This is a genomic window from Rhodoferax sp. (assembly GCF_028689295.1).
Lineage (GTDB): Bacteria > Pseudomonadota > Gammaproteobacteria > Burkholderiales > Burkholderiaceae_C > Rhodoferax.
Genome location: NZ_JAQTWL010000003.1, coordinates 1 through 53,606, shown reverse-complemented (window position 1 = coordinate 53,606; position 53,606 = coordinate 1). Strand labels below are relative to the sequence as shown.

The 53,606-nt window shown below is 60.3% G+C and carries 64 protein-coding genes and 1 tRNA gene (1 of these 65 running past the window's edge); 27 read left to right on the top strand and 38 right to left on the bottom strand.

Features of this window, described 5'->3' with window-relative positions:
* The 3 genes from PHF15_RS04220 to PHF15_RS04210 all read left to right on the top strand — a co-directional run.
* A protein-coding gene (locus PHF15_RS04220) for a CDP-6-deoxy-delta-3,4-glucoseen reductase (protein WP_300119208.1) crosses the window boundary here: on the top strand, positions 1–461 show its 3' portion. 589 nt of this gene lie to the left of the window's left edge; only the last 461 of its 1,050 coding nucleotides appear in the window; its start codon lies beyond the left edge, outside the window; it ends in the stop codon at positions 459–461.
* A 118-nt stretch (positions 462–579) separates the two neighbouring features.
* Positions 580–1,227: an OmpA family protein gene (locus tag PHF15_RS04215; RefSeq protein WP_300119206.1), complete on the top strand. Its 648-nt coding sequence runs from the start codon at positions 580–582 to the stop codon at positions 1,225–1,227.
* Between the two features lie 55 nt (positions 1,228–1,282).
* Positions 1,283–1,696, top strand: a complete 414-nt coding sequence (locus PHF15_RS04210; protein ID WP_300119204.1) for a DUF1810 domain-containing protein — start codon at positions 1,283–1,285, stop codon at positions 1,694–1,696.
* A gap of 238 nt (positions 1,697–1,934) precedes the next feature.
* Here PHF15_RS04210 and PHF15_RS04205 read toward each other — a convergent pair whose 3' ends face one another.
* Positions 1,935–3,158 (bottom strand): urate hydroxylase PuuD, encoded by a 1,224-nt coding sequence (locus PHF15_RS04205; protein ID WP_300119202.1) that lies wholly within the window; start codon positions 3,156–3,158, stop codon positions 1,935–1,937.
* Positions 3,158–3,982: a xanthine dehydrogenase accessory protein XdhC gene (xdhC, locus tag PHF15_RS04200; protein ID WP_300119200.1), complete on the bottom strand. Its 825-nt coding sequence runs from the start codon at positions 3,980–3,982 to the stop codon at positions 3,158–3,160. Before xdhC ends, PHF15_RS04205 begins: the two co-directional genes overlap by 1 nt.
* A 121-nt stretch (positions 3,983–4,103) precedes the next feature.
* On the opposite strand from xdhC, the gene PHF15_RS04195 reads away from it, so the two are divergent.
* Positions 4,104–4,637 (top strand): hypothetical protein, encoded by a 534-nt coding sequence (locus tag PHF15_RS04195; RefSeq protein WP_300119198.1) that lies wholly within the window; start codon positions 4,104–4,106, stop codon positions 4,635–4,637.
* Between the two features lie 10 nt (positions 4,638–4,647).
* Here the strand turns inward: PHF15_RS04195 and uraH are convergent, their stop codons facing one another.
* Complete coding sequence (uraH, locus tag PHF15_RS04190) at positions 4,648–5,001, bottom strand: hydroxyisourate hydrolase (protein WP_300119196.1); 354 nt, start codon at positions 4,999–5,001, stop codon at positions 4,648–4,650.
* A gap of 71 nt (positions 5,002–5,072) precedes the next feature.
* On the opposite strand from uraH, the gene puuE reads away from it, so the two are divergent.
* The 14 genes from puuE (at position 5,073) to priA (ending at position 20,785) form a co-directional block, all read left to right on the top strand.
* Positions 5,073–6,023, top strand: coding sequence for an allantoinase PuuE (gene puuE, locus PHF15_RS04185; RefSeq protein WP_300119194.1), 951 nt, complete (start codon positions 5,073–5,075; stop codon positions 6,021–6,023).
* Positions 6,024–6,035: 12 nt separating this feature from the next.
* Positions 6,036–7,820 (top strand): 2-oxo-4-hydroxy-4-carboxy-5-ureidoimidazoline decarboxylase, encoded by a 1,785-nt coding sequence (uraD, locus tag PHF15_RS04180; RefSeq protein WP_300119193.1) that lies wholly within the window; start codon positions 6,036–6,038, stop codon positions 7,818–7,820.
* Positions 7,821–7,856: 36 nt separating this feature from the next.
* Positions 7,857–9,083 carry a M20/M25/M40 family metallo-hydrolase gene (locus PHF15_RS04175; protein WP_300119192.1) on the top strand — a complete coding sequence of 409 codons (1,227 nt, stop codon included), beginning with the start codon at positions 7,857–7,859 and terminating at the stop codon, positions 9,081–9,083.
* Positions 9,084–9,371: 288 nt separating this feature from the next.
* A complete protein-coding gene (locus PHF15_RS04170; RefSeq protein WP_300119190.1) occupies positions 9,372–9,566 on the top strand; it encodes a DUF3330 domain-containing protein in 195 nt (64 codons plus the stop codon).
* Positions 9,566–11,113 carry a L,D-transpeptidase family protein gene (locus PHF15_RS04165; protein WP_300119188.1) on the top strand — a complete coding sequence of 516 codons (1,548 nt, stop codon included), beginning with the start codon at positions 9,566–9,568 and terminating at the stop codon, positions 11,111–11,113. Before PHF15_RS04170 ends, PHF15_RS04165 begins: the two co-directional genes overlap by 1 nt.
* A 38-nt stretch (positions 11,114–11,151) precedes the next feature.
* Positions 11,152–11,730 carry a DUF882 domain-containing protein gene (locus PHF15_RS04160; RefSeq protein WP_300119186.1) on the top strand — a complete coding sequence of 193 codons (579 nt, stop codon included), beginning with the start codon at positions 11,152–11,154 and terminating at the stop codon, positions 11,728–11,730.
* Positions 11,731–11,770: 40 nt separating this feature from the next.
* Positions 11,771–12,130, top strand: coding sequence for a DUF167 family protein (locus tag PHF15_RS04155; protein ID WP_300119184.1), 360 nt, complete (start codon positions 11,771–11,773; stop codon positions 12,128–12,130).
* A 56-nt stretch (positions 12,131–12,186) separates the two neighbouring features.
* Positions 12,187–14,349: a thioredoxin family protein gene (locus PHF15_RS04150; protein WP_300119182.1), complete on the top strand. Its 2,163-nt coding sequence runs from the start codon at positions 12,187–12,189 to the stop codon at positions 14,347–14,349.
* A gap of 113 nt (positions 14,350–14,462) precedes the next feature.
* Positions 14,463–14,924, top strand: coding sequence for a cytochrome C (locus PHF15_RS04145; RefSeq protein ID WP_300119180.1), 462 nt, complete (start codon positions 14,463–14,465; stop codon positions 14,922–14,924).
* Positions 14,925–14,963: 39 nt separating this feature from the next.
* A complete protein-coding gene (locus PHF15_RS04140; RefSeq protein WP_300119178.1) occupies positions 14,964–15,353 on the top strand; it encodes a DUF1924 domain-containing protein in 390 nt (129 codons plus the stop codon).
* A 10-nt stretch (positions 15,354–15,363) separates the two neighbouring features.
* Positions 15,364–15,849 carry a diheme cytochrome c gene (locus PHF15_RS04135; RefSeq protein ID WP_300119176.1) on the top strand — a complete coding sequence of 162 codons (486 nt, stop codon included), beginning with the start codon at positions 15,364–15,366 and terminating at the stop codon, positions 15,847–15,849.
* Between the two features lie 50 nt (positions 15,850–15,899).
* Complete coding sequence (locus tag PHF15_RS04130) at positions 15,900–17,087, top strand: cytochrome b/b6 domain-containing protein (RefSeq protein WP_300119174.1); 1,188 nt, start codon at positions 15,900–15,902, stop codon at positions 17,085–17,087.
* Between the two features lie 58 nt (positions 17,088–17,145).
* The gene (gene hemE, locus PHF15_RS04125; protein ID WP_300119172.1) at positions 17,146–18,255 is read left to right on the top strand and encodes a uroporphyrinogen decarboxylase; all 1,110 of its coding nucleotides are present in this window, start codon (positions 17,146–17,148) and stop codon (positions 18,253–18,255) included.
* Positions 18,256–18,616: 361 nt separating this feature from the next.
* Positions 18,617–20,785 (top strand): primosomal protein N', encoded by a 2,169-nt coding sequence (gene priA, locus PHF15_RS04120; protein WP_300119170.1) that lies wholly within the window; start codon positions 18,617–18,619, stop codon positions 20,783–20,785.
* A gap of 24 nt (positions 20,786–20,809) precedes the next feature.
* Here the strand turns inward: priA and PHF15_RS04115 are convergent, their stop codons facing one another.
* The 3 genes from PHF15_RS04115 to PHF15_RS04105 form a co-directional block, all read right to left on the bottom strand.
* The gene (locus tag PHF15_RS04115; protein WP_300119168.1) at positions 20,810–21,607 is read right to left on the bottom strand and encodes a class I SAM-dependent methyltransferase; all 798 of its coding nucleotides are present in this window, start codon (positions 21,605–21,607) and stop codon (positions 20,810–20,812) included.
* A 142-nt stretch (positions 21,608–21,749) separates the two neighbouring features.
* Complete coding sequence (locus PHF15_RS04110) at positions 21,750–22,715, bottom strand: AEC family transporter (protein WP_300119167.1); 966 nt, start codon at positions 22,713–22,715, stop codon at positions 21,750–21,752.
* Between the two features lie 5 nt (positions 22,716–22,720).
* On the bottom strand, positions 22,721–23,533 hold the full coding sequence (locus PHF15_RS04105; protein ID WP_300119166.1) for a class II glutamine amidotransferase: 813 nt from the start codon (positions 23,531–23,533) through the stop codon (positions 22,721–22,723).
* A gap of 175 nt (positions 23,534–23,708) precedes the next feature.
* On the opposite strand from PHF15_RS04105, the gene PHF15_RS04100 reads away from it, so the two are divergent.
* From PHF15_RS04100 to PHF15_RS04085, 4 genes are all read left to right on the top strand, one after another.
* Entirely contained in the window at positions 23,709–24,878 is a 1,170-nt protein-coding gene (locus tag PHF15_RS04100) for a hypothetical protein (RefSeq protein ID WP_300119165.1), read from the top strand.
* Between the two features lie 172 nt (positions 24,879–25,050).
* Positions 25,051–25,992: an RNA polymerase sigma factor RpoH gene (rpoH, locus tag PHF15_RS04095; RefSeq protein WP_300119164.1), complete on the top strand. Its 942-nt coding sequence runs from the start codon at positions 25,051–25,053 to the stop codon at positions 25,990–25,992.
* 178 nt (positions 25,993–26,170) lie between these two features.
* Positions 26,171–26,806, top strand: a complete 636-nt coding sequence (locus PHF15_RS04090; RefSeq protein ID WP_300119163.1) for a tripartite tricarboxylate transporter substrate-binding protein — start codon at positions 26,171–26,173, stop codon at positions 26,804–26,806.
* Positions 26,803–28,062 carry a cation:proton antiporter gene (locus tag PHF15_RS04085; protein ID WP_300119162.1) on the top strand — a complete coding sequence of 420 codons (1,260 nt, stop codon included), beginning with the start codon at positions 26,803–26,805 and terminating at the stop codon, positions 28,060–28,062. The genes PHF15_RS04090 and PHF15_RS04085 overlap by 4 nt, the downstream gene beginning before the upstream one ends.
* A gap of 18 nt (positions 28,063–28,080) precedes the next feature.
* Here PHF15_RS04085 and PHF15_RS04080 read toward each other — a convergent pair whose 3' ends face one another.
* The 6 genes from PHF15_RS04080 to PHF15_RS04055 all read right to left on the bottom strand — a co-directional run bounded on the left by PHF15_RS04080 (position 28,081) and on the right by PHF15_RS04055 (position 32,733).
* Positions 28,081–28,434 (bottom strand): HPF/RaiA family ribosome-associated protein, encoded by a 354-nt coding sequence (locus PHF15_RS04080; protein ID WP_300119161.1) that lies wholly within the window; start codon positions 28,432–28,434, stop codon positions 28,081–28,083.
* Positions 28,435–28,583: 149 nt separating this feature from the next.
* A complete protein-coding gene (locus PHF15_RS04075; RefSeq protein WP_300119160.1) occupies positions 28,584–29,195 on the bottom strand; it encodes an SCO family protein in 612 nt (203 codons plus the stop codon).
* A gap of 40 nt (positions 29,196–29,235) precedes the next feature.
* Positions 29,236–30,129 (bottom strand): heme o synthase, encoded by an 894-nt coding sequence (gene cyoE / locus PHF15_RS04070; RefSeq protein WP_300119158.1) that lies wholly within the window; start codon positions 30,127–30,129, stop codon positions 29,236–29,238.
* On the bottom strand, positions 30,126–31,328 hold the full coding sequence (locus PHF15_RS04065; protein ID WP_300119157.1) for a COX15/CtaA family protein: 1,203 nt from the start codon (positions 31,326–31,328) through the stop codon (positions 30,126–30,128). The genes cyoE and PHF15_RS04065 overlap by 4 nt, the downstream gene beginning before the upstream one ends.
* Positions 31,329–31,351: 23 nt before the next feature.
* Positions 31,352–32,026 (bottom strand): hypothetical protein, encoded by a 675-nt coding sequence (locus PHF15_RS04060; protein ID WP_300119156.1) that lies wholly within the window; start codon positions 32,024–32,026, stop codon positions 31,352–31,354.
* Complete coding sequence (locus PHF15_RS04055) at positions 32,023–32,733, bottom strand: SURF1 family protein (protein ID WP_300119154.1); 711 nt, start codon at positions 32,731–32,733, stop codon at positions 32,023–32,025. The genes PHF15_RS04060 and PHF15_RS04055 overlap by 4 nt, the downstream gene beginning before the upstream one ends.
* Positions 32,734–32,741: 8 nt before the next feature.
* On the opposite strand from PHF15_RS04055, the gene PHF15_RS04050 reads away from it, so the two are divergent.
* Positions 32,742–32,996 (top strand): DUF2909 domain-containing protein, encoded by a 255-nt coding sequence (locus PHF15_RS04050; RefSeq protein ID WP_300119152.1) that lies wholly within the window; start codon positions 32,742–32,744, stop codon positions 32,994–32,996.
* A 114-nt stretch (positions 32,997–33,110) separates the two neighbouring features.
* Here PHF15_RS04050 and PHF15_RS04045 read toward each other — a convergent pair whose 3' ends face one another.
* The 7 genes from PHF15_RS04045 to PHF15_RS04015 all read right to left on the bottom strand — a co-directional run bounded on the left by PHF15_RS04045 (position 33,111) and on the right by PHF15_RS04015 (position 38,509).
* The gene (locus tag PHF15_RS04045) at positions 33,111–33,974 is read right to left on the bottom strand and encodes a cytochrome c oxidase subunit 3 (RefSeq protein WP_300119150.1); all 864 of its coding nucleotides are present in this window, start codon (positions 33,972–33,974) and stop codon (positions 33,111–33,113) included.
* 20 nt (positions 33,975–33,994) lie between these two features.
* Entirely contained in the window at positions 33,995–34,546 is a 552-nt protein-coding gene (locus PHF15_RS04040) for a cytochrome c oxidase assembly protein (RefSeq protein WP_300119148.1), read from the bottom strand.
* Complete coding sequence (locus PHF15_RS04035) at positions 34,546–34,692, bottom strand: hypothetical protein (protein WP_300119146.1); 147 nt, start codon at positions 34,690–34,692, stop codon at positions 34,546–34,548. Before PHF15_RS04035 ends, PHF15_RS04040 begins: the two co-directional genes overlap by 1 nt.
* 21 nt (positions 34,693–34,713) lie before the next feature.
* A complete protein-coding gene (locus PHF15_RS04030; RefSeq protein WP_300119144.1) occupies positions 34,714–36,318 on the bottom strand; it encodes a cytochrome c oxidase subunit 1 in 1,605 nt (534 codons plus the stop codon).
* Positions 36,319–36,358: 40 nt separating this feature from the next.
* A complete protein-coding gene (gene coxB, locus PHF15_RS04025; protein WP_300119142.1) occupies positions 36,359–37,219 on the bottom strand; it encodes a cytochrome c oxidase subunit II in 861 nt (286 codons plus the stop codon).
* 155 nt (positions 37,220–37,374) lie between these two features.
* Entirely contained in the window at positions 37,375–37,602 is a 228-nt protein-coding gene (locus tag PHF15_RS04020; RefSeq protein WP_300119140.1) for a cytochrome c oxidase subunit II transmembrane domain-containing protein, read from the bottom strand.
* Positions 37,595–38,509 (bottom strand): biotin synthase, encoded by a 915-nt coding sequence (locus tag PHF15_RS04015; RefSeq protein WP_300119138.1) that lies wholly within the window; start codon positions 38,507–38,509, stop codon positions 37,595–37,597. The genes PHF15_RS04020 and PHF15_RS04015 overlap by 8 nt, the downstream gene beginning before the upstream one ends.
* A 46-nt stretch (positions 38,510–38,555) precedes the next feature.
* On the opposite strand from PHF15_RS04015, the gene PHF15_RS04010 reads away from it, so the two are divergent.
* From PHF15_RS04010 to PHF15_RS04000, 3 genes are all read left to right on the top strand, one after another.
* On the top strand, positions 38,556–39,251 hold the full coding sequence (locus PHF15_RS04010; RefSeq protein WP_300119137.1) for a phosphoribosyltransferase family protein: 696 nt from the start codon (positions 38,556–38,558) through the stop codon (positions 39,249–39,251).
* A 46-nt stretch (positions 39,252–39,297) separates the two neighbouring features.
* Positions 39,298–39,771 carry a tRNA (uridine(34)/cytosine(34)/5-carboxymethylaminomethyluridine(34)-2'-O)-methyltransferase TrmL gene (gene trmL, locus PHF15_RS04005; RefSeq protein ID WP_300119135.1) on the top strand — a complete coding sequence of 158 codons (474 nt, stop codon included), beginning with the start codon at positions 39,298–39,300 and terminating at the stop codon, positions 39,769–39,771.
* Positions 39,772–39,900: 129 nt separating this feature from the next.
* Positions 39,901–40,083 carry a type I restriction-modification system subunit M N-terminal domain-containing protein gene (locus tag PHF15_RS04000; protein ID WP_300119133.1) on the top strand — a complete coding sequence of 61 codons (183 nt, stop codon included), beginning with the start codon at positions 39,901–39,903 and terminating at the stop codon, positions 40,081–40,083.
* An 86-nt stretch (positions 40,084–40,169) separates the two neighbouring features.
* Here PHF15_RS04000 and PHF15_RS03995 read toward each other — a convergent pair whose 3' ends face one another.
* The 9 genes from PHF15_RS03995 to PHF15_RS03955 form a co-directional block, all read right to left on the bottom strand.
* On the bottom strand, positions 40,170–40,544 hold the full coding sequence (locus PHF15_RS03995; protein ID WP_300119131.1) for a glutaredoxin: 375 nt from the start codon (positions 40,542–40,544) through the stop codon (positions 40,170–40,172).
* A gap of 127 nt (positions 40,545–40,671) precedes the next feature.
* A tRNA-Thr gene (locus PHF15_RS03990) sits at positions 40,672–40,747 on the bottom strand.
* A gap of 54 nt (positions 40,748–40,801) precedes the next feature.
* Positions 40,802–41,326, bottom strand: a complete 525-nt coding sequence (locus PHF15_RS03985) for a ClpXP protease specificity-enhancing factor (protein WP_300119129.1) — start codon at positions 41,324–41,326, stop codon at positions 40,802–40,804.
* A gap of 18 nt (positions 41,327–41,344) precedes the next feature.
* Positions 41,345–41,956, bottom strand: coding sequence for a glutathione S-transferase N-terminal domain-containing protein (locus PHF15_RS03980; protein WP_300119127.1), 612 nt, complete (start codon positions 41,954–41,956; stop codon positions 41,345–41,347).
* Positions 41,957–42,063: 107 nt separating this feature from the next.
* Positions 42,064–42,753, bottom strand: a complete 690-nt coding sequence (locus PHF15_RS03975; protein ID WP_300119125.1) for a cytochrome c1 — start codon at positions 42,751–42,753, stop codon at positions 42,064–42,066.
* A gap of 15 nt (positions 42,754–42,768) precedes the next feature.
* The gene (locus PHF15_RS03970) at positions 42,769–44,169 is read right to left on the bottom strand and encodes a cytochrome bc complex cytochrome b subunit (protein ID WP_300119123.1); all 1,401 of its coding nucleotides are present in this window, start codon (positions 44,167–44,169) and stop codon (positions 42,769–42,771) included.
* 11 nt (positions 44,170–44,180) lie between these two features.
* Positions 44,181–44,798, bottom strand: coding sequence for a ubiquinol-cytochrome c reductase iron-sulfur subunit (gene petA, locus PHF15_RS03965; protein ID WP_300119121.1), 618 nt, complete (start codon positions 44,796–44,798; stop codon positions 44,181–44,183).
* 62 nt (positions 44,799–44,860) lie between these two features.
* Positions 44,861–45,979 (bottom strand): 4-hydroxythreonine-4-phosphate dehydrogenase PdxA, encoded by a 1,119-nt coding sequence (gene pdxA / locus PHF15_RS03960; RefSeq protein WP_300119120.1) that lies wholly within the window; start codon positions 45,977–45,979, stop codon positions 44,861–44,863.
* A 1-nt stretch (position 45,980) separates the two neighbouring features.
* A complete protein-coding gene (locus tag PHF15_RS03955; RefSeq protein WP_300119119.1) occupies positions 45,981–46,739 on the bottom strand; it encodes a Nif3-like dinuclear metal center hexameric protein in 759 nt (252 codons plus the stop codon).
* A gap of 183 nt (positions 46,740–46,922) precedes the next feature.
* Between PHF15_RS03955 and PHF15_RS03950 the strand changes: the two genes are divergently transcribed.
* Positions 46,923–48,065 (top strand): trypsin-like peptidase domain-containing protein, encoded by a 1,143-nt coding sequence (locus PHF15_RS03950; protein WP_300119117.1) that lies wholly within the window; start codon positions 46,923–46,925, stop codon positions 48,063–48,065.
* Positions 48,066–48,070: 5 nt separating this feature from the next.
* Here the strand turns inward: PHF15_RS03950 and tatC are convergent, their stop codons facing one another.
* The 10 genes from tatC to hisH all read right to left on the bottom strand — a co-directional run.
* Complete coding sequence (gene tatC, locus PHF15_RS03945; RefSeq protein ID WP_300119115.1) at positions 48,071–48,868, bottom strand: twin-arginine translocase subunit TatC; 798 nt, start codon at positions 48,866–48,868, stop codon at positions 48,071–48,073.
* Entirely contained in the window at positions 48,868–49,341 is a 474-nt protein-coding gene (gene tatB, locus PHF15_RS03940; protein ID WP_300119113.1) for a Sec-independent protein translocase protein TatB, read from the bottom strand. Before tatB ends, tatC begins: the two co-directional genes overlap by 1 nt.
* 42 nt (positions 49,342–49,383) lie before the next feature.
* Positions 49,384–49,623 carry a Sec-independent protein translocase subunit TatA gene (gene tatA / locus PHF15_RS03935; RefSeq protein ID WP_296540793.1) on the bottom strand — a complete coding sequence of 80 codons (240 nt, stop codon included), beginning with the start codon at positions 49,621–49,623 and terminating at the stop codon, positions 49,384–49,386.
* A gap of 67 nt (positions 49,624–49,690) precedes the next feature.
* A complete protein-coding gene (locus tag PHF15_RS03930; RefSeq protein WP_300119112.1) occupies positions 49,691–50,065 on the bottom strand; it encodes a histidine triad nucleotide-binding protein in 375 nt (124 codons plus the stop codon).
* Positions 50,062–50,487 (bottom strand): hypothetical protein, encoded by a 426-nt coding sequence (locus PHF15_RS03925; protein WP_300119111.1) that lies wholly within the window; start codon positions 50,485–50,487, stop codon positions 50,062–50,064. The genes PHF15_RS03930 and PHF15_RS03925 overlap by 4 nt, the downstream gene beginning before the upstream one ends.
* Entirely contained in the window at positions 50,484–50,876 is a 393-nt protein-coding gene (locus PHF15_RS03920) for a phosphoribosyl-ATP diphosphatase (RefSeq protein ID WP_300119110.1), read from the bottom strand. The genes PHF15_RS03925 and PHF15_RS03920 overlap by 4 nt, the downstream gene beginning before the upstream one ends.
* Positions 50,876–51,268, bottom strand: a complete 393-nt coding sequence (gene hisI / locus PHF15_RS03915; protein WP_300119108.1) for a phosphoribosyl-AMP cyclohydrolase — start codon at positions 51,266–51,268, stop codon at positions 50,876–50,878. Before hisI ends, PHF15_RS03920 begins: the two co-directional genes overlap by 1 nt.
* A gap of 94 nt (positions 51,269–51,362) precedes the next feature.
* On the bottom strand, positions 51,363–52,163 hold the full coding sequence (gene hisF, locus PHF15_RS03910) for an imidazole glycerol phosphate synthase subunit HisF (protein ID WP_300119107.1): 801 nt from the start codon (positions 52,161–52,163) through the stop codon (positions 51,363–51,365).
* Positions 52,164–52,178: 15 nt separating this feature from the next.
* Complete coding sequence (gene hisA, locus PHF15_RS03905; RefSeq protein WP_300119105.1) at positions 52,179–52,919, bottom strand: 1-(5-phosphoribosyl)-5-[(5-phosphoribosylamino)methylideneamino]imidazole-4-carboxamide isomerase; 741 nt, start codon at positions 52,917–52,919, stop codon at positions 52,179–52,181.
* A 65-nt stretch (positions 52,920–52,984) separates the two neighbouring features.
* Positions 52,985–53,606, bottom strand: a 622-nt coding sequence (hisH, locus tag PHF15_RS03900) for an imidazole glycerol phosphate synthase subunit HisH (protein ID WP_300119103.1), incomplete at its 5' end; no start/stop codon positions are given.

Sequence of the window (53,606 nt, the reverse complement as noted above, 5' to 3'; positions counted from 1 at the left end):
GCATCGAAGGCCCCTACGGCAGCTTTTACCTGCGCGAAGACAGCGCCAAACCCATCGTGCTGCTGGCCTCGGGCACCGGTTTTGCGCCGATCAAGGCCATCATCGAGCACCTGCAGTTCAAGGGCTGCATGCGAGCGGCCACGCTGTACTGGGGCGGTCGCCGTCCGACAGACCTGTATATGGACGAATGGGTGAAAACCAAATTGGCCGAGATGCCGAACCTGCGCTATGTGCCGGTGGTGTCCGATGCCCTGATTGAAGACAACTGGCAGGGGCGCACCGGCTTCGTGCACCGCGCAGTGCTGCAGGACCTGCCGGACTTGAGCGGCCACCAAGTCTATGCCTGCGGCGCACCGATTGTGGTGGATTCAGCGCGCACCGACTACGTGAATGCCGGTTTGCCCGAAGACGAGTTTTATGCCGACGCATTTACCTCCGAGGCCGACAAGGTCGCCGCCTGATTCCATGCGGATTCTCAATTCTTCGTTACATTTCGCGGCAAATGTTCGCTGACGCACGCACCAAACAGCGGCCTGGCTGGTATAAATTGCTTTTGGAAACAACTCTAAAGGAACCATCATGAAAACCTTGCTAACCCGCAGTCGTCCGGTACTTGTCGGCCTGAGCGCCATCTTGGTGCTGCTCAGCGGTTGCGAAAACATGACCGAGGCGCAGCGCAGCGCCGCCATTGGCGCCGGCGTCGGCGCGCTGGCGGGTGTCGCCATCGGCGACAGCGGCAAATCAGCCGCCATCGGTGCCGGTGTGGGGGCGCTTGGGGGCTATATCTGGTCCACCCAAATGCAAAAGAAAAAAGCCGAAATGGAGCAAGCTACCGCTGGCACTGGCGTGGCTGTGACGCAAACCGCCGACAACCAGCTCAAGCTCAGCATTCCGAGCGACATCTCATTCGACACCGGAAGCGCCGAAATCAAGCCCAATCTGCGCCCCATACTTGACCAGTTTGCGCAAGGCCTGAGCAGCCAGCCCAATACAGAGGTCCGCATCATTGGTCATACCGACAGCACGGGCTCGGACGCCATCAACAACCCGCTATCGGTCAACCGGGCGGCCAGCGCACGCAATTATCTGGTGGCCCGCGGGGTCAATTCCCAGCGCATCCAGATCGACGGCCGCGGCTCCTACGAACCCATTGCCGACAACTACACCGAAGCGGGCCGTGCCAGAAACCGCCGCATCGAAATCTTCTTGGCTGAGCGCGCACGTTAAGCCTCGATCGATCCCGGGCAAAACTCCGGCGGATCGCAACACCGGAGCGCAATCAGTGGATGCCCAGCGCTTTCTTGAGTCCCAGGAACCTGTTTACACGCAGGTTTTGCAGGAGCTCCGCAAAGGCGACAAAACGTCGCACTGGATGTGGTTTGTGTTTCCGCAATTGCGCAGCTTGGGCCGCAGCGCCACAGCACGTTTTTATGGACTGGACTTGGTGGGCGATGCGGCGCTCTACCTGGCGCACCAGGCGCTGGGCGAGCGGCTGAAGGAGTGCACACAGACCGCCCTGCAGCATCAGGACAAATCAGCCCACGCCATTTTTCATTCACCCGACGATCTGAAGTTTCGCTCCTGCATGACGCTGTTTCACCTGGCCGCGCCGCAAGAGCCGTTGTTTCAAAGGGCGCTGTCCCATTTCTTCGGGGGCGAGGGTGACCCGTTGACGCTGCAATCGGTTAGCTGCTGAACAGTTCAGTACAGTCCCATCCACCTGTCACCCACTGGTTTCCCCTTGAGCAGTCGGTCCCGTTAAATCGCCAGGCCAGGGCGGCTTGACGTCTGGGATGCCTGTCAATGTGAACTCTCTGATGACTTCCTGAAAATGCAAACCCCTCAGCGCAAGTTCATCTGCGAGTTGCTCCTGACCTTCGCCAAAGTGCACGGCGAGCCCGACAGGTCTTCCGTGAAACCCAGAGCTACTCCCCTCAATCGGTCTTGGCGCCAGTCTCAAACCACTGCTTGATCACCATGCGCTCGGCCACCGAAATACCGGTGGTGTTGGACATGGGCATGATTTTGGTCACCACCGCCTGCTGGTAGATGTTTTGCGCGTGCAGCTTGACGTTGGCAGTTGAGTCGAGCCGCACGTTTTTCATTTGCACCTGTTCACCATGACACATATAACAGCGCTGAGCCAGGATGGGTTGCAACGTGGCGTAGCCGATGGGGCCGCCGACGCTGGTGTTCACCGCGTCAGCAGCTGCCGGTGTCGTCTTGGCGGACTCGGGCGCCAGCCATACCATCACCGCCACAATCACCGCCACACCCACGCCGGCATAGGGCCAGGGGTTGCCGTTGCGGCCCAGCTTGAAGCCGTGGCGCATGACAAAAAACTGGCGGATGGCGGCACCGGCAAACATCATGGCGATCAGCACCAGCCAGTTTTGCGGATGCGTGTAGGTAAAGCTGTAGTGACCGCTGAGCATGGCAAACAGCACCGGCAGCGTAAAGTAGGTGTTGTGCACGCTGCGCTGCTTGCCACGAATGCCGTGAATCGGATCCACCGGCTCACCGGCCTTGATGGCGGCCACCATTTTGCGCTGCCCCGGAATGATCCAGTGCGCCACATTGGCGCTCATGCTGGTGGCCAGCATGGCACCCACCAGCAAAAAGGCCGCCCGTCCGGCAAACCAATGGCAAGCCAGCCAGCTTGCCATACAGACCAGCACCAACACCAGGGCACCGACGATCGCGTCACCGTTTTTGCGTTGCCCATAGCGGCGGCAGGTCAGGTCATAAAGCAGCCAGAACACCACCAGGAACAGAATAGCCACGGTGACGGCTTGCCACGGCGCCCAGTCCATTTTTGACTTGTCGATGAGGTAGGTGCCCGCGCTCCACAGGTAGGACACCGTGAACAGCGCAAAGCCGGTGAGCCAGGTGCTGTAGCTTTCCCAATAAAACCAGTGCAGGTGCTTGGGCAACTGCGGCGGCTTCACGGCAAACTTGACCGGGTGATAGAAGCCGCCGCCATGCACCGCCCACAGCTCGCCGCTAACGCCCTGCTTCTTCAGGTCTTCGTCTTCGGGCGGGGTCAGGCTGCTGTCCAGAAAAACGAAGTAGAACGAGGAACCAATCCAGGCGATGACCGTGATCACATGCGTCCAGCGCAGCAGCAGATTGAGCCAATCCAAAATATAACTTTCCATCATGCTTCCTTGTTTGAATTGATCACCTGCAAGAGTTGTGCCGCCACCGCCACCGCTATCACTTCGGGCGCCTTGCCGGCAATGCCTGTTATTCCAATCGGGCAGGTCACTTGCGCCAATTCCATCTCACTGAAACCGCGCTCGGCCAGTCGATGGCTGAAAGTGGCCCATTTGCTGCGGCTGCCGATCAGACCGATAAAAGGCAAATCTCCTCGTAAACGTTGGCGCAGCAGACAGGCGGCCACCACGTCCAGGTCTTCGGCATGGCTGAAGCTCATGATCAGCACCCTGGCTCCGGTCGCCAGCGCGGCCACAGCCCCCTGCACCGGCTCGGAATGCTCGGCATGGACGTTGCCAGGCAACGTGTCAGGAAAAATGCCGTCGCGGCTGTCAAGCCAATGCACCAAGAACGGCAACCGGCCCAATACCTGCACCAGCGCAGCAGCCACATGGCCACCGCCAAACAGGGCCACAGGCGTCCATAGTGTCCGCTGTGCCGCAAAGTGCTGGCGCAAGCGCGACCGGTCTGACACGCTGACAGGCTCAAATTGCAGCGTGACCTCGCCGCCGCAGCACTGCCCCAGTGACGGACCCAGGGCATAACGCCGTACTCTCGCCCCGGATTGCTGGCGCAATAGTTCCCGCGCCTGGTCGATGGCTTGCCATTCCAGGTGGCCTCCGCCAATGCTGCCCACGGTGGTGGCGGCAAACACCGCCATCCAGGCGTCCGCCTCCCGTGGCACCGAGCCGCGGTGCGCCTGCACCGTGACCCAGACCGCATCCTGCGAGGCCAAAAGGTTTAAAAAGTGCTCAGCAGCTGTCACAATCAATTACCCTTTTGGGTCAAGCCCCGATGACAGGCTGACATTTTTGAGGCACATTACGGTTTTGCCAGCGGCAACCGAGCTCCGAATGTGCGAGCCCTTATTTATTCCGAGACATAGCATGAACATTTTTGTCCCATCACGCGTCAAGTTGCATGCGCACGGCCTGCGTCTGGCTACCAGCATGGCGCTTTTTTTGGCAGGATGCACCACGACACCCTTGCCGCCCCCATCCCAAAAACCAGCGCCTGCGCCCGTACCGACACCACCCGCGCCAGTTGCCAAGGCTCCGCCCGCGGTACTCCCCACCTATGTCTCGCAAGCCGAGACGCCGCGTGCCTATCGGCGCGATGCGGCCAGCCACCTCTATGAACGCAATCTGCAGCGGGTTTACCACGGCAAGATGCCTCCGCTGCTCTACGCCGTGGGCGTGTTGCAGGTGGAGGTGGACGGCAAGGGTCATGTCACCAGCACCAACTGGATGCGCGCCCCAAAGCACGCGCCGGAAGTGATGGCCGAGATCGAGCGAACCGTGCGGCTGGCCGAGCCCTACCCCGCACCTGTGCGCATGGGCCGCGTCACCTACACCGACACCTGGCTCTGGCACAAAAGCGGCTTGTTCCAGCTGGATACTTTGACCGAAGGGCAGTTGTAATACCCCCACCTCACGACCCCCGGTAAGTCGAATAACTCCACGGGCTCACCAGCAGCGGCACGTGGTAATGCTGGTCGGGGGCTGCCACACCGAAGTCCAGACTCACCTGATTCAAAAAATTGGGCTCCGGCAAGTCCACGCCACGCGCCTTGAAATACCCAGCCACGTCAAACACCAGCCGGTAGGTGCCACGCCTTAGACTGGCGGCATCGAGCAGCAACCCATCCGGGTTGCGGCCCTCCTGATTCAGCACACACTGCCTGAGCAGCTGCAAAGTACCACCTTGCGTGGCGTACAACGTCACTTTCATGCCGGCAGCCGGTGCGCCCTGCATGGTGTCCAAAACATGCGTACTCAGTCCCATGGTGAAGCCCTCAAAAATTGATCAAAGTGTATACACTGCGATTGAGCCAGCCATCGTCTTCACCCAAAGTCATGAACCACTACGACAGCACCCTGCCCTACCCGCGTGACCTTAAAGGCTACGGCCCCAGACCACCCCACGCCCGCTGGCCGGATCAGGCCCGCGTTGCGGTGCAGTTTGTCCTGAACTATGAAGAAGGCGGAGAGAACTGCGTGCTGCATGGCGACGCCGGAAGTGAGCAATTTTTGTCCGAGATGGCTAACCCGGCCAGCTACCCGGACCGGCACATCAGCATGGAAGGCATTTACGAATACGGCTCGCGCGCCGGTGTGTGGCGGATATTGCGCGAGTTCGAGCAGCGTGGTCTGCCACTCACAGTGTTTGGTGTCAGCATGGCGCTGGCGCGTTATCCTGAGCTGGTGCAGGCCTGCCAACAAATGGGTCACGAGATCGCCTGCCACGGCTGGCGCTGGATCCACTACCAGAGCCTGCCCGAAGCGGTGGAGCGCGAACACATGGCGCGAGGCATGGAGATATTGTCCCGGCTGATGGGCGAGCGGCCGCTGGGCTGGTACACCGGGCGCGACAGCCCCAACACGCTCCGGCTGGTGGCCGACTACGGCGGCTTTGACTACGACAGCGACTACTACGGCGACGACCTGCCGTTCTGGATGAAGGTGGCCAAGACCAACGGCGACGTGGTGCCGCAACTGATCGTGCCCTACACGCTGGACTGCAACGACATGCGTTTTGCACTGCCGCAGGGATACGCCTACGCCGACCCGTTTTTTCAGTACCTCAAGGACACGTTCGATGCGCTGTATGCCGAGGGAGACCCCGCCGGGCTGGACGCGCCCAAGATGATGAGCGTGGGCATGCACTGCCGCCTGCTGGGCAGGCCGGGGCGCATTGTGGCGCTGCAACGCTTTCTGGACTACATCGGCCAGCATGACAAGGTGTGGGTATGTCGGCGCATTGACGTGGCGCGGCATTGGAAAGCCATTCACCCCTATTCAGCTTGACGCGCTCCCACCATGCCCATCACTCTGGAACAACTCAACAGCGCCCCTGCCGATGCGGCATTGCAACTGCTCGACGGCCTGTACGAACACTCACCGTGGATCACGCAGGCCGCGCTGGCGCAGCGGCCGTTTGCGTCGCTGCCCCAGCTCAAATTCATCCTGACGCAGGTGGTCGGAGAGGCCCCGCGCGAGGCCCAGCTTGACCTGATCCGCGCCCACCCGGAACTGGCGGGCAAGGCCATGCTCAACCAGAGCCTGACGATCGAGTCGAGCAACGAGCAAGACAAGGCCGGGCTGACAAACTGCAGCGCCGACGAATTTGCCCGGCTGCAGCAGCTCAATGCCGCCTACAAGGCCAAATTTGGCTGGCCCTTCATTCTGGCGGTACGCGGCCCGCGTGGCTTGGGCCTGGGCCGGGCCGAGATCATTGCCACGTTCGAGCGGCGCCTGCACGGCCACCTCGACTTTGAATTGCAGGAATGCCTGCGCAACATCCACCGTATTGCCGAGATTCGCCTCAATGACAAATTTGGCGTCAACCCCGAGCTGGGCGACTTGGTGTGGGACTGGCAGGAGCAGTTGAGCCAGTACTCGGAGGCACCGGATCAACTCACGGTGACCTACCTGACCGAGCCGCACCGCGCCTGCGCCGCCTTCATCCAGGCGCAGATGCAAGCCTGCGGCTTTGACAGCGTCAGCATGGACGCGGTGGGCAATGTGGTGGGTCGCTACGAGGCCACGGCAGCAGGCAAAACCCTGCTCACCGGCAGCCACTATGACACCGTGCGCAACGGCGGTAAATACGACGGCCGCCTGGGTATTTTTGTGCCCATGGCCTGTGTGCGTGCGCTGCACCGCACGGGCAAACGCCTGCCCGTCGCCATCGAGGTGGTGGCCTTTGCCGAAGAAGAGGGCCAGCGCTTCAAGGCCACCTTTCTGGGCTCGGGCGCGCTCACCGGCGATTTCAGCCCGGCCTGGCTTGACCAGCGCGATGCCGACGGCGTGTCAATGCACACCGCCATGCAACAGGCGGGCCTGTTTGAGACCGACGCAACCGATGCAGTGCTGGCACAAATTGCCAGCCTGAAGCGTGACCCGGCGCAGTACCTGGGTTTTGTCGAAGTGCACATCGAACAGGGCCCGGTGCTCAGCGCGCTGAACCTGCCACTGGGCATTGTCACCTCCATCAACGCCAGCGTGCGTTACAGCGGCGAGGTGGTGGGCACCGCCTGCCACGCCGGCACCACACCCATGCACCAGCGCTTTGACGCCGCCTGCGCTGTGGCCGAATTCGTGCTGGCCTGCGAACAACGCGCCTTGCGCGACGGCGACTCGGTGGCCACCGTGGGCCAGCTCATCGTGCCCAATGGCTCGATTAACGTGGTGCCCGGCCGCTGCCAGTTTTCGCTTGACCTGCGCGCGCCCAGCGATGCGCAGCGGGACGCGCTGCTAGCCGACCTGCTCGACGCTTTGGCCGAAATCTGCGCACGGCGCAAAATCAGCTTTCAGCTCACCGAAGCCATGCGCGCCAGCGCCGCACCGAGCGCGCCGGATTGGCAACTGCGCTGGGAAAGCGCGCTGACCAGCCTGGGGCTGCCGATCCACCGCATGCCCAGCGGCGCCGGCCACGATGCCATGAAGCTGCATGACCTCTTGCCGCAAGCCATGCTGTTTGTGCGCGGTCAAAACGCCGGCATCAGCCACAACCCGCTTGAGTCCACGACCAGTGACGACATGCAACTGGCCGCAGAGGCTTTTGGCCATCTGTTGAAACAGTTGGCCTGTCTGGCCGACTGAAGTCGGACCTACCTCACCTCATTGCCCCCTTCAAACATGACCACCTACACCCAACTGGACGCGTGGATCGATGCCCACTTTGACGAAGAGGTGCGCTTTTTGCAGGAACTCATTCGCGTGCCCACCGACACACCGCCGGGCAATAACGCGCCGCACGCCGAGCGCACGGCAGAACTGTTACTGGCCATGGGCATCGAGGCCGAGAAGCACCCGGTGCCAGCCGCCGAAGTGCAGGCTGCCGGCTTGCAAAGCATCACCAACCTGATCGTGCGCCGCCGTTACGGGGCAGGCGGCACAGCCATTGCGCTTAACGCCCATGGCGACGTGGTGCCGCCGGGAGAGGGCTGGACGCACGACCCCTATGGCGGCGAAATCGAAGACGGCAAAATCTATGGCCGCGCCAGCGCTGTGAGCAAATGCGACTTTGCCACCTTTACCTTTGCCATGCGTGCGCTCGAAGCCGTGTGCAAACCGAACCAGGGCAGCGTCGAGTTGCTGATCACCTACGACGAGGAATTCGGTGGTGAGGTGGGACCTGCCTGGTTGCTCAAGCACGATTTGACAAAACCCGATTTGATGATTGCCGCAGGTTTCAGCTACCAGGTGGTCACCGCGCACAACGGCTGCCTGCAGCTCGAAGTGACGGTGCACGGCCAGATGGCACACGCCGCCATTCCCGAATCGGGCGTGGACGCCTTGCAGGCCGCGGTGCGGATTCTGAACGCGCTGTATGCGCAAAACACACTTTACAAATCCATCAGCTCGAAGGTGCCTGGCATCAATCATCCTTACCTGAACGTTGGTCTCATCAGCGGCGGCACCAACACCAACGTGGTACCTGGAACGGTCAGCTTCAAGCTCGACCGGCGCATGATCCCCGAGGAAAACGCGGTGGAGGTCGAAAACAATCTGCGCCAGTTGATCGCCGAAACCGCCGCCACATTTCCTGGCATCAAGGTCGATGTCAAGCGCATGTTGCTAGCCCATGCAATGCGGCCGCTGCCGGGCAACCAGCCGCTGGTCGATGCCATCCAGAGGCACGGCACGATCATTTTTGGCGAAGAGATTCCCACCATGGGCACGCCGCTCTACACCGACGTGCGCCTGTTTGCCCAACGCGGCATTCCGGGCGTGGTCTATGGTGCCGGGCCGCGCACCGTGCTGGAATCCCACGCCAAACGGGCCGATGAGCGACTGGAACTGGAAGACCTGCGCGGCGCCACCAAGGTCATTGCCCGCTGCTTGTGCGACCTGCTGTGCTGAATATGCAGCATCAAAGATCCCGCATCAATGCGCTGCATGCAAAGCCGCCCAGCAAAATCGGAATGATGGCAAGGCTGAGTGCGCGGAGGCGAGGCTATTTTTGACCTCATGGCCATGAGGCTTTCAAGTGGTGCCGGCTTGTCGGCCATAGGCAATGCTGCGTTTGGGGAATTGGTCTGGACAAATCCCCATGCGGTGGCCAGAATCAAGGCATCAGAATGACCGAGTGGGATTGCCATCCTCACCCTCGGCAAACCTTTGCGGGATGGCCACACAAAGGAATGCGATATGACCAACCATGACAAACCCGTGGAACTTGAGTCCGTCAAGTGCGACGTGTGCATGAAGGAAGTGCCCGTTTCAGAAGCCACCGTGCCCGAGGCCACAGACTATGTTGTCCACTTTTGCGGCCTTGATTGCTATGAAAAATGGAAGGCACAGGGCGAGGAAGCCAAAGCTCAGCCCAAGCCCCGGGCCTCCTGATGGTTCGTTGGCTGGTCTGCGTCTGGCTCCTGACGAGCGTGACCGGCGCATCTGCATCAGCCATCTTGCCTGGCACAGAGCCTCCCCTTTGGTTTGACGCCAGTCGGCCGACCGCGCAGGCGCAGCAAGCGGTCCAGATTTTGCTCACTGCCGCCGATGAGGGCCTGGACCCGGCCCACTACCAGGCCGCCGACCTGAACCGGGCGGTCACGCGGGCCAGTGCGGGCGCGGCGCTGACGCCAGCCGACCAAGCCGGACTGGACAGCGCGTTGACGCGGGCCATGCAGCATTACCTGAACGACCTGAGCCGCGGGCGGGTGAACCCGGGCCAGATCAAGGCAATCTTTGCGACACCCAGCGAGCCCGATGCCGATGTCGCCGCCTGGCTGCGCATGGCCGTGCGCGAGCAGCGGCTGCGCCAGGCGGTGACGCAATTGGCAATGCAGGCGCCCATGGCGGCCCCGTTGCGCAAGGCACTGGCGCAGTACCGCGCGCTGGTCAATCACCCGGCCTGGCAATCACCCCTGGCACCGCTGCCCGGACGCAAGCTGGCGCCCGGGCAGGCCTATGCCGGCTTGCCGCTGCTGACCCATCGCCTGCAGGCACTGGGGGATCTGGCTGGTGGAACACCGGTACCGGCACGACTTGAAGGGGATCTGGTCGCTGCGCTGATGCGCTTTCAGGAGCGCCACGGCCTGACGCCCGACGGCGTACTGGGACCCAAAACCATGCAACAGCTCAACATCGCGCCCGAGCAACGGACTGAGCAGATTGCGCTGACGCTGGAGCGGCTGCGCTGGACGCCCCTGCGCCAGGCGTCGCGCATGGTGGTGGTAAACGTGCCGGAGTTTGTGCTGCGTGCCTACGAGGTGCAGAACGGACGAATCAATGTCAAGCTGACCATGAAGGTGATCGTGGGCAAGGCGCTGGACACGCGCACCCCCCTGTTCGACGAAGAAATGCGTTTCATCGAGTTCAGCCCCTACTGGAACGTGCCGCCCTCGATCGCGCGCCAGGAAACCGTGCCCCATCTGCGCGCCGATCCAGACTATCTGGCGCGCCAGGACATGGAGTTTGTCACGGCCAGCGGCCAGGTGATCACCACCCTGGCACCAGAGCATCTGGATGCCGTGTTGTCGGGTGCGTGGCGTATTCGCCAGCGGCCGGGTCCCAAAAATGCGCTGGGCGACATCAAGTTCATCTTTCCCAACAACGACAACATCTACCTGCACCACACGCCGTCGCCGGGGCTGTTCGAGCGCGACCGGCGCGACTTCAGCCACGGCTGCATCCGCGTGCAGGAACCGGTGGCACTGGCAAAGTTTGTGTTGCAGGACGATCCCGATTGGACCGAAGAACGCATCCTGGCCGCCATGGCCAGCAGACAATCGAGCACCCTGCGCCTGAAACAGCCATTGACCGTGCTGATTGCGTACAGTACCGTGGTGGCCAAGGCGGGCCGGGTATTTTTCTATCCCGACCTCTACGGCCACGACCGCATGCTGGCCCAGGCACTGCGTCAGCATGCGGCCGCCTTGACCCCATGAGCTTTATCCGATTGCCAAATTCCATAAAATACGCCTCCATGACACGTTCGCACCTGATCCCTCTGCAGCACTCGCGCCGCTCCTTTCTGCGTCGCTCCGCCCAGGCGATGCTGCTCGGCGGCGCGCTGGGACTGGCTGGCAGGTCGGTGCTGGCTTCCGCCCCCAGCGTGCGCAGCCTGGTGCTCGACCACACCCACACCCACGAGCGCATCGCTCTGGTGTACGCCAATGGCGAGCAGTACCTGCCACAGGCGATGGGGACGCTGAACCACTTTTTGCGCGACCATTATTCAGGCGAGGTCGGCCAGATCGACCCGCAATTGTTCGACCTGCTGCACAACGTGCAGCAGGCGCTGGGCAGCGGGGTGCCGTTGTCATTCCAGATCATTTCAGGCTATCGCGGCCCACTCACCAACGCCCGGTTGCGCAGCACGCGCGGTGGTGGCGTGGCCAAGCACAGCCTGCACATGGAGGGCAAGGCCATTGACATCCGCCTGCCCGGCGTGCCGCTGGCCGAACTGCGCGATGCCGCCTTGTCGCTCAAGGCGGGCGGCGTGGGCTATTACCCGCGCGATCAGTTTGTCCACATTGACACCGGGCGTGTGCGCACCTGGTAGCGCATGTCATGTGCCTGATGCCGGCAAGTATCATCCTCCCATGTCTCAAAAACGCGCCCGCAACCTCACCGGTGACTCCTTCTTCGCCTGGGAGGGCGATGTGCTGGTGATCAATATTCTGGGCAAACCCAGCGCCAGCAAGGATGCCATCGGTAAACCCTACGGCAAACAACTCAAGGTCAGCGTCGCGGCCGCGCCCGTGGCCGGACGCGCTACGGACCACATGGTGCGCTTTCTGGCGCCGCTTTTTGGCGTGACAGCGGCCGACATCGAAGTGGTGTTCGGCCGCATGAATGTCAACAAGCAGTTGCGCATCAAGGCGCCCGCCAAGCTGCCACCGGTCTTCGCCAAACCGCCTGAACAATCGTCTCTGTTCCCGTCCCACGACGCACAGGACTGAGCCCGCGCAGCGCCACCCTGCGGAACTTCACGACCCGCCCCGCCTCCTACCACGTCATGACTCACCTGAAACGCCTGCTGCCGTCTTTTGCGGCCTTGTTCTTCATCGCTTTTTGTGCGCTGGTCACAGGTGCCGGAGCGCAAGAGACCGCAAAAAATACCGTGACCACCGAGCAGGTACAAGCCGAGCTGATGGCCCATGCACCCGATGGCATCGAGCCCGGCAAGACGGTCTGGGTCGGCCTGCAGCTCAAACACCAGCCCGAATGGCACACCTACTGGAAAAACTCGGGCGACTCCGGCCAGGCCACCATGCTCAGTTGGACGCTGCCCACCGGCGTGCTGGCCGGCGACATTGCCTGGCCGCTGCCGGTCAAAATTCCGATTGGCAACCTGGCCAACTATGGCTATGACGGCAGCGTGCTGTTGCCGGTGCCACTGACCATCACGCCGGATTTCAAACCCTCTGTTTTAAATCCCGAACTTGAAGTCAAACTCCAAGCCAGTTGGCTGGTGTGCAAGCTCGAATGCGTGCCGCAAGACGGCACTTTTGTGCTGCGCCTTCCGGTCAAGGGATCCACCGCCAGCAACGGCACGGTTTTCGATGCCACCTTCAGGGCACAGCCCATGGCACTCACTGAGCCCGGCAGCGTTACCGTGACGGATCGTGTGCTCAACGTGTCCGTGGCCGGCCTGCCCGCCAGCCTGCAGGGCAAAACCCTCGACCTTTTCCCTGAAACGCCTGAAATCATCGAAACGGCGGCCCAGTGGACGCAAAGCTGGCAGGGTCCCGTGTGGACGGCTGCCGTGCCCATCGCGAAGCACCGCGGTGCCAGCCCGGCGGTGATGCCGCTGGTGATAGCCGGACAAGTGGGCCAGGAGCGGCTGGGCTTTGTCACCCAGGCCAGAGTCAGTGGCGATTGGCCCGCTGATGCGACCACGGCGGTGGCAGACGCAACAAACGCGGCTCTGAACCCGTCAGGGATCAATCCGTCCTCAAATGTCCCTTTGAGTCTGCCCACCTCGCTCTGGGTCGCGCTGCTGGGGGCCATGCTGGGCGGCATGATTCTGAACCTGATGCCCTGCGTGTTTCCGGTGCTGGCCATCAAGGTAGTGGGCTTTGCGCGCCATAGCGCCAACCAGCGCCGCCAGCGCATCGGTGGCCTGGCCTACAGCGCGGGCGTGGTACTGTCTTTCGTCGCCCTGGGCGCGCTGATGCTGGCGCTGCGCAGCGCCGGGGAGCAACTGGGCTGGGGCTTTCAACTGCAGTCGCCCGCCGTGGTGGCGGCGCTGGCGGTGCTGTTCACCGTGATCGGGCTCAATCTGTCGGGCCTGTTCGAATTCGGCCAGTTCGTGCCCGGCAGCGTGGCCGCACTGGAAGCCAAAAACCCGTCGGTGGATGCGTTTTTATCGGGCATTCTGGCGGTGGTGATCGCCTCGCCCTGCACCGCGCCCTTCATGGGCGCCTCATTGGGCTTGGCGCTGGCTTTGCCCGTGATGCAGGCGCTGGCGATTTTTACGGCCCTGGGGATCGGCATGGCGCTGCCCTATCTGGCGGCCAGTTGGTCACCTGCACTGGCGCGCCAGTTGCCGCGTCCAGGGGCATGGATGAACACCTTCCGTCACGCTATGGCGTTCCCCATGTTTGCCACCGTGGTCTGGCTGGTCTGGGTGCTGGGCCAGCAAAGCGGCATCGATGGCGCCGCCGCCCTGCTGGCGCTGCTGCTGAGCCTGGCGCTGGTGATCTGGGCGCTGGGCTTGCAGGGCCGCAGCCGCGTGGTGATGGCGACGCTGGCCAGCGTGGCCCTGGCGTTTTTGCTGGGTTCCATTGGTCACAATGTCACCAAACCTTTGGAAAGTAGCAGCACCACAGCAAGCACGGCGCTGTGGCAGCCCTGGGCGCCTGGCAAGGTGGAGGAGGTGCTGGCATCGGGCGCTCCGGTGTTTGTGGATTTCACCGCGGCGTGGTGCGTGACCTGCCAGTACAACAAGAAAACCACGCTCGCCAACACTGAGGTCTTGGCCGACTTCGCGGCCCGTAAAGTCACTATGCTGCGCGCCGACTGGACGCGCCGCGACCCAGCCATCACCGCCGCGCTGGCGCAACTGGGGCGTAACGGTGTGCCGGTGTATGTGCTTTACCAGACGGGTCACGCACCAGTGGTGCTGTCGGAAATTCTGTCGGTAGGTGAGGTACGCGGCGCGCTGGCGACGCTCTAGCCCGCGGCACAATCAGGGTAGGTTGATCTTGATCAACCACCGCACCCGCTCAGCTAAGAAATTCTTAAGGCTTTGCGTTTACGCTTGAACCCATGTTTCAAAAGGGTTCGATCATGACGTATTTCAAATCCATCACTTTAAGTCTGAGCTTGTTGGGCTGCGGCACCTTGGCCCTGGCCGATGGCGGTGGCAATCAGCCAGCCCTGCATCCCAAAATGGAACAGGAATGTTCCGCCTGCCACATCGCCTTCCGGCCCAATTTCCTACCTACATCGTCCTGGAAGCAGGTCATGAACTCACTTGACAAGCATTACGGTGCCGATGCCTCGTTGTCTCCAGCCGATCAAAAAGAGATTTCCGACTGGATCATTGCCAACTCGAAAGAACAGGGCGAGGCACCCCCCGAGAACCGCATCACCAAGTCGTTCTGGTTCACCCGCAAGCACGGCACCAACCATGTCAAGGCCGAGGTCTGGCAGCGCGCCTCCATCAAGAGCAAGGCCAACTGCCAGGCCTGTCACGTTGATGCCGTCAAGGGCGACTTCAACGAGCACAAGATTCGCATTCCCCGCTAGACCAGCGCCAATTTTCCCGTTTCACTTCAAGGACATTTCATGAACATTCAATTCCGCGCCTCCCACCTGCTTGCCTGCCTGGCCATCGCCCTGCCCCTGGCGGCCGGCGCCAACACCATTCTCGACGGCTACAAGGCCGAGACCAAAGGCACTTTTAGTGCCGCCTCGGGAGAAAAACTGTACAAAACCGTGGGCCCGAACCAGTTGTCCTGCGCATCGTGCCACACCGATTCGCCCAAGAATGTGGGCAAGCACGCCAAGACCAACAAGGCTATCGACCCGATGGCGCCCAGCGTCAACCCGAAGCGCTTCACTGATGCCGCGCAGGTTGAAAAATGGTTCAAGCGCAACTGCAACGACGCCCTTGGCCGGGTTTGCACCACCCAAGAAAAAGGCGACTTCGTGAGCTACATGCTGTCGGTCAAATAAGGAATTCCCCATGAGATTCATCACACCTTTGCTGCTGGCTGTGCTGGCGACCACTTCGTTGGCGGCTTGCGCCAAATACAACGGCGAGGACCGCGGCAAACCGGTCATGCCCGCTCAAGGCAACGCCAAATGGGCGGCAGAATGCGCCGGCTGTCACATGGCCTACCCGCCCGGTTTGCTGCCGGCCGCCTCGTGGCAGAAAGTCATGAACTCACTGGACAAGCACTTTGGCACCGATGCGTCGCTACCGGCCGCAGATGCCAAGGAAATCACCGACTACCTGTTGAAATACGCCTCCAACCGCTGGACCTCAAGCGCCGCGCCGTTGCGCATCACCGAGGGCGAGTGGTTCAAGGCCAAGCATTACGACAAAAATGAAATTGCGCCTGCCGTCTGGAAGCGTGAATCCGTCAAGAGTCCGGGCAATTGCATGGCCTGCCACAACGCCGCCGACAAGGGTAATTTTGATGAAAAATCCATCCGGATTCCGCAATAAGGTAAAGCCCTTGGCCTGCACAAGCCAAGCAGCCATGAAAGCCTGATTCAGTGCAACCCACCCTGATCTGGGACCTTCCGACCCGCCTGTTTCACTGGACGCTAGCCAGCAGTTTTGCGCTCGCCTGGCTTACCAGCGAGGGCGACCGCTGGCGTTCGATTCATGTATTCCTCGGCTATTTGATCCTGGGGCTGGTGGTCTTTCGGCTGATCTGGGGCTTTGCCGGTTCCCACTATTCGCGTTTTGCCAGTTTCTGGTTTGGCCCCAGCGAGGCGCTTGCTTACCTGAAGCAAGTCGCGACCCGAAAGGCACCACGCCACGTGGGACACAACCCGACGGGCAGCCTGGCGATTTATATCTTGCTGGCCATGGCGGTGGCGGTGGGCTTGACCGGCATCCTGACCCTGGGCGGCGACGAGCAACAAGGCATCGCCGCCAGTTGGTTCAGCTTTGCGCAAATCAAATGGCTGAAAGAGCTGCACGAAGTTGGCGCCAATCTGATGTTGGTGGTGGTCTTCGGCCACATCACGGGCGTCGTGGTGGAGAGCGTCTTGCATCAGGAAAATCTGGCGCGCTCCATGGTCACCGGCTTCAAGATGGCCAAGCCCGACACGCCACAAGCCAAGCCGCGCACTTGGGTGGCAGCACTGATGCTGCTGGCCATGCTGGGCTTTGGCGGCTGGTGGTTCGCCTATGCCATCGATCGGCAAATTGATAACCAGTCCTGGCACATCAATCTGGAAAACGGCACGGGCGAAGAGCCCCACGTGAAATTTGTCGGTAAAAGCCTGCCAGATAACCACCTGTGGCGTGACGAATGCGGCAGTTGCCACGCGGTGTTCTACCCGGCGCTTCTGCCGAGCCGATCCTGGCAAAAAATCATGACCGAACAAGACCAGCATTTCGGCACCGACCTCGGGCTGGACGCCGCCACGGTGGCCGCGGTGCTGAAGTTCATGGTCGACAACGCGGCGGAAAAGCATGCGGTAGAAGCGGCATTCAAGATCGAGCAGTCGATCCCGGCCGGGGAGACGCCGCTGCGCATCACTGAGACGCCTTACTGGATGCAAAAACACCGCGAAATTGCCGCCTCTGACTGGGCCAACCCGCTGGTGATGAGCAAAACCAACTGCGCATCCTGCCACGCCGACGCCGACGACGGCACCTTTGAAGACGGCGCCATGCACATCCCCAAAGCCCCTGCAACGGCGGCGAGTCCCGCAGCATCCAGGCCTTGAAACGCAGGGTTTGCCGCTCTGGCGCATTTTGGGCGTTGCACGGTGCGACAATTACGCCATGAACTCAACCACCTCACCCTACGCCCCCTTGAAGAACGACACATTCCTGCGCGCCTGTTTGCGCCAAGCCACCGACTACACGCCAATCTGGATGATGCGCCAAGCCGGGCGCTTCTTGCCCGAATACCGCGCCACCCGTGCCAAGGCCGGCAGTTTCATGGGCTTGGCCATGAACACCGACTATGCCACCGAAGTCACGCTGCAGCCCACCGAACGCTTTCCGATCGACGCCGCCATTTTGTTCAGCGATATCCTGACTGTGCCCGATGCCATGGGCCTGGGGCTGTCATTTGCACTGGGCGAAGGCCCCAAGTTTGCGTCGCCGCTGCGCGACGAGGCGGCGGTCGCCAAGCTCGAAGTGCCCGACATGAACAAGCTGCGCTACGTCTTCGATGCCGTCACCTCGATCCGCAAGGCCCTGAACGGGCGCATCCCGCTGATCGGTTTTTCCGGCAGCCCCTGGACGCTGGCCTGCTACATGGTCGAAGGCGCCGGCTCCGACGACTACCAACTGGTCAAAACCATGTTGTACAGCCGCCCGGACTTGATGCACCGCATCTTGCAGATCAACGCCGATTCGGTGGCGCAGTACCTCAACGCCCAGATCGAAGCCGGCGCCCAGGCGGTGATGATTTTTGACAGTTGGGGCGGTGTGCTGGCCGACGGCGCGTTCCAGGAATTCAGCCTGGCCTACACGCGTCGCGTGCTGGGGCAATTGCACAAGGAATACAACGGCGCGCGCATTCCGAGCATCGTTTTCACCAAGGGTGGAGGCCTGTGGCTCGATGAGATGGAACAGCTCGACTGCAACGTGCTCGGCGTGGACTGGACCGTGAACCTGACCAAGGCCCGCGCCATCGTTGGTGGCAGCAAAGCCCTGCAGGGCAACCTCGACCCCAACGTGCTGTTCGCCCAGCCGGCACAAATCGAAGCCGAGGTGGTCAAGGTGCTCAACGCCTTTGGCACCCCGCACCGCGGCGCCGACACCGGCCCCACGCACATCTTCAATCTGGGGCATGGCATCAGCCAGCACACCCCGGTCGAGCATGTGGCTGCCTTGGTGCAGGCAGTGCACAGCCACTCGCGCCAGATGCGTGACGCCTGCTGATCACGGACCCGGCCGCTCCACAGCGCGTCCCGGCCGGACTGTTAGCACTTTTTTTAGTTTTTTGAAGCATAAATCACAAAATAATTTGTCACTTATGCACAAAATTGGTGATGCAATGCAGCAAAGCGATGGGGTACCCGACCTCTCGCTACAAAAGCCATAGCGATTGCAAACCATTGATTTACAAGCATTTTTTAAAGTGCCTTTTTTCTGTGCAGCTTAAGCGAGGCCTTGATTTTCAAGGACTCGCAGGCATTCATGGCCTGTTATCAACAAAGTTATCCACAGATAACTTGGATGACAGATAAATACTCTCAAAATCAAGCACTTAACGTCATTTCCGCAAGTTCACTTGAACAAAATGCCGCAACCACCCGCGCCAATCACCGCCTTGCATCAGGTGCTGCTGCACACCCCGGCCTACAGTCAGATGGCGGGGGCGCTGAGCTACTTGAGCAACGCTCTGCTGCCACCAGGAACCCTGGTACGTGTGCCTTTGGGCCAGCGCGAATTGCTCGGTGTGGTGTGGGATCGCCACCCGGCACAACCCACCGACGCCGCGCTCGACCCCGCCAGATTGCGCCCGATTACCGCCGCGCTCGACGCCCTGCCACCCCTGAGCGCCAGTTGGCGCACGCTGATCAGCTTTGCTGCCAGCTACTACCAGCGCGCAGCAGGCGAAGTGGCGCTGGCCGCCCTGCCGCCTCAACTTCGCGACCTGAGCAGTATGCAACTGGCGCGCAAACTGAAAAAACTCGCGAAAGCGGCCGCCGTGGCTTTTGCTGCCCCCAAAGACCCTTTGCCAGGGCCATCTGAAAATGACGACAGCGCCAGCCATCCGGTCGTGCTCAGCGCCGAGCAGTGCCAGGTGCTCAACCAATTTCGCCAAAGCCACGGGCCGTTTTTGCTGTTCGGCGCCACGGGCAGCGGCAAAACCGAAGTGTTCATGCAATGCACCGCCGAACTGTTGGCCGCCTCAAACGATGCGCAGGTGCTGGTGATGGTGCCTGAGATCAACCTGACACCGCAACTTGAAGACCGCTTCAAGGCACGCTTTGGCAGCCGCTACGGAGCAGCTGCCGTGGTGTCAATGCACAGCGGCATGACGCCGGCGCAGCGCCTGAACAGCTGGCTGGCGGCGCACAGCGGCGCGGCCCGCATTGTGCTGGGCACGCGCATGGCGGTGTTTGCCTCCATGCCCCACTTGAAACTGATCATCGTCGATGAAGAACACGACCCGAGTTACAAAAGCGGCGAGGGCGCGCGCTACTCGGCGCGTGACCTGGCCATTTACCGCGGCCGCCTGGAAGACGCCAAGGTGCTGCTGGGCTCGGCCACGCCGTCGTTGGAGAGCTGGCACCACAGCCGCCCGGCGGCAGAGGGCGGGCGCTACCTCCGCCTTGAGATGCCGAGCCGCATCGGCAGTGGCCAGTTGCCACTGGTGCGCCGGGTGGACATGAACCACCAGCCCAAGTCCTGCGTGATCTCGCCGCCGCTGCTGGCCGCCATCGCCCAGCGCATTGGCCGCGGCGAGCAAAGCATGGTATTTCTGAACCGGCGCGGCTACGCCCCGGTGTTGCAATGCACCGACTGCGACTGGAAAAGCGAATGCCCGCACTGCAGCGCCTACCGCGTGTTTCACAAGATTGACCGCACCCTGCGCTGCCACCACTGTGGCCTGAGCGAGCGTGTACCGCGCGCCTGCCCCGCCTGCGGCAACCCCGACATCGCGCCAATCGGGCGCGGAACAGAGCGCCTCGAAGAGCTCTTGGCAGAGCACTTGGCGGACACCCGCCGCCCGGACGGCCAATCTGTGCGCATCGTGCGCATCGACGCCGACACGACGCGCCACAAAGGCGCGCTCGAATCACAGCTGGCACAGGTGCACACGGGTGACGTGGATGTGCTGGTGGGCACGCAGATGATCGCCAAGGGGCACGACTTTCGCCGCATCACGCTGGTGGCGGCCGTGAATCCCGACAACGCGCTATTTTCCAGCGACTTTCGCGCCCCCGAGCGCCTGTTCAGCCTGCTGATGCAGGCCGCAGGCCGGGCCGGACGCGACGAGACCGTGACCAAGCAGAGTGAAATGTGGCTGCAAACCTTTCACCCCACGCACCCGCTGTATGAGGCGCTCAAGCAGCACGACTACCCCGCCTTTGCCACCTCGCAACTGAAGGAGCGCCAGCAAGCAGCCATGCCGCCCTTCAGCTTTCAGGCGCTGGTGCGCGCCGACGCCCGAAGCCAAGAGGCGGCGCAAGGCTTCCTGAACCTGGCCAGCCAAGCTGCCGCCGGGCGAGCCGACACTGCCGAACTGCTGACGCAACTCACGCTCTATCCCGCCGTGCCCATGAGCATCGCGCGCATTGCCGATGTGGAACGCGCGCAAATGCTGGTGGAAAGCCCGTCGCGCGTCGCCCTGCAGCGGTTTTTGACGGCCTGGCAAGACGTGCTGCACATCACCCGGCACTTACCCGAATGCAAAAGTGTGACGCGCTGGGCGATTGATGTGGATCCGCTCAATATCTGAGCGGTGAGTCAGAAGTGGCTTTGGTCAGGCGGCGGCTTTGGTCGCCACGATCACCTGGAAGTTGTCAAAAAACACGGTGTGGCGCTCACAGCTTACGCCGGGCATGGCTTGCAATTGCAGCACTGGGTCATGCGTGTTCCACAACGCCAGGCCAAAGGGCTCGAACACCTTGAAATAGGTCCAGCTCAGGGCACGCAGAACCCAGGGGCGGGGTCTGTGAAATTCTCCCAGATACAGCTTGCCGCCTGGCTCAAGCACCCGCATGGCTTCATTGAGCGCTTCCACCTTGAGATGGTGTGGCAATTCATGCAACAGGAAAAACATGACGTTGGCGCTGACGGAGCAGTCTGCCTGTTTCATGGCAATCGCGTTATCCTGCGTGTAAACGGTTTTGTCGGCATGCGCGGTCAACTTGCGTTCGGCATGGTCGAGCTCATTCTGAATGATGTCAGCCACCAGCACCTTGCTGGCGCCTGAGTCAATGGCGGCCTGCGTCACGCGCGGCATGACGTTGCCAAAGGCACATGAAGTGATCAATACCTGCTTGCCCTGTAATTGATCGCGGCGCAGGCCATGCACGATGATGGACACCAGGTTGCTGTACTGAAACAGCAGAATCGCTGAAATGATCGGCTGCCAATCGATCAGACGAATCAGGCGCATATTGGAATAAATGGGATACACGTGCGATGCATCGTGCGACAGCCGCCCCATGGCACCGCGCATGAGCAGCGCGCCGCGCGTCAAGGTGAAGAAAAACAGCGCGGTGCTGGCCAGCACCACCACCACGGTGAAAACGGTATAAGAAAACCAGGCAGACATTGCGTTCTTTCAAATAGCGGGGGGAAGAAACAATCAGGGCGAAGCAAAAATTCCAGGGTCGATTACACGCCCATGAGAAAACCCTGTGTTGATTTAAATCAAAAAGCGAAGAGGCCAGGGGAAAACAGTCATCGCGATCGGCCTAGACCATCAGTGAAACGGCGAGTGAGAAGGTCACGAACGCAGCCGCCGTGGAGACCAGAATGATGCGGGCAATGCGCCCATTGTCGGCGCCGAAGCGCTCGGCCAGCAGCGACACATTGCTGGCGCTCGGCAAGGCCGCCGTGAGCACCATCACCGTCAGGGCAAAGCGCGACAGCGGCAGCCCCAGACTGATCAGCCCGGCACCCACCAGCAGCACCAACAGCGGATGCAAAAACAGCTTGAACAGCGCCACCGGCAAATAGTCGCGTAGCACGGGCACCGCAGCATGGCCCGCCTTGGAGAGCATTTGCGCACGCGCCAACACGGCGCCGATGGTGAACAGCGCCACCGGCGAGGCCGCATCGGCCAGCAAGCCAATCGTTTGCGCCACCGGTTTGGGTGGCTGCCAGCCGAGCACAGAAACCATCGCGCCCAGCAAAATCGCCCACGGCATGGGGTTGGTCAGCACGCCCTTAAGGGCTTTTTTGAATGCCTTGGCGGCACCGTGCTCGTCGGCGCCGTCCAGGCGCGACAACGCGATGCACAGCGAGGTGGTCACGATCATGTCGATCACCATGGTCAGGATCACCGGCCCGGCCGAGACAGCGCCCATGATGGCCACCAGCAGAGGCACGCCCATGAAGCCCGAATTAGGAAACGCCGCCACCAGCGCGCCGAATGAGGCGTCGTTCCAGCCGATGCGGGCATTCAGGCTGACCGCCACGGTGAACCCGACCGTGATCAGGGCGCACAGCAGCCAGGTGGCAAAAACACCCGCGTCGAGCAGTTGCCCGATCGGCGTGCTGGCGCCGAAGCGGTACAGCATGCACGGCAGGGCGAAAAACAGCACAAAGCCATTCAGCCCGGGAATAGCCTCAATCGGTAGCATGCCCCTGCGCGCAGCCAGATAACCGCACAGCACCAGCGCGAAAAAGGGAAAGGTAATGACAAAGATTTGCAGCACGCCAGTCAAGCCACCAGCGCCAGGCCCGTCGTACTGCAATCGGCCAGCATGCCATCGACAAACACATGGAGGTCACCGGCCGGCATGGCGACCCAGGTTTCATCGGTGGTCAGGGGCTCGGTCACCACGATCACCTGGCGGTCTTGCGGGCTGTTGAGTTCGGCCAGGTTGACGCTTACATCCTCATCCTTCAGGTGCACTTGATGAAACGGATGCGCACGCAGCACGTAATGCAGCTTGGTGGTGGCGTGTGCCCACAAGGCCTGGCCGTTGCTGAGCAAGAAATTGAAGGTGCCATGCCGGGCAATTTGCGGCACCAGTTCGCGCAGGGTGCAACTCAGTTCGGCCACCGAAGGCACATCGGCGTGCGACTTCGCGAGTTCCTGCATGAGCCAGCAAAAGGCCAGTTCGCTGTCGGTGTTGCCCACCGGGTGAAAACTTCCATGCAGTTTGGGGGCGTAATTTTTAAGGTCGCCATTGTGAGCAAAAACCCAGTTGCGGCCCCACAATTCGCGCACGAACGGGTGGCAGTTTTCCAGCGCCACCTTCCCCACGGTGGCCTTGCGTACATGCGCCACCACGTTGTGGCTCTTAATGGGATAGCTTTTGAGCATCTGCGCAATGGGCGAAGTGGCGGCACTGGATTTGTCCACAAAATGGCGGATGCCCTTGCCAGTGGTGGCGCAATCGCTCTCAAAAAAAGCGATGCCCCAGCCATCGCCATGATGATCGGTGCAGCCGCCGCGCTGCGAAAACCCGGTAAAACTCAGCGTCAGACTGGCCGGCAAGTGGCTGTTCATTCCCAAAAGTTGGCACATAAAATCCGGGCCTGTTTGAAGGTAAGGGGCAGGCCACGTGGCATGTGCCCAAAGCGCTATTTTCAGATGCAAAACCGTCGCTTTGCGCGTCATGGCGACCGTGGCGATCAACTCCGGTTATGCTGTCGAAAATTACAGGCTTGAATTATGACGGACACAATGTCTGCGTTGCGCCGTGCTGAAAAATATTGACAGGGCCTGGCCCACAACAAACAGGAGACTAGCTGCCTTGAAAATCCATCTGCAAAGCCTTGCCAGGTCGTTGGCAGTGCTGGCGACGGGTTCGGTTCTGGCAGCGCAGGCGCTGACTCTCGGAGAGTTGCAAGGTGATGCATGGATCGGCATGCCGCTGGACGTGCGCATCGCGTTCCAGGCCGATCAGAACGAAGCGATTTCTGCGGAATGCGTGCGCGCCGACATCCGCTATGCCGAGGCACTTCAAAATGCGCCTCACATCACTTTTCAAGCCCGAACCCTGCGCTTGCAATTGCCAGACGTTGTGACCGAACCGGTCGTGGCGATTCAGGTCCGCAGCACTTGTGGTGCCAGCCAGATGCGCCGCTACGTCCTGCTGGCCGACTTGCCGCCTGGCATCAGTGCGCCACTGGTACCGCTGAACACCTTGCCTGCCGCCGGAGCCCGGTCCGCCGTGCCGAAGGCGGCTGGTGCGTCTGGAACTGCAGCCTCACCCCAACGCACTGCTGCGGGCACGTCCGCCAGCAAGGCATCGGCATCCAAGCCGAAGGCCGAGACCAAATCCAAGTCCAAAAAAACCGCCAAAACACGAAATAAGAAGAAAACCAAGGCGAAGGTCACGCGCGCAGCCCAAAAAACAATCACCCAGCCAGCCACGTCGATGCTCAAACTCGACCCCCTGGAAATCCTCTCCGACCGAATGGACACGCTGGACACCACCATGCTGTTTGCGCCGACCGAGGACGCGCTTCTGCAAAGCAGGCAGATAGCCTCGCTGCAAGCCGACCTCAAGGCAATGCAGGAAATCGCGGCTAAAAATGACCGCTCCCTGCTTGAACTGCGCGGCAAACTCCAACAAGCGAAGGGGCAGCAACTTCCCATCACTCTGGTTTACGGCCTGATGGCCCTGGTACTGCTCTGTCTGGCCGGTTTGGCATGGCTCTGGCAGAGACAGGGAAAGTTGGCTTCATCGAAAAACGACTGGTGGCAACATCCTTCCAATGACGAACTGGCGGCGGCGCTATTCCAGCCCAGCAACGCTGCGCCAGCATCTGACGACAGCTCGACCGCTGCGGCACCGAGGCGCGTTAAGCCCGCCCCATCACAACCGTTGGATCTGGACTTCACCTTGCCCAAGGATTCCCCCTGAGGCAGGGCCCCCCGGATGTCACCAGCCGGCAGCCAGCCATGGCCGACCACTTCCCATTGATTGCTCATTGCCTGGCAGGCTGAGCCTGCTTCCTGATGCATTGAACTTTTCAATTGGCACTCTCTCAAAGAGAGTGCTAATATTACAACCTCAAGCAACAAGGAGTTCTGGCATGACTGTCAATACTGGCGTTACCGGCAATCCCCTGACCTTGGTGAACCCTTGGTCGGTGGTGCCTGCACTGGGCCATCTGGATGCCTACATCTCGGCGGTCAACCGCATGCCCATGCTGACCCTGGAAGAAGAACAGTCCTACGCACGCAAATTGCGTCAGGACAATGATCTGGAGGCTGCAGGGCGGCTGGTGCTGTCGCACCTGCGCTTGGTGGTGTCGATCGCACGCCAATACTTGGGGTATGGCCTGCCGCATGGCGACCTGATCCAGGAAGGCAATGTGGGCCTGATGAAAGCCGTCAAGCGGTTCGATCCGGACCAAGGCGTGCGCTTGGTGAGCTACGCGATGCACTGGATCAAGGCCGAAATTCACGAGTACATCCTGAAAAACTGGCGCATGGTCAAGGTCGCCACCACCAAGGCACAGCGCAAGCTGTTTTTTAACCTGCGTTCCATCAAGCAGCGTTATCACAGTGATGATGCTGCCGCCGACCTGGACACGCACCGCAACACGCTAAACCCTGGCCAGATCGATGCCATGGCTGCCGAGTTGCACGTCAAGCGTGAAGAAGTGATCGAAATGGAAGCGCGCCTGGCCGGTGGTGATGTTCTGCTCGACCCCAGCCCTTCCGACGACGGCGAAGACGCTTTCGGTCCGATCGCCTACCTGACCGATGCCGCGCACGAACCCACCGCAATGCTGGAGGCGCAGCACCGCGACATGCTGGCCAGCGACGGCATTGCCCGGGCGCTTGATACGCTGGATGAACGCAGCCGCCATATCGTGGAGGAACGCTGGCTGAAAGTGAACGACGACAACTCCGGTGGCATGACGCTGCACGACCTGGCCGCCGTCTACGGTGTCAGCGCCGAACGCATTCGCCAGATCGAAGTGGCCGCCATGAAAAAGATGAAAAAAGCGCTGGTTGAATTTGCCTGAGCGGCTGGTGACGCCACCAAATTTCCCGTGCCTTTGCGCCACCATACCCCTGACAGCCACAGCTTCAGGGGTATTTTTCTGACGAGGCACCATGCCCCGTCAGTGGATCAGATTTGCCGTCATTGCAAGCGCTGCCAGCGCCTTGCCGCTGTTCTCAACAGCTCAAAATACCTCAAAAATGCCTGCCTGGCGGAGCAAGCCGCTGCGCATCATTGTGGGTTTCCCTGGCGGCTCTTCGCCCGACCTGACGGCACGTACGCTGGCCGAACCCCTGGTTAAAGCCCTTGGCCAGCCGGTGATCGTCGAAAACAAGGTGGGTGCCGGTGGCCACATCGCCGCCGACCATGTGGCCACCGCCATGATCGGCGGACAGTTGCAACTGTCGATGCTGCCGCCCGCTTTGGCCATGGCGCAGGTCAGGGGCGACAAGCTACGCGCCATTGGCGTCGATTCCAGTGGCCGCAGCGCGCTGGTGCCTGAGCTGCCCAGCATGGCGGAAGTGGGCGTGCCGGACTTCAACCTGAAAATCTGGAACGCGGTGGCCGCGCCCAAGTCGATGCCACCGGCCTTGGTCGCCAAACTGGCAGTCCCTGTCAGGGACATGGCCCGCTCGCCGGAGGTGCGGCAAAAGCTGAATGCCCAAGGCTGGCCAAAAGCATTCAGGCCGATACCCTGCTGTTTGGTGGCATCATCACGACGATTGGCAAAGCGAACCAGTAACAGTTCAAGGCGCGCAGGCTCTGGCCCGTGGCTGCGATACTTCTCTCATTGCGGTGGCACACGCCTCCCGCCCCCTCATCGGATCTGCCCATGAATTTTCTGCCCGACTGGCCCCTGACATCGAACACACTGTTTTATTTCGGTTTTTTGCTGTTCTGCGGCGCACTGGGCGGCTTTGTCACGCATCGTTGGCCATGGCTACCCAGTATCACCGGCTTCATGCTGGTGGGCCTGATTGCCGGGCCCAATGTGCTGGGCTTGGTGGACTATGTGGCGCTGGCCGACTCGCGCATCATCATCGACGTGGCACTGGGCCTGATCCTGTACCGCCTCGGCTTGTCGCTTGACATCAAACAGCTCGTGCATGACCGCAGCCTGATCGTCATCTCGCTGTTGGAAAGCACGCTGACCTTCGTCGTGGTGTTTTTTGGCATGGACTGGATGGGCCTGCACGGACTGGCAGCGGCCGTGATTGCCGCCATTGCCGTGTCATCGTCGCCAGCGGTGCTGATTCACGTGGCCAACGAACTCGGCGCCAGCGGTCCGGTGACAGAGCGCGCCAAGAGCCTGGTGGCGCTCAACAACGTGCTGGCTTTCCTGATTTTCAGCGCGCTGCTGCCACTGCTTTACAGCAACGCCGATGCGCCCATGGTCACGATCCTGGGCGGTCCCGTTTACCAGTTGCTGGGCTCGGCCTTGCTTGGTGGCGTCATGGGCATGGCGCTGCACCTGGCTGCGCGCAAGACCAAAGAGGCACATCAGTACCACCTGGCGCTGGTGGTGGGCGCAGTGGCTTTCACGCTGGGCGCGGCCCTCACGCTCAAGCTTTCGACGCTGTTTGCACCGCTGGTGCTGGGCATCGTGGTGCGCAGCATCGAGCGCACCGAGCTGATTGCCAATCTTGAATTCGGCCCGGCGTTCGAGCTGTTTTTTATTGCCCTGTTTGTCTATGCCGGGGCTAACCTGCATGTATCCGAGATGGTCCAGTACGCCCCAGCCGCCCTGGTGCTGGTGCTGGGCCGGTCACTGGCCAAATGGCTGGGCGTGGGCCTCACGGCCAAATTTTTTGCGGCCAGCAACCGGCAGGCCGCGACGACCGGTTTGCTGCTCATCCCAATGGCCGGGCTGGCCATTGGCCTGGCCGACACCACACTCACATTGTTTCAACAGCAAGGCGCGGTGGTCAGTTCGGTCATTCTGGCGGCAGTGGCAGTGCTTGAAACGATAGGCCCGCCCATCAGCGCAAAGGCGCTGCGCTGGTCGGGCGACAGCCTGCAGGCAGACGTCGCGCAGGCGCAAGCGGACGCTGTCGATGTGACAACTCAGCCAAAACCGCAGCAAGAGGCCTGAACTGACCGCAGCGCGTTGTCACGCCTGATCTTGTGCTGCGCGAATCGTGTCGCGACTGTTGCGGTCCTTGACGCGGCCCAGGTCTGTGTCGAGAGCGCGTATCAATTTTTCAACGGCATCAATCAAGGCTGTTCCCATCTTGTCAGCCTCGGCCGTCACGGCGACAGGTTGGCGGTTGACAACGCGGGCCTCCAGACGGCAGCGTTTGTCCTTGACGCCCGATTTCGCACTGTCCACATCGGTCAGGAAAACTTCCAGCCTGGTCACATGGTCTTTCAAGCGGGCCAGGCGGTTGCCCGCCTCGTCGCGCACCCATTGAACCAGTGAATCACCACCTTGAATGTGGTCGTCGGTATTGACTTGAATTTGCATTTTTTTCTCCTGGGTTATGTCCGGCAACTTGACCGGAAGAAACTATCAAACACATTCACTTTACATCACGTCAGGTACTGCTGACTTGATGATACGCAGGGTTCACACACGATGGGCAAGGCATCGGACCGTCCTTTGGATATTGGCGCTCAGGGCGCTGGCGGCAACAACTGTTTCAGGTCAGCTGCCGTCAGCTCGGGCTTGGTGCCATAACGCGTGAACAGGCGCAGCTTGCCCATGGTGTCATAAACATAGCTGCCCGCCGTGTGGTCCATGGTGTAGCTGGTGGGCGTCGGGCCGTCCACTTTTTTGTAATAGACCTTGTAGTCCTTGGCCAGCGCGACCAATTGCTCAGAGGTGGGCACCAGCGCCAGAAAAGTGGGGTCAAAAGCGGCCATGTATTCCCTGAGCATCTCGGGCTTGTCGCGCTCGGGATCGATGGTGACGAACAGGCACTGGATACGCTCGCCCTCCTTGCCCAGCAGCCGCTTGATCTCGGCCATCTCGGCCATCGAAGTCGGGCAAACATCGGGGCACTGGGTATAACCAAAAAACATCATGACAATTTTGCCCTGGAAGTCCTTGAGCGTGCGTGCCTGGCCGTTGTGATCAATGAGGGCGAAGTCCTTGGCGTAGTCAGCGCCGGTAAGGTCGATGGCCGTGAATTTGGGGGCGTTCGGCGAGCAAGCGGAAAAAAGACCAGTCGTCCCAATCATCACGGCATAGCCAGATAGATATTTCAGCGCGTTGCGTTTGTTCATGCGATCAATCATAAACCGGACCTGGCCACATGCCCGCTCGTCACACGTAATGATCGATCAGCAGAGCGGCAAACAGCAGGCTCAAATGAATCAGTGAAAAGCGGAAGGTCTTGCGCGCCAGCAAGTCAGAATAGTCGCGCCACAACCACCAGGCGTGCAGAATAAAGCCGACGTTGAGCAGCACCGCAGCGCCCAGGTACAGCCAAGAGCTCATGCCATAAATGAAGGGCAGCAAACAGGCGGCCAGCAGGATGAACGTGTAAAGCAGCACCATCAACCGGGTGAATTCGTTGCCATGCGTGACCGGCAGCATCGGCAGGCCGGACTTGCGGTAGTCTTCGACCCGGTAAAGCGCCAGCGCCCAGAAGTGCGGCGGCGTCCACAGGAAGATGATCAAAAACAAAATCAGCGCTTCCGGCCCCACATTGCCCGCCATGGCGGCCCAGCCCAGCACAGGCGGCATGGCGCCGGAGGCCCCCCCGATCACGATGTTTTGCGGTGTCAGCGGCTTCAGGATCACGGTATAGATAACCGCGTAGCCAATGAAGGTGGCAAAGGTGAGCCACATGGTGAGCGGATTCACCGCGAAGTAGAGCAGGCCTGAGCCGGCGGCGCACAAGGTGGCTGAAAACAACAGCGTTTGCCGGTCACCCAGTTCGCCCTTGGCGGTGGGGCGCCAGGCGGTGCGCTTCATCTTGGCGTCGATGCTTTTTTCGATGATGCAGTTGAAAGCGGCCGCAGCACCCGCCACCAGCCAGATGCCCAGGCAGGCGATAGTGGCCACGCCCACCTCGCGCCAGGACGGCACGCCGGGCACCGCCAGCACCATGCCGATCAGGGCGCAAAAGACGATCAGCTGGATCACGCGCGGTTTGGTCAGCGCGTAATACTGCGCAAACACCGACATCACGGTGGGACGGGCCAGGGTGCTCATGCCAACCTTCCGGATTCGGAGTTATCTGACGTGACGGCGGCGCGGGCGCGCCGCGTGGCAGGCACAGCGGCCTTGGTGACGGGCGCCGCGCTGGCCGCGATCCAGGTCAGCGTCAGCACCAGCGCGGCCGAGCCCCCGGTGTGCAGCAGCGCTGCCCACAGCGGCCAGTCCAGCACCACATTGCTCAAACCGGTGGCCAGTTGCAGGCCGACCAGCGCCGCCAGCACGCGGCTGTGGGCGCGCCACGCCGCCAGGCGATTCAACTGCCAGGCCAGCACGGCCAGCAGCGTCAACACCAGATAAGCCACCAGCCGGTGCACATAGTGGATGGCGGTCAGCGCGGCAAAGCTGATGGGCTCACCGGTGCCGGTCACGCCCAGGTGGCGCCAAAGTTCAAACCCTTGCTGGAAATTCATCTCGGGCCACCAGCGGTTTTGGCACTGGGGAAAGTCGCTGCATGCCAGCACCGCGTAATTGGTGCTGACCCAGCCGCCCAGCAAAATTTGCAGCGCCAGCAAGGCGAAGACCAGCGCCACCCAGCGCCGCATCGTCAGCGACATGGCCAGTGGCACGGTGGCGGTGCTGCCACGCACCACCAGCACCCCCAACAACGCCAGCAGCACAAGAGCGCCGCCCAGGTGCAGCGTGACGATGGCCGGAAACAGCTTCCAAGTGACCGTCCAGGCGCCAAACGCGCCCTGCAAGCAGACCCAGAACAAGGTCAGAGTGACCCACCAGGGCGACAGTTCACCGAGGTGACTCGCAATGTCTGCCCGAACGCTGGCGCGCCAGCGCAGCCAGCTCGCCGCAGCCAACACCATGATCAGGGCGCCGACCCCTGTGGCCAGGTAGCGGTGGATCATCTCGATCCAGGCTTTGGCCCGCGTCACCGGGCCGCTGGGCATGGCGTCTTGCGCCGCGGTGATGGCATGGTGGGCACCCAGCGGCGAGGTGTTACCGTAGCAGCCTGGCCAGTCCGGGCAGCCCAACCCTGAGTCGGTGAGCCGGGTAAATGCGCCAAACAGGATCAAATCAAAGGTCAGAAACAGGGTGAACAGGCGCAAGGCCTGCAGCCGTTGCAGCGGCGCGCTGCGGCGGTTGCGCCAATAGACCCACGCCAGCGGCCCCAGCGCCAGCAGCGCGCCCAAGCCCAGCAAGCTGGCCAGCGGCGTCAGGTCGTAAAGGGGTTGTGAGTTCATCGGATGACACCTGACAACATGTCTTAGCGCCCGGGGGAATCCCATGTGAGAGAAGCACGCAGCAAGTGCTCCATGTCACGCTTGGCCTTGGCGGCAGCCGCGCTGTCGAGCCTGGAGGAGAAGCGCATCATGGTGTTGCCCATCGGGTCAACCACATAGATAAAGTCCTGCTGCGCTTTGCCGGCGGGCGCAGGCAACCAGCTGGCCAGGGTGTCGGCATCGACGCGCAGCACGGTGGCGCCGTCGTGCTTGAGGCCAGCTGCCAGCGCGGGCGCTACCAGCGCCTGGTCGTTGATCAGCCAGAGCCAGTCCAGGCGGTCCATGTCCTTGCCCAACATCAGGCGAAACTGGCGCAAGACCGTGAGTTGTTTTTGGCAGTCCTTGATGCAAGCCCCGCCATCGACCTTGACCAGCAGCCATTGCGCCTTGAGCGACGGCAAGGCCACCTTGACCCCATCAAGGTCTTCGCCTTGGGCTTGCGGCACCGGGCGCACTGGCGTGATCAATTCGCCAAAGCTGGCCTCGCCTTGCGGGCGCACCACGTAAAACACAAATAAGGCCACCAGCACTGGCAGTGAACAGGCCAGCAAGATCGCCAGCAGTTTCAGGCGCCCGCCCGCAGGCGCAACAGCGGCTGCGCCAGGCGTGGGCAGTGAATGCACCACCAGTCCCAAAACCTCATCGCTTGAAGGGTTCATTGGTCTGCACCTTTGCGAAAACTGGCGAACAGATAAAACAGGATCAGCGCCACGGCCATGCCAAACCACTGAAAAGCATAGCCACGATGTTTGCCAACCCGGTCATCCGGCGGAGGCCAATGGCGCACCAGCGTATCAGGCGCCTCACCACCCGTTTGCTGCAACACCACAGGTTGCAGCGGGTGTCCCAGCAGATTCTGAAAACGTGCCAGGTCCAGTTTGGCCCAGAGTTTGGGTGAACTTTCAGGATGGTCGGGCATTAAAAAAAACTTCTTGGTCGTGGGCACGGTGGCCAGACCCGTGATTTGAACACGCCCGGCAGGTGTCGCCACCACCGGCAGCACAGAACGCCCCAAGGTCCACCCCACCCAGCCACGGTTGATCAGGACCCGGGTTTCCGAGCCTTCGATTTTGAGCGGTGTGATGACGTGGACACCCGGCTGGTCATTTTCCTGACGGTTGTCCAGAAATATCTGATACTGCGCTTCATAGGTGCCCACGACCGTGAAGGGCGCATCCTGTGCGGCCTGCGGTGCCACCAATGATCCGTTCATCGTGGCGGGGCCCAATTGGCTGCGCTCGGCACGGCGTTCAAGCTCCTGCGCCAAACGCTCACCTTTGCCGCTTTGCCAAGCACCCAGGTAGCCAAACAGCATGACGCCAAGAAGCATGGCCAGGGTAGGAATCAGGCGGAATTGAAAATGCATGAAAGGTGATGGCTCTTGGTAAAAGCATAATGCAGTCAATTTTTAGAAGGACTGCGATGCTGGCGAAAATTTTAATTCTGGCGACCTTGGCATTGATTCTGGTGAGTCTATTCAGCGCCCTGGCCTTGCTTTACAAAAATGATGACGCCGATAAACGCAAACGGGTGGTGCAGGCGCTGACGGTGCGCATCAGCTTGTCCATCGCACTGTTTGCCGCCTTGTTGGCCAGTTTTTATTTTGGGCTGATTCCGGGCAGAGGTTAAGACCCCAGCGCAAACAACGCAAAGCCACTGGCCAGGCAGTGGCTTTGCGGCTCAGAGCGACGAAATGATCAATGCGCCGGGCAACCCGCACCCAGTCGGGTACGGGAACTGGCTTCAGAGAATGTAAACAAACACAAACAGGATCAGCCAGACCACGTCCACAAAGTGCCAGTACCAGGCCACTGCCTCGAAAGCAAAGTGGTTGTGCTCAGAGAAGTGACCTTTCATGCCACGCCCCAACATCACCATGAGCATGATGGTGCCCAAGGTGACGTGCAAGCCGTGAAACCCTGTCAGGATGTAAAACGTGGCGCCGTACACGCCTGCGCCGAGAGTCAGGCCCATCTCAGAGTAGGCGTGGGCATATTCATACACCTGAAAACCCATGAAGGTCATGCCCAGCGCCACCGTCATGGCAAGACCCAGCGTGAGCTGGCTTTGCTTGCCTTTGATCAGGCCCCAATGCGCCCAGGTGAGCGTGGCACCGGATGTCAGGAGCAGCATGGTATTGATGGCGGGAATGCCCCAGGCGTGCATGGGTGTGAAAGCGTCACCCAGCGGGCCGGCACTCGGCCAGACGTTGGTGAATTTGCCGTAGGGTGACAGCGACTCTTCAAAACCCGCCATCTCCGGCAAGGCGATGCGGCGGATGTAGTACAACGCGCCGAAAAAACAGGCAAAGAACATCACCTCGGAAAAAATGAACCAGACCATGCCAATACGGTACGAACGGTCTTCCCACAGCGTGTAGATGCCGCGCACATTCTCATTGATGATTTCGCCGAACCAGCCCAGGATCACATACAAAATCAGAGCAACACCAGCCAGCATGCTCCAGCCACCCTGGGCCGTGCCATTGAGCCGAAAGATGAAGCCGAGCGCCAGCAGAAAAATGCCCACCGACAAAAATGTCGAGTAATGACTGGCCGCAGGCACAAAATAGTGACCCCGCACAGCAGGTTGGGTAGCATGTGTCATTCTTCTATTTCCTTATCAAATCAGCTTTTGGCTTTAACGGCTTCAAAAAAAGTGTAGGAGAGCGTGACCGTTCCAAAGTCAGGGTCAAGCTTGGGGTTGACCACGAACACTACCGGCATGGTGCGGGTCTCGCCCGGCGCGAAGGTTTGCTGGCTGAAACAAAAGCATTCCAGCTTTTCAAAATACTGCGCGGCCACGGCGGGTGTGATGCTGGGGATGGCTTGCCCCACAAACACCTGGTCTGTGGTGTTGGTGATGGTGTAGTTCATGCGCGAAATCTCACCGGGATGGACGCGGATTGAAAAGCCTTCGGGTTTGAAATGCAAGCCTACGCCTGGCATCGAATGGCTCAAAAACTCGACCTTGACCGAGCGCGAAAAATCAATCTGGGTGTTTTTGTCGGCCACCATCGCCACCGCGTTGGTCTTCCCGTTGAGCCCGGTGATACGACAGATCAAGTCATAAAAAGGCACCATGGCAAAACCAAAACCGACAAAAAACAAGGCCACGAAGCCAAGCTTGATCCCCAGGCGCAGATTGCTGCGCTGGCGATCAAAGGCCGAGACACTCATCAGAAGGGACGGTATTTCCATATGGAACCCAAAAATATCGCCAGCACGATGGCGCCAAAGATATAACCCAAACGCCTGTTGCTGCGTTTGCGCTTTTCCCATTCGGCGGCATCCATCACCGGAACATCGGACTCGAATAATTTCATGGCTTCAGACCCGGTGCAACATTATTTGATGACCGGCGGGGTCTCAAAGGTGTGGTAGGGCGCAGGCGAAGGCACGGTCCACTCCAGTCCCTCAGCGCCTTCCCACGCTTTGTCACCAGCCTTGTCGCCGCCCTTGATGGTTTTGTACACGTTATAGACAAAGATCAAGTGGGCAGCGCCCAAAATAAACGCGCCAATGCTGGAGAGCATGTTCCACTCGGTGAACATCAGAGGGTAGTCAGGAATGCGGCGCGGCATACCGGCCAGACCGACAAAAAACTGCGGGATGAAGGTCAGGTTAAAGCCGACGATGGTGACCCAAAAGTGCCACTTGCCCAGCGTTTCGTTAAGCATGTGGCCGGTCCACTTGGGCAACCAGTAGTACACCGCAGCCATCGCGCCCATCACGGCCGTGGGATAGAAGGCGTAGTGGAAGTGCGCCACCATGAAATAGGCGTTGTGGTACTGCGGGTCGGCTGCCGCATCCGACAACGCCAGCCCGGTGACACCACCCCAGCCAAACAATACCAGCGAACCCAAGGCAAACAGCATCGGCGTCTCAAAACTCATGGAGCCCTTCCAGATGGTGGCAATCCAGCAGAAGAACAACACCGCCAACGGGAACGAAATCGCCATGGTGATGTACATGAAATAAATCTGGCTGCCCAGCGACATGCCGCTGGTGAACATGTGGTGCGCCCACACCACCAAGCCCAAACCTGCAATCGCCCAGAAGGAATACACCTGTGCTTTGTAACCATATATCGGCTTGCGCGCAAAGGCAGAAAACACGTGGGGCAAGGCGCCGGCAATGGGCAACAGCAGCACATACACCTCGGGATGGCCCATGAACCAGAAAATGTGCTGCCACAGCACCGGGTCACCACCACCGGCGGCATTAAAGAAGTGCGTATCGAAGTGACGATCCATCAACACCATCGTGACGCCACCGGCAAATACCGGCATGATCGTGATGAGCAACACGGCGGTCATCAGGAAACCGTGGGCAAACAAGGGCATTTTCATCAAGGTCATGCCCGGAGCGCGCATGTTCAAAATGGTCACGATGACGTTGATCGAGCCCAAAATGGACGACACACCGAGCATGTGGATGGCAAAAATGGCAAAGTCCATGCCCCAGCCGCTTTGAATCGACAGCGGTGCGTACAGTGTCCAGCCCGTGTCCACGGCGCCCGGGCCAATGCCCATCAAGCCCAAAAAGAACGGCAGCGTGAGCATGATCGCGGCTGGCGGCAAAATCCAGAAACCCCAGTTGTTCAAGCGCGGCAAGGCCATATCAGGCGCGCCAATCATCATCGGCAGCATGTAATTGGCCAGACCGGTGGCAACCGGCATGGCAAAGCCAAACACCATCACCAATCCATGTAAGGTAATCAGCTGGTTGAACAGCTCGGGTTGCACGAACTGCAGACCCGGCTGGAACAACTCCAGGCGTACCGTCAAAATCATGGCGCCGCCCACAAACAGCATGAGGAAACCGAAGATCAGGTACATGATCCCAATGTCCTTGTGGTTGGTGGTTTCCAACCAGCGAACCCATCCGCCTTTGTAATGCCCTTCATGGGAATCACTGACCGGCAAGCCATGCGCCATATCGTGTGCCATTACCAACTCCTTTTACTGAATTTCTGAAAATCTTGAATGATCACTGCGCCTTGGCCACCACGGCCTGGGCTACTGGCTCTGCCGCCGCCGCGGGCGCTGGTGCAGGCGCCACGGGCTTCTTGCTGGCCAGCCACTTGGCAAATTCTTCCTGGCTGACCACGTTGACCACCACCGGCATGAAACCGTGTTCCTTGCCGCACAACTCGGAGCACTGACCACGGTAGGTACCGGTTTTCTCAACCGTCGCCCAAAATTCGCGCAAGAAGCCAGGCACGGCGTCGCGCTTGACGCCAAAAGCGGGCACCCACCAACTGTGAATCACATCGTTGGAAGTGGTGATGAAACGAATTTTTTTACCGACAGGCAGCACCAGAGGGTTGTCCACTTCGAGCAGATAGTGCTCGCCCTTGGCCGCGCCGCTGTCGATCTGGTCTCGCGGTGTGATCAGGCGGCTGGTGTAGCTGACGCCTTCCGCCGGAAAATCGTATTGCCACAACCACTGGCTGCCCGTCACCTTGACCACCAGTTCGGCATCGGTCTTGGTGTCTTCGTACAACACGACTGCGTGATAGGCCGGAATGCCGAACACCACGTAGTCAATAAAGAACAACAGGGCAAACGGCGACAGCACCCAAAGCCACTGCTTGCGGTTGTTAGGCCCGGTGAATTTGCCAGCCTGGTAGCCCGCAGCTTTGTTGTGCGTGCGGAACGAATAGATCAGCAAGCCGAACACCAGAAAGAACATCACCAGGATCACCACCATGACCAGATTGTGCATGTGCAGCGTTTCACGGGCAATCGGTGTCACCGGCTCCGGAAAATTAAAGGCATAACCAGCCAAGGCTGCCGCCGAACCTAACGCCAGCAAAACACTCAAGCCAAACTTGTACAAGCTACGCATAAATCGCTGTCCTTCTTGTGGGGATGATGATCAACTATTGAACATGTAGTTGATATTTATCAATGTATTCTAATGGATGATCGCTCATAAATTGCCCGGAAACCACAGGGGGAAACCCCATGAGGTGGCCCCCTTCCCGGGCAATTTCAACGCGATCAGGGAGTCCAGAAAATGCGCGCGGTCGGCCACACCAAGAGCAACACAATGATGCAGGGCGCAACCGTCCAGGCAATCTCAACGGCCAGTGAACTGTGAAAATTGACCCGTTCCACGTCCGCACGCCGATGGTGGCGCCAGGCGGCCCACAGCAGCACGGCAAACGACAGGCCGAACACCAGCAGGCAGAGCAGCATCAGCGCCCAGCGAAAGTCAAATTCATTCATATTGATCCAGGCCTGGTTTGGGGACGGCACGCGTTGCCGCCTTGCCGCGCGTCAGCGCAGCACGCATCTGGTCCAGGGAAATTTCACTTTGGGCACTCACCGTCAGCTTGGGTGCCGGCTTGAAGGCATGGCCATAGACCACTTCAAAAGTGAGCTGCATGGCGCTATGTTCGATGGCTTGCAGCAACTCGCTGTGCCAGCGACGCCCGCGCAAAGCCTGAAAGCGCTCCAGATGGAGGTTGCGCCCCAGGCCCCTTAACTCCTGCAGCACGCGCTGCGGCGTCTCAAAGGTGAGCGTGATGCGCTCCATGTCCATCACCGGCTCGGCAAAACCAGCCGCCACCAACATGTCGCCCCAATCGTGCATGTCGGTGAATTCATGACTGGGCGCGGGCCAGCCCAAAACCCGGTAAAACGCGCGCAATTCCTTCAGCGTGTCGGGTCCCAGGCAGGAAAACATCAAGAAGCCATCCACCGCCAGCGCCTGATGCCACTGCTGCAGCAGGACCTGGGGCTGGTCGGTCAGGTGCAAGCTCATGTTGGCCCAGAGCATGTCGGCAGGCTCAGTGATTTGCGTGACCACCTGGGGCGTGGCCTGCAACCAGCGCTGCGCGTGCCACCAGGGCAGCGTGACCGCCCGCGCCACATGCTGAGCGCGCGCCGCGCTGGTCTCCACCAAAGTGCAGGCCGCCTTCGGATAGCGCTGCTGCAACAAGGCATGGCCCGCCAGCCCGCCATTGAGCGGCGCCCAATGCACCCAGCTCCGGGGCTGGCGCTTGATCCAGTCGAGCCGCTCCTGCATGCGCCGCGCCACCTCTTCGTGCAGCCAGGCAGGCTCGGCCACCGGCCGGTGGTGCCAGCGCCGCACGGCCTGTGGATCAACGGAGGGAGGGTTTTGGTCAGCCATAACGCATTTGGCGCATTCAAAAAAGAGACGCGAGTATATTGAATGGATGTTCACACGCCTGTTTTCAAGGATGTTGCGCCCACCTGCCAGCCAGTGCCGCGTCTGCCACAGCTGGCCGGCGCAACCCGTTTGCGACCCATGTGTGGCCGAATTTGCCCAGCCTCAGCACCGCTGCAGCACCTGTGCCCTGCCCTTGCCCGCCAGTCTGTCGCAATGCGGCATCTGCCTGAAAGAAGCGCCGCCGCTGGAAAGGTGCCTGGCGGCCGTGCCCTACGCTTTTCCCTGGGCGCATCTGATGGCCGACTTCAAGTTTCACGACCAACCGGCGCTGGTCAGATTCTTTGCCGATCTGCTCAAGGCCACGCCCTGGGTCGAGCATTCACTCGATGCCGCCGACCTGGTTCTGCCCATGCCGCTGTCGCGGCAACGCCTGCAAGTCCGCGGTTACAACCAGGCGCTGTTGCTGGCGCAGCAACTCAGCCCGCGCAAAACCCGCGCCGACGTCTTGCTGCGCATTGCCGAAACTCCGGCTCAGCACACCCTCAAGCGTGCAGAGCGGCTGACCAGCCTGAATCATGCCTTTGCCGTGGACCCGCTCAAAGCGTCTTTGTTGAAGGGCTTGCGCGTGGTGCTGGTGGACGACGTGATGACCACCGGCACCTCGCTCTACACCGCGGCGCGCGCGCTCAAGGCAGCCGGGGCCGCCCACATCACCGGTCTGGTGATCGCACGCACTGAATAGGATTGGAAAAGCTTGCGGGTCAGACCACTTGCATGACAATGCGGCGATGTTCCATATCGTCCTGGTCGAGCCCGAAATCCCCCCCAACACCGGCAACGTCATCCGCCTGGCGGCCAACACCGGCTGCACCCTGCATCTGGTGGAGCCATTGGGGTTTTCGATGGACGACAAGCACATGCGCCGCGCCGGACTGGACTACCACGAATACGCCACCGTCAAACGCCACGCCAGCTGGCAGGCCTTTCTGGATGATCAGCAGCCCTCGCCCGAACGGTTGTTTGCGCTGACCACTCGTGCCAGCCAGAACGTGTTTGAGGCGAGCTTCAAGGCCGGCGACTACCTGGTGTTCGGCTCCGAGACCAAGGGCCTCAGTGAGGTGGTGCGCCAGTCGTTCGCGCCACAGCAAACTTTCAAACTTCCCATGATGCACGGCCAGCGCAGCCTGAACCTATCCAACGCGGTGGCCGTGACCGTGTTCGAGGCCTGGCGGCAAAATGGCTTTGGCAGCCTGACGCCTTGAATTGGAAGCCATCAGCGGCAAAAGTCACCGCATAGTTGAAGAGCGTCAGCCATGCGCGGCGCATTGCCTTTGGGACGCATAATTACTGTCACAAAATCAAGAACAACCAGACGGGGAAGACTGCATTTCATGCTTGACGACATCAAAAAGACCCTTTGGGCCACCGCCAACAAGCTGCGCGTCAACATGGACGCCGCCGAATACAAGCACCTGGTGCTCGGCCTCATCTTCGCCAAGTACATCTCCGACATCCTGCGCAAATACAAGTACCCGCCAGACCTGCAGGATGCCGCGGTGGACCTGGTGCTGTAGTAGGCGCAGGTGATGGGAGAGCGTTGGGGTAAATGAATGGCGATGCGCTGAATTTGCCCGCAGAAACTCCCACTGAGCCTCAATCCTTACTCAGCTTGGGCCAACAGTTTTATTAACTCACCCTTGTCGATTAGTGCTTTTAGCTCGCTGGCACCACCTACCAACATGCCTTTGACGAACACCATCGGAAAGGTGGGCCAGCCAGTCCACATCTTGAGCGCATTTCGCTTACGCCAGGTATTGAAATAGTTGCCGTACTCCAAGTACTTGTGCGGCTGGTCTATCAGGTCCAGCGCCTTGCATGCGTTTTTTGGGAAAGGGTTCAAACCCATGCCAACCACCACCACATCGTTGCCTCGGACCGCTGCCATTACCTCCTGAACGATGGCCTGTTGATGGCCCGCGACCTTGCTGCGAATAGCTGGATGAATGTGTGTTTCGTCAAGAATCGGGCGTGGCATGGAGAACTCCGGAAGGGTTGAGGCGTCAGTATCGCCACAAAAAAATAGAGCCGGACTCGAACATCCGGATCGGCTCCAATGAAAAGGCCTCCGAGTATTACTACTTGGAGGCCTATGGACTGTCTGATGGTGCCGATTATCGGATTCGAACTGATGACCTACCGCTTACAAGGCGGTTGCTCTACCAACTGAGCTAAATCGGCACGGACGTCATTTTACATGACACAATTCACGTCTGAGTCAGGCCAGACGCCTGCTTACTTGATACGTGTGAGTGTCGGGCGCGCGCCAGTTTTGCTGGCGGCTGCCGGTTTTTTGCCGGGCTTTTTGGGCTCTGCAATAGTGGCTGCAGGAACGCTGGCCAGATGCGAAGGCGCTGGTTCAACGCTGACGCTGTCCTGGACTTGCGCCTCTGACGTTTGCGATGCGTCGCTGGCTTGCGCGCTAGGCTCATGGCGATTGGCTTTGGGGAAAGCCATGCCTTGGCCGTTTTCGCGCGCAAAAATGGCCATGACATGGTCCACCGGTACCATTACGTCGCGCGCCACGCCGGCAAAGCGGGCTTTGAACGACAGATAGTCGTTGCCAATCTGCAGGCCCACGGTGGAGTCATAGCTGATGTTGAGCACGATTTCGCCATCCTTGACGAATTCGCGCGGCACCTGGACCGCACCGTCAACCGCCACGGTCACGTAAGGTGTCAACCCGTTGTCGGTACACCATTCATGCCAGGCGCGGATCAGGTAGGGCTGGGACGATGTTGGCTCTAAGGATGGCTTCATTGAATCAGCACCGCCTCATTATTTGCGCATGACTTTTTCTGACGGCGTGAGCGCTTCGATGTAGGCCGGGCGCGAAAAGATGCGCTCGGCATATTTGAGCAAGGGCGCCGCATTTTTGCTGAGTTCGATGCCGTAGTAATCCAGACGCCAGAGCAGCGGCGCAATGGCCACGTCGAGCATCGAGAAGCCCTCGCCCAGCATGAACTTGTTTTTAAGAAACACAGGCGCGAGCTGGGTGAGGCGGTCACGAATGTGTGCCCGGGCCTTTTCCAGCGCTTTTTCGTTGGTCTTGGCGGTGCGGGATTCGAGCGTGATCACGTGGGTGAACAGTTCTTTTTCGAAGTTGAGCAGAAAAAGCCGGACGCGCGCCCGGTCGACCGGGTCGCCGGGCATCAATTGTGGGTGCGGAAAGCGCTCGTCGATGTACTCGTTGATGATGTTGGATTCATACAGGATCAGGTCGCGCTCCACCAAAATCGGCACCTGGCCATAGGGGTTCATGACGCTGATGTCTTCGGGTTTGTTGTACAGGTCAACATCACGAATTTCAAAGTCCATGCCTTTTTCAAACAGGACGAAACGGCAGCGATGTGAAAAAGGGCAGGTTGTACCCGAGTAAAGCACCATCATGGTGGAGGCTCCTAAAAAAGTAAAAGAGCGGGCGGCTGGTGAGCTGCCCACTCTGAAGGGTTGAACTACGCCGCCTGGAGGCTTTGTAGCAACCGGTGATCAATAGCTTACTTGATATCTTTCCAATACGCCTTGTTGAGTTGCCAGGTGAGGAAAGTCAACCCAGCCAGGAATATCAACACCCAGATGCCGATGTTCTTGCGCGTGGTTTGGGCGGGTTCAGCCATCCACTGCAGGTAGTTCACCAGGTCGCCAATGGTTTGGTCGTATTGGCCGGGGGTCATGCTGGACTGCAATTCCCACAGCACATGCGGCATGGCCACGTTGGGGAAAACGTGGTTGTTCCAGCCCGTGGGTTTGGTCTCGTCCCGGTAAAAGCCGCGCATGTAGGAATAAAGGTAGTCGGCACCCGAGCCACCCGCACCGGCACGCGAACGGGCGATGACGGTGAGGTCGGGCGGATTGACACCAAACCAGGCTTTGGCCTGTTGCGGATCGATGGCGGACTTCATGGTGTCGCCAATTTTGCTGTTGGTCACCAGCAGGTTGTCCTTGATCTGGTCTTGCGTCAGGCCGATATCGGTCAGGCGGGTGTAGCGCATGAAAGCGGCGGAGTGGCAGTTCAGGCAGTAATTGACAAAGACCTTGGCGCCACTTTGCAGGGCACCCATGTCATTGATGCGGTTGGGGGCCTTGTCCCAAGCGGCACCTACGGCAGCAGCCTGTACAGCGCCGGCCAGGCCCAGAGCCATGACCACACCAAGAACGAATTTTTGAGCGAGTCCCATGATTTTCATTTTTTGTTCTCCTGTTCAGTGGGCCGTGTAATTGACACGACCGGGCACTTGTTTGAACGTACCCAGGCGACTCCACCAGGGCATCAGAATGAAGAAGCCGAAGTAGAACAAGGTGCCGAACTGGGAAATGCGACCTGCGATCACGGAAACGGGTTGTGTTCCGAGATAGCCGATGACAAAAAAGTTGATGACAAAAGCGGCATAAAGGTACTTGTGCCAGGTCGGGCGATAGCGAATCGACTTGACCGGGCTGTTGTCCAGCCAGGGCAGGAAAAACAAAATCACGACCCCGCCGCCCATGGCGACCACACCCCAGAACTTGGCATCGATGGCCATCATCATGGCCACCACCACCAGGGCGCCGCCCACAATCACGGCCTTGAACAGGCTGGGCATCCTGATTTTGGCAACCGCCAGCACCGCGCCGACCAGCACGCAGCCGATAAGCACGTACATCATCTCGGTAGTGACCGCCCGCAACAGGGTGTAAAACGGCGTGAAGTACCAGACCGGGGCGATGTGCAACGGGGTCTGGAACGGATCCGCCGGGATGAAGTTGTTGTATTCCAGGAAATATCCGCCCATTTCAGGGGCAAAAAATACGATGGCAGAGAACACGAACAGGAACATGCTGACCGCAAAAACGTCGTGCACCGAGTAATACGGATGAAACGGAATGCCGTCGAGCGGGATGCCGTTGGCGTCCTTGGTGGCCTTGATTTCAATGCCGTCCGGGTTGTTGGAGCCGACTTCGTGCAAGGCAATGATGTGCGCCACCACCAGGCCCAGCAGCACCAGCGGCACGGCGATCACGTGGAAGCTGAAGAAGCGGTTCAGGGTGGCATCGCCCACCACGAAGTCGCCTCGAATCAGCAAGGCCAGGTCGGGGCCGATAAACGGAATGGCCGAGAACAGGTTCACGATCACCTGGGCGCCCCAGTAGCTCATCTGGCCCCAGGGCAGCAGGTAGCCCATGAACGCTTCGGCCATCAGGGCCAAAAAGATGCCGCAACCGAACAGCCAGATCAACTCGCGCGGCTTGCGGTAGCTGCCGTACATCAGGCCGCGGAACATGTGCAGGTACACCACAACAAAGAAAGCTGATGCGCCGGTGGAGTGCATGTAGCGGATCAACCAGCCCCAAGGCACGTCGCGCATGATGTACTCAACCGAGCCGAAGGCCAGGGCGGCATCGGGCTTGTAGTGCATCACCAAAAAGATACCCGTGACGATCTGGATCACCAGCACCAGCAGGGACAGTGAACCAAAGATATACCAGATGTTGAAATTCTTCGGCGCGTAGTACTCGCTCATGTGCTCCTTGAAGAGCTTGGAGAGCGGGAAGCGGTTGTCAATCCAGTTCAGGGTTTTGGCACCGGCCGAGGCATTGGGGGAGATTTCGTGAAAAGTAGCCATGTTGTTGCTCCTTAGGCTTTTTTGTCTTCACCAATGAGCAATTTGGTGTCGGAAAGATACATGTGCGGCGGCACTTCGAGGTTGTCTGGCGCTGGCTTGTTTTTGAAAACGCGCCCGGCCAGGTCAAAGGTAGAGCCGTGGCAGGGGCAGAAAAAACCTCCCGCCCAGTCGTCGGGCAGAGAGGGCTGAGGACCGGCCTTGAATTTTTCCGACGGCGAGCAACCCAGATGCGTGCAGATACCGACCACCACCAGATATTCGGGCTTGATGGAGCGGGTTTCGTCCTTGCGGGCGTAGTCAGGGGCCTGCTCGTTGGGCTTGCGTTGCGACAAGGGGTCGGCCAGCTGGTCGTTATGCTTTGGCAAAGCAGCCAGTTGTTCGGGCGTGCGGCGCACGATCCAGACCGGCTTGCCACGCCATTCGACCGTCATTTTTTCGCCTGGCTGGATGGCTGATATGTCGGCCTCAACCGCGGCACCAGCGGCTTTGGCGCGCTCGGAGGGTTGGAGTGAACTGACAAAAGGAACGGCTGCGGCGAGGCCGCCCACTGCTCCGGCACATCCAGATGCAATCAGCCAGGTTCTTTTACTCGGGTCGATGGGGCCGCTTGCGGCAAGCGTTTCACTCATGAGTGTCCTCAATGGAAAAGATGGATATTAGTAACAACCCTTGATTCTAACGGAGCCCTTTGTCACTTATGCGATATGGCGGTGTCGCCAAACCCCGCAACGTAGCGAGTTTTACACAATTGGCGTGCCACGCGAATGGCTTCGATCAGGCTGGCAGCATCGGCCCGTCCGGTGCCCGCAATGTCGAAGGCAGTGCCGTGGTCCGGGCTGGTGCGCACCAAGGGCAAGCCCAGCGTCACGTTGACGCCCTTGTCCACACCCAGATATTTCACCGGAATCAGGCCTTGGTCGTGGTACATGGCCAGCACCACATCGAACTCGCCGGGCTGGCCGTGTTGCGCCCGGGCGCGCATGAACACCGTGTCGGGGGCGATCGGGTCGCTGGCCAGCACCCCTTGCGCGCGCGCGGCCAGCACGGCCGGGCCAACGACGTCAAGCTCTTCGCGGCCGAACAGCCCGCCCTCGCCCGCATGCGGGTTCAAGCCGGCCACGCCGATTCTGGGCGGGTGCCCTAAAACTGCTTGCAGGGCGTGGTGGGTGATCAGCAAGGTCTGCAACACCTGGTCGAACGTCACCGCCGCCAAAGCCTGCAGCAGCGACACATGAATGCTGACCAGCACCACACGCAGCTCGTCGTTGGCCAGCATCATGCGCACCGGCAGTTGCGCCACCGTGGTCTTCACATGCGCCGCCGCCAATGCCTGCAGCAGCTCGGTGTGCCCCGGAAAAGCATCATAGGGTGCTCCAGCCAGCGACAACGCGGCTTTGTTGAGGGGCGCTGTGACCATGGCTGCCACCTCGCCGCGCAGCGCAGCGTTGGCCGCCCAGATCACGCAATCACCAGCCAGTTGTCCGGCCCTGGCGCTGACCCGGCCAAACGGGGGTGGCGAGGGTGGCGGCTCGCCTTGCAGCGCCGCCGAATCGATTTGCCATACCGGCACACAGCGCGGCGGGCAGTGCAGCGCCTCTTGCACGTCGCTCAACAGGGCCACCGGCAAGGCAACGCCGGCGCCAGCCACAACGCCTGCCGCACGGCGCAGGGTGGCCACATCGCCCACCACGAAACAGCCTCGCGTGAGATCAGGCGCATCCCGAAACGCTTTGACGATGATCTCAGCGCCAATGCCGGCGGGGTCGCCCAGGGTGACGGCAATGGGTCGGGAAAGTGAGCGTTCAGTCATGTCAGGCCGGGTTGTCGATGTCGATGAATTCGTGCACCAGCCCTAGTTGGGCGGCCACATGCGCGGCCACTGCCGGCGCGCCGTAGCGCTCGCTGGCGTGGTGGCCGCAAGCCAGATAGGCCACACCGCACTCGCGCGCATAGTGCGCTTGCGGTTCGGAAATCTCGCCGGTGATGAAGGCGTCGGCCCCGGCTGCGATGGCGGCCTCGAAATAACTTTGCGCGCCGCCCGTGCACCAGGCAATATTTTTGATCGCCTTATGTGCATCATCCACCAGCACCACCGGTCGATTCAAGGCCATTTGAATCTGCTGTGCCAAGTCTTGCGACGACGCAAAAGGAGCGCCATCAGCGCGCTGCCCGAGACAGCCCAGCTCCTGCTCGCCAAAACGGGCCTGCGCCAACAGCCCCAGCCGCAGGCCAAGCTGCGCGTTGTTGCCCAAGTCGGGATGTGCATCCAGCGGCAAATGGTAGGCAAACAGGTTGATGTCATGCGCCAGCAGCAAAGCCAGGCGCTGCTTCATCCAGCCGGTGACGCGGCCGTCCTGGCCACGCCAAAACAAGCCGTGGTGGACAAAGATGGCATCTGCCCGGGCCGCAATGGCGGCATCGATCAAGGCCCGGTTGGCAGTCACGCCCGAGACGATTTTTTTTACCTGGGCGCGGCCTTCCACTTGCAGGCCGTTGGGGCCGTAGTCGCGAAAACGCTCGGGTTGCAGCAGCGCGTCAAAAGCGTTCAAGAGTTCGGCTCGTTCACACATGTCTGGGTCAGATCCTTTATCGCTGCGATGATAAACGGACAAGTCAAGCAGCTTTCTCGAACCACCCGATGGCCAACCGTACGGACATCAGGCAGGGGTCGGCTCTTGAAATGGGTCAGGACACCTACAATTTATCGAGATGTTTCTTGTTCCATTTTCACCGGGCCACGCGCCTGCATCGTCATGAAAAGATTTTGGCTCCTGTTTTCCCAGTCTGTCACGGTGCTGCTGGCCGCCTATTTTGTGGTTGCCACGCTCAAGCCGGCCTGGCTCGATGGCCGCGGCATCCGGTCAACCACTGTCGCCCTGATTGAGGCACCCGCCACGAAAGCAGCCACCGTGCCGCCCGGGAGTTTCCGGCTGGCGGCGCAAAAGTCTTCGTCGGCCGTGGTCAGCATCAACACCAGCAAGAACGCCAGATCGGGTCCGCACGACATGGACCCGTGGTTCAAATTCTTTTTTGGCGAACAAGGCAATGCGCCGCAGGTGGGGCTGGGCAGCGGCGTGATTGTGAGCGCCGATGGCTATATTTTGACCAACAACCATGTGGTGGAAAGCGCCGATGAGATTGACGTCATCCTCAATGACAGCCGTCGCGCGCCCGCCAAGGTCATCGGCACCGACCCCGACTCCGACCTCGCCGTACTCAAAATCGAGTTGGACCGACTGCCAGTGATGGTGCTGGGCAACTCCGACAGCCTGCAGGTGGGCGACCAGGTGCTGGCCATCGGCAACCCCTTTGGCGTCGGCCAGACCGTAACCAGCGGCATTGTCAGCGCGCTGGGGCGAAACCAGTTGGGCATCAACACCTTCGAGAACTTCATCCAGACCGATGCCGCCATCAACCCCGGCAATTCAGGTGGCGCGCTGGTGGACATCGAGGGCAACCTGCTGGGCATCAACACCGCGATTTACTCGCGCTCGGGCGGCAGCATGGGCATTGGCTTTGCCATTCCTGTGTCCACCGCCAAGCTCGTGCTCGAAGGCATTGTCAAAGATGGCCAGGTCACGCGCGGCTGGATTGGCGTGGAGCCCAGCGAGTTAACCCCTGAATTGGCGCAAACCTTTGGCGTGTCAGCCCGACAGGGCGTGATCATCACCGGTGTGCTGCAGAACGGCCCCGCCGCTTTGGCGGGCATGAAGCCGGGCGATGTGGTGACCGCTGTCGCGGGGCGCGAGGTCCACAACGTGGCCGAGTTATTGACCCAGGTGGCAGCACTCAAGCCTGGCACGGCTGCCGCATTTGAGGTGCAGCGCGCCGATGGCAAAACAAATTTGCAGGTCACCCCCGGCGTACGACCCAAAGCGCGCCGTCAGGCACAGTAATTTGTTCAGCTTTGACTGCCGGTCGTTTCAGCAGCCTCATCGGGCGCTTTGGTTTGCCGAATGAAGATTTGCGCAGCCCAGATGCCCACTTCGTACAGCAGACACATGGGAATGGCCAGCGCCAGTTGCGACACCACATCCGGCGGCGTCACGATGGCCGCGATGATGAAGGCCAGCACGACAAAATAGCCGCGGAATTCCTTGAGCTTTTGAATGCTGAATATGCCCATGCGCGCCAGTACCACCACCACGACCGGCACTTCAAATGCCATGCCAAAGGCCAGAAACATCGACAGTACAAAGCCCAGATAAGCCTCGATGTCGGGGGAAGCTGTGATGCTGGCCGGGGCAAAGCTCTGAATAAAGGCAAAAACGCGGCCAAAGACGAAAAAGTAGCAGAACGCAACGCCCATGAAAAACAGCACGGTGCTCGACACCACCAGCGGCAGAACAAGTTTTTTCTCGTGCGAGTACAGGCCGGGCGCCACGAACGCCCACAACTGATAGAGCACCACCGGCAAGGCGATCATGAAGGACGCCATCAGCAGCACCTTGAGCGGCACCATGAAGGGCGACACGACCGAAGTCGCTATCAGCGTCGCCCCCTTGGGCAGATGGGCCACCAGGGGCGCAGCCATCAGGTCGTACAACGCCCCTGGGCCGGGATAGATGCCCAACACAACAGCGACCACTGCAACGGCTATAAACGCTTTGACCAAGCGGTCGCGCAACTCAACCAAGTGGGCCACAAACGGCTGCTCGGTACCGGCCAGCTCGTCGTCTTTTTGGGGGGAATCAGTCATCAATTGAATTTGGTGGGGCGAAACCGCGCAACCCGGGCCGCGCCCGACAGGGCTTTGGTGCGCACACCGGCGCGGGCCTTGAACCAGTTGGGCGTGGCCCCTTGCTTGAGGCGCCAATTTTTATTGGGGTGACGGTACTCGGGCACGACTTCCGGCAGGGTGACCTGATAGTCTGAACCAGGCTCGGAGGCCGTGCTGGTGGCCTCGGCCCAGGTTTTTTCGAAATCTGACGCACTGGTTTGCATCGACTGGCTGACATCCTTGGCCGCGCTCTCGACCGTTTCCTTCATCTTCTTGAGCTCATCGAGCTCCATGGAACGACTGACCTCAGCCTTGACATCGCTCACATAGCGCTGCGCCTTGCCGATCAGGGCGCCGACGGTGCGCGCCACACGTGGCAATTTTTCGGGGCCGATGACGATCAAGGCCACCGCACCGATCATGACCAGCTTGGAAATACCCAGATCAATCATGCGAACCTAGCGCCAGGCCAGAACCCGCCAACCATGCACTGATCACGACTTTTGCTTGGCTTCCACGTCGATCGTGGTTTTTTCAGCGGCGGCAGCATTGGCCACCTGGGCGCTCTCGGCAGGCTTTTCTTCAGGCGCAGCGCCGCCCTCCTTCATGCCTTCTTTGAAGCCCTTGACCGCGCCCCCAAGGTCGCCTCCGAGGTTTTTGAGCTTTTTGGTGCCAAACACCATGATGACGATCAACAGAACAATCAACCAATGCCAAATAGAAAATGAACCCATTGCGGTCTCCTAATGAATGCGTGGATTTTAATGGGCGCACCTGATTGGCGCGCCGGAAAAGGAAAATTTAACCCCGCAACCAGGGGCGTGGACCGCCCATGACATGCACATGCAAATGGTGCACCTCCTGAGCGCCTTCGGCACCTGTGTTGGCCAGCATCCGGAAGCCGCCCTCGGGGTAGGGATTGCAGCCTTCCTGCAAGGCCAGTTTGGGAATCAGCACCATCATGCGCCCCATCAGTGCCGCGTGCTCCTCCGTCAACAGCGCCATGGACGGAATATGCAGCTTGGGAATGATCAGGAAATGCACCGGCGCCCACGGGTGGATGTCGTGGAAAGCGTACAACTCATCATCTTGATAAACCTGCTTTGACGGGATTTTGCCAGCCACAATTTTGCAAAACAGACAATCCGGATCACTCGGAACCACGTGTTCGATCATGCTGGTATCTCCATTGGCACACCTTTGTTCATGCGCACCATGCCCAGCACGATGCGGTACAGGAACCAGACCGAAATGGCCAACCAGGCCAGCCAGCCCGGCAGGAACAGCAGCAGCCAGAGCGGCGCCGTGACCAAGTAGAGCAGCGCTGCGATAATGACCGTGCGAATGCGCCAGCTGAAGTGCGAAGCGTGCCAGGTTCCCGCCGCGTCGTCGCGCTTGACCAGGTCGATCACCAACGCAATGATGAGCAGCAGCGGGCCGAACTGGCCGCCCGGAATCAGCGCGCCCACTGCCACGATTAAATGCAAGACGTAGCTGACTGTCCCCCAAGCATTGAGCCCGTTGAGCGTTTGCAGGTCCAGTTCGCGCCACTCTGCACCAGCCTTGGGGTTTTCAGGGGTGGTGAAATCCTGGGTCATGAGTTTTCTCCTTGAGACTGCGCCTCGCGCGCCTTGACCTTGCGCATGGCTTTTTCTTCCAGACCGCTGGTGCCTTCGCGGCGCTGCAGTTCGGCAATCACATCAGCCGGACTCAGGCCGTAATGGGCCAGCGCGATCATGCTGTGAAACCACAGGTCGGCCACTTCACAGACGATCTTGCGCTTGTCGCCACCGTGGTCGGCGTCCTTGGCTGCCATCACCACCTCGGTAGCCTCCTCGCCAATTTTTTTCAGAAAGGCGTCCGGGCCTTTGTGCAGCAGCCTCGCCACATAGCTGGCCTCGGGGTCGCCACCTCGGGCCGGCAGGCGCGAGGCGATCACGGCGGCCAGTGCCGCCAGGGAATCGGCAGAATTTTTATCGGGGCTCATCAGCTTTTGTAAATGGTTTGCGGGTCTTTCAGAACCGGATCAACAACTTTCCAGGCGCCATTGTCATACACCCTGAAAAAACAGCTGTGACGTCCGGTGTGACAGGCCAGACCCGGTGTGTGGCCGGTTTGCGTGACCTTGAGCAAAATCACGTCCTGATCGCAATCAACGCGGATTTCATGCACGGTTTGCACGTGGCCGGACTCCTCGCCTTTGAACCACAGTTTGTTGCGCGAGCGGCTGAAATACACAGCGCGCCCCAGCTCAGCGGTTTTTTGCAGCGCCTCGCGGTTCATCCAGGCCATCATCAGTACATCGCCACTGCCCTGCTCCTGCGCAATGGCAGGAATCAGGCCTTGCGCGTCCCATTTCAGTTGATCGAGAAAGTTCATGGGCGAATTGTCGATGATTGGCCAGCCAACCTCAGGAGAATTGTTGACGACAGAGCAAACCCCTTCGCGTTGCCTTGGGCCGTGGCGCAAATTTTCAGATTCTGACCGGGATGCCGCGCACCGCCATATGGGCCTTGGCCTGCGCCACGGTGAACTCGCCGTAATGAAAAATGCTGGCCGCCAGCACTGCATCGGCGCCGCCAATTTGAATGCCGTCGGCCAGGTGGTCCAGCGTGCCGACGCCGCCCGATGCGATCACGGGCACGCCCACCGCGTCGCTGACCGCCCGGGTGAGTTCCAGGTCAAAACCCGCCTTGGTGCCATCTCGGTCCATGCTGGTGAGCAAAATCTCGCCTGCGCCAAAGTCGGCCATCTGGCGCGCCCAGGCCACCGCATCCAAGCCGGTGTTCTTGCGCCCGCCGTGGCTATAAACATCCCAACCTTCACCCAGGATTTGCCCACTGGCACCCAAGCGCTGAAGATCAGCACCGCTACGACGTTTGGCATCAATCGCCACCACGATGCACTGTGCGCCGTATTTGCCCGAGGCGTCGCGAATGACCTGCGGATTGGCAATGGCTGCCGAGTTGAAACTGGTTTTGTCAGCGCCAGCGTTGAGCAGGCGGCGCACGTCATCGACCGTGCGCACGCCACCGCCCACGGTGAGCGGGATGAAAACCTGGCTGGCCACCGCCTCGATGATGTGCAGAATCAAATCGCGCCCGTCGCTGGTGGCGGTGATGTCGAGAAAAGTGAGCTCGTCAGCGCCCTGCTCGTTGTAGCGCGCAGCGATTTCTACCGGGTCACCCGCATCGCGCAACTCGACAAAGTTGACGCCCTTGACGACCCGCCCGCCGGTGACGTCAAGGCAGGGAATGATGCGCTTGGCTAGCACGGTAATGTCTGCTGATCAGCCATTCAGCTCATCAGCCAATTCTTGTGCAGCTTCAAAGTCCAGATCGCCACTGTAAATGGCGCGACCGCAGATGACGCCGTCGATGCCTTCGTCTTCCACTGCGCACAAGGCTTCGATGTCAGCCATGCTGCTCAGGCCGCCCGAGGCGATCACCGGAATCGTCAGCGCCTGCGCCAGGCGCACCGTGGCCTCGATGTTAATGCCAGTGAGCATGCCGTCGCGGCCAATGTCGGTGTAGATGATGGATTCGACGCCGAAGTCTTCGAACTTCTTGCCCAAATCCACAACATCGTGGCGCGTGAGCTTGCTCCAGCCGTCAGTGGCCACCTTGCCGTCCTTGGCATCCAGTCCGACGATGATGTGGCCGCCAAAAGCCGTGCAGGCATCCTGCAAAAACCCAGGGTTACGCACCGCCGCAGTACCGATGATGACGTAGCGCAAGCCAGCATCCAGGTAGCGCTCGATGGTGTCCAAGTCCCGAATGCCGCCGCCCAGTTGCACATCGACCTCGCTGCCTATCGTTTTGAGTATTTTGCGAATCGCCGCCTCATTCTTGGGCTGTCCGGCAAAGGCGCCATTCAAGTCCACCAAATGCACCCGGCGCGCGCCCTTGTCAACCCAGCTGCGCGCCATGATCGATGGCTCTTCGCTGAAGGTGGTGGAAAGTGCCATGTCGCCTTGCTGCAGGCGCACGCAATGGCCGTCTTTAAGATCAATCGCGGGAATTAAAAGCATGATGCTTCAGTGGGAGGGAGTGAATAGGCTTCGGCTGGCGCAGCCATAACGGTGAGACAAAGAGTTCAAGGATTCCAGTGGAGGAAATTACGGTACAGGCTCAGGCCATGTTCGGCGCTTTTTTCAGGGTGAAACTGGGTGGCAAAAATATTATCACGGGCAATGGCCGAACTAAAGCGCTGACCATAGTCGGTTTCGCCCACGCTGTGGCGTGGATCAGACGGTTTGGCGTAAAAGCTGTGAACAAAATAGAAATAGCTGCCGTCTGGCACGTCGCCCCAAACTGGGTGCGGAGCGCCGCCATGGTTGTTGCGCCACACTTGGTTCCAGCCCATTTGCGGCACCTTGTAGCGGCTGCCATCGGGTTGCAGTTGACCCGCCAGATCGAATTTGATGACCTCGCCATGAATCAGGCCCAAACCTGGCGTATTCCCCTCCGCGCTGTGGTCCAACAGCATTTGCATGCCCACACAGACGCCAAACAAGGGTTTGCTGGCAGCGGCCTCCAGCACCGACTGTTGCAAGCCCGATTCGCGCAGCTCGCGCATGCAATCCGGCATGGCGCCCCGGCCCGGCAGCACAATGCGTTGGGCAGCACGCACCACATCGGGGTCTTGGGTGATCACGACTTCAAAGCCAGTGCCCACAGCCGCCGCTTGGACTGCTTGCGAGACAGAGCGCAAATTG

What these genes read in the sequence shown, in the direction of transcription:
- PHF15_RS03950 (WP_300119117.1), top strand. Translation starts at nt 46,923, where the DNA reads ATGAAAAGATTTTGGCTCCTGTTTTCCCAGTCTGTCACGGTGCTGCTG.
- PHF15_RS04075 (WP_300119160.1), bottom strand. Translation starts at nt 29,195, where the DNA reads ATGAACAAACGCAACGCGCTGAAATATCTATCTGGCTATGCCGTGATG.
- PHF15_RS04065 (WP_300119157.1), bottom strand. Translation starts at nt 31,328, where the DNA reads ATGAACTCACAACCCCTTTACGACCTGACGCCGCTGGCCAGCTTGCTG.
- PHF15_RS04215 (WP_300119206.1), top strand. Translation starts at nt 580, where the DNA reads ATGAAAACCTTGCTAACCCGCAGTCGTCCGGTACTTGTCGGCCTGAGC.
- PHF15_RS03955 (WP_300119119.1), bottom strand. Translation starts at nt 46,739, where the DNA reads ATGTGTGAACGAGCCGAACTCTTGAACGCTTTTGACGCGCTGCTGCAA.
- priA (WP_300119170.1), top strand. Translation starts at nt 18,617, where the DNA reads ATGCCGCAACCACCCGCGCCAATCACCGCCTTGCATCAGGTGCTGCTG.
- PHF15_RS04135 (WP_300119176.1), top strand. Translation starts at nt 15,364, where the DNA reads ATGAGATTCATCACACCTTTGCTGCTGGCTGTGCTGGCGACCACTTCG.
- hisA (WP_300119105.1), bottom strand. Translation starts at nt 52,919, where the DNA reads ATGCTTTTAATTCCCGCGATTGATCTTAAAGACGGCCATTGCGTGCGC.
- hisI (WP_300119108.1), bottom strand. Translation starts at nt 51,268, where the DNA reads ATGAACTTTCTCGATCAACTGAAATGGGACGCGCAAGGCCTGATTCCT.
- PHF15_RS04000 (WP_300119133.1), top strand. Translation starts at nt 39,901, where the DNA reads ATGCTTGACGACATCAAAAAGACCCTTTGGGCCACCGCCAACAAGCTG.
- rpoH (WP_300119164.1), top strand. Translation starts at nt 25,051, where the DNA reads ATGACTGTCAATACTGGCGTTACCGGCAATCCCCTGACCTTGGTGAAC.
- PHF15_RS04165 (WP_300119188.1), top strand. Translation starts at nt 9,566, where the DNA reads ATGGTTCGTTGGCTGGTCTGCGTCTGGCTCCTGACGAGCGTGACCGGC.
- PHF15_RS04140 (WP_300119178.1), top strand. Translation starts at nt 14,964, where the DNA reads ATGAACATTCAATTCCGCGCCTCCCACCTGCTTGCCTGCCTGGCCATC.
- PHF15_RS04045 (WP_300119150.1), bottom strand. Translation starts at nt 33,974, where the DNA reads ATGACACATGCTACCCAACCTGCTGTGCGGGGTCACTATTTTGTGCCT.
- uraD (WP_300119193.1), top strand. Translation starts at nt 6,036, where the DNA reads ATGCCCATCACTCTGGAACAACTCAACAGCGCCCCTGCCGATGCGGCA.
- PHF15_RS04160 (WP_300119186.1), top strand. Translation starts at nt 11,152, where the DNA reads ATGACACGTTCGCACCTGATCCCTCTGCAGCACTCGCGCCGCTCCTTT.
- PHF15_RS04105 (WP_300119166.1), bottom strand. Translation starts at nt 23,533, where the DNA reads ATGTGCCAACTTTTGGGAATGAACAGCCACTTGCCGGCCAGTCTGACG.
- PHF15_RS04035 (WP_300119146.1), bottom strand. Translation starts at nt 34,692, where the DNA reads ATGAAATTATTCGAGTCCGATGTTCCGGTGATGGATGCCGCCGAATGG.
- PHF15_RS04060 (WP_300119156.1), bottom strand. Translation starts at nt 32,026, where the DNA reads ATGAACCCTTCAAGCGATGAGGTTTTGGGACTGGTGGTGCATTCACTG.
- PHF15_RS03975 (WP_300119125.1), bottom strand. Translation starts at nt 42,753, where the DNA reads ATGAAAATCATGGGACTCGCTCAAAAATTCGTTCTTGGTGTGGTCATG.
- hemE (WP_300119172.1), top strand. Translation starts at nt 17,146, where the DNA reads ATGAACTCAACCACCTCACCCTACGCCCCCTTGAAGAACGACACATTC.
- PHF15_RS03925 (WP_300119111.1), bottom strand. Translation starts at nt 50,487, where the DNA reads ATGACCCAGGATTTCACCACCCCTGAAAACCCCAAGGCTGGTGCAGAG.
- PHF15_RS03930 (WP_300119112.1), bottom strand. Translation starts at nt 50,065, where the DNA reads ATGATCGAACACGTGGTTCCGAGTGATCCGGATTGTCTGTTTTGCAAA.
- PHF15_RS04015 (WP_300119138.1), bottom strand. Translation starts at nt 38,509, where the DNA reads ATGGCTGACCAAAACCCTCCCTCCGTTGATCCACAGGCCGTGCGGCGC.
- PHF15_RS04090 (WP_300119163.1), top strand. Translation starts at nt 26,171, where the DNA reads ATGCCTGCCTGGCGGAGCAAGCCGCTGCGCATCATTGTGGGTTTCCCT.
- PHF15_RS03920 (WP_300119110.1), bottom strand. Translation starts at nt 50,876, where the DNA reads ATGAGCCCCGATAAAAATTCTGCCGATTCCCTGGCGGCACTGGCCGCC.
- PHF15_RS04040 (WP_300119148.1), bottom strand. Translation starts at nt 34,546, where the DNA reads ATGAGTGTCTCGGCCTTTGATCGCCAGCGCAGCAATCTGCGCCTGGGG.
- PHF15_RS04175 (WP_300119192.1), top strand. Translation starts at nt 7,857, where the DNA reads ATGACCACCTACACCCAACTGGACGCGTGGATCGATGCCCACTTTGAC.
- puuE (WP_300119194.1), top strand. Translation starts at nt 5,073, where the DNA reads ATGAACCACTACGACAGCACCCTGCCCTACCCGCGTGACCTTAAAGGC.
- pdxA (WP_300119120.1), bottom strand. Translation starts at nt 45,979, where the DNA reads ATGACTGAACGCTCACTTTCCCGACCCATTGCCGTCACCCTGGGCGAC.
- uraH (WP_300119196.1), bottom strand. Translation starts at nt 5,001, where the DNA reads ATGGGACTGAGTACGCATGTTTTGGACACCATGCAGGGCGCACCGGCT.
- cyoE (WP_300119158.1), bottom strand. Translation starts at nt 30,129, where the DNA reads ATGAGCACCCTGGCCCGTCCCACCGTGATGTCGGTGTTTGCGCAGTAT.
- PHF15_RS03980 (WP_300119127.1), bottom strand. Translation starts at nt 41,956, where the DNA reads ATGATGGTGCTTTACTCGGGTACAACCTGCCCTTTTTCACATCGCTGC.
- trmL (WP_300119135.1), top strand. Translation starts at nt 39,298, where the DNA reads ATGTTCCATATCGTCCTGGTCGAGCCCGAAATCCCCCCCAACACCGGC.
- PHF15_RS04205 (WP_300119202.1), bottom strand. Translation starts at nt 3,158, where the DNA reads ATGGAAAGTTATATTTTGGATTGGCTCAATCTGCTGCTGCGCTGGACG.
- coxB (WP_300119142.1), bottom strand. Translation starts at nt 37,219, where the DNA reads ATGCGTAGCTTGTACAAGTTTGGCTTGAGTGTTTTGCTGGCGTTAGGT.
- PHF15_RS04020 (WP_300119140.1), bottom strand. Translation starts at nt 37,602, where the DNA reads ATGAATGAATTTGACTTTCGCTGGGCGCTGATGCTGCTCTGCCTGCTG.
- tatA (WP_296540793.1), bottom strand. Translation starts at nt 49,623, where the DNA reads ATGGGTTCATTTTCTATTTGGCATTGGTTGATTGTTCTGTTGATCGTC.
- PHF15_RS04010 (WP_300119137.1), top strand. Translation starts at nt 38,556, where the DNA reads ATGTTCACACGCCTGTTTTCAAGGATGTTGCGCCCACCTGCCAGCCAG.
- PHF15_RS04155 (WP_300119184.1), top strand. Translation starts at nt 11,771, where the DNA reads ATGTCTCAAAAACGCGCCCGCAACCTCACCGGTGACTCCTTCTTCGCC.
- PHF15_RS04055 (WP_300119154.1), bottom strand. Translation starts at nt 32,733, where the DNA reads ATGCATTTTCAATTCCGCCTGATTCCTACCCTGGCCATGCTTCTTGGC.
- PHF15_RS04085 (WP_300119162.1), top strand. Translation starts at nt 26,803, where the DNA reads ATGAATTTTCTGCCCGACTGGCCCCTGACATCGAACACACTGTTTTAT.
- tatB (WP_300119113.1), bottom strand. Translation starts at nt 49,341, where the DNA reads ATGATTGATCTGGGTATTTCCAAGCTGGTCATGATCGGTGCGGTGGCC.
- PHF15_RS04195 (WP_300119198.1), top strand. Translation starts at nt 4,104, where the DNA reads ATGAACATTTTTGTCCCATCACGCGTCAAGTTGCATGCGCACGGCCTG.
- PHF15_RS04150 (WP_300119182.1), top strand. Translation starts at nt 12,187, where the DNA reads ATGACTCACCTGAAACGCCTGCTGCCGTCTTTTGCGGCCTTGTTCTTC.
- PHF15_RS03970 (WP_300119123.1), bottom strand. Translation starts at nt 44,169, where the DNA reads ATGGCTACTTTTCACGAAATCTCCCCCAATGCCTCGGCCGGTGCCAAA.
- PHF15_RS03995 (WP_300119131.1), bottom strand. Translation starts at nt 40,544, where the DNA reads ATGCCACGCCCGATTCTTGACGAAACACACATTCATCCAGCTATTCGC.
- PHF15_RS04050 (WP_300119152.1), top strand. Translation starts at nt 32,742, where the DNA reads ATGGCTCTTGGTAAAAGCATAATGCAGTCAATTTTTAGAAGGACTGCG.
- PHF15_RS04115 (WP_300119168.1), bottom strand. Translation starts at nt 21,607, where the DNA reads ATGTCTGCCTGGTTTTCTTATACCGTTTTCACCGTGGTGGTGGTGCTG.
- PHF15_RS03985 (WP_300119129.1), bottom strand. Translation starts at nt 41,326, where the DNA reads ATGAAGCCATCCTTAGAGCCAACATCGTCCCAGCCCTACCTGATCCGC.
- PHF15_RS04080 (WP_300119161.1), bottom strand. Translation starts at nt 28,434, where the DNA reads ATGCAAATTCAAGTCAATACCGACGACCACATTCAAGGTGGTGATTCA.
- petA (WP_300119121.1), bottom strand. Translation starts at nt 44,798, where the DNA reads ATGAGTGAAACGCTTGCCGCAAGCGGCCCCATCGACCCGAGTAAAAGA.
- PHF15_RS04030 (WP_300119144.1), bottom strand. Translation starts at nt 36,318, where the DNA reads ATGGCACACGATATGGCGCATGGCTTGCCGGTCAGTGATTCCCATGAA.
- tatC (WP_300119115.1), bottom strand. Translation starts at nt 48,868, where the DNA reads ATGACTGATTCCCCCCAAAAAGACGACGAGCTGGCCGGTACCGAGCAG.
- PHF15_RS04170 (WP_300119190.1), top strand. Translation starts at nt 9,372, where the DNA reads ATGACCAACCATGACAAACCCGTGGAACTTGAGTCCGTCAAGTGCGAC.
- PHF15_RS04145 (WP_300119180.1), top strand. Translation starts at nt 14,463, where the DNA reads ATGACGTATTTCAAATCCATCACTTTAAGTCTGAGCTTGTTGGGCTGC.